This is a genomic window from Elioraea sp., from assembly GCF_022842375.1.
Classification (GTDB): Bacteria; Pseudomonadota; Alphaproteobacteria; order Acetobacterales; family Acetobacteraceae; genus Elioraea_A.
Genome location: NZ_JALHPR010000015.1, coordinates 55,671 through 112,128 on the forward strand (window position 1 = coordinate 55,671; position 56,458 = coordinate 112,128).

General features: G+C 68.2%; 51 protein-coding genes, 1 tRNA gene and 1 pseudogene (1 of these 53 running past the window's edge). 19 read left to right on the forward strand and 34 right to left on the reverse strand.

All coding sequences use genetic code 11. From position 1 onward, the window contains the following. The 8 genes from Q0C38_RS13765 to Q0C38_RS13800 form a co-directional block, all read right to left on the reverse strand. On the reverse strand, positions 1–157 hold the beginning of the coding sequence (locus Q0C38_RS13765; protein ID WP_291297678.1) for an NADP-dependent oxidoreductase. It extends 848 nt beyond the left edge of the window; the window shows 157 of its 1,005 coding nt (coding positions 1–157); it begins with the start codon at positions 155–157; its stop codon lies off the left edge, out of view. A gap of 15 nt (positions 158–172) precedes the next feature. Then, positions 173–1,183, reverse strand: a complete 1,011-nt coding sequence (locus tag Q0C38_RS13770) for a DUF2125 domain-containing protein (protein WP_291297679.1) — start codon at positions 1,181–1,183, stop codon at positions 173–175. A gap of 140 nt (positions 1,184–1,323) precedes the next feature. Beyond that, on the reverse strand, positions 1,324–2,079 hold the full coding sequence (locus Q0C38_RS13775) for a 1-acyl-sn-glycerol-3-phosphate acyltransferase (protein ID WP_291297680.1): 756 nt from the start codon (positions 2,077–2,079) through the stop codon (positions 1,324–1,326). A gap of 6 nt (positions 2,080–2,085) precedes the next feature. Then, complete coding sequence (locus Q0C38_RS13780) at positions 2,086–2,466, reverse strand: DUF971 domain-containing protein (RefSeq protein WP_291297681.1); 381 nt, start codon at positions 2,464–2,466, stop codon at positions 2,086–2,088. Next, the gene (locus Q0C38_RS13785; RefSeq protein WP_408870030.1) at positions 2,467–2,709 is read right to left on the reverse strand and encodes a Trm112 family protein; all 243 of its coding nucleotides are present in this window, start codon (positions 2,707–2,709) and stop codon (positions 2,467–2,469) included. Continuing rightward, entirely contained in the window at positions 2,706–3,374 is a 669-nt protein-coding gene (locus Q0C38_RS13790) for an LON peptidase substrate-binding domain-containing protein (protein ID WP_291297682.1), read from the reverse strand. The genes Q0C38_RS13785 and Q0C38_RS13790 overlap by 4 nt, the downstream gene beginning before the upstream one ends. Before the next feature lie 33 nt (positions 3,375–3,407). Further along, a complete protein-coding gene (locus tag Q0C38_RS13795) occupies positions 3,408–4,289 on the reverse strand; it encodes a co-chaperone YbbN (protein ID WP_291297683.1) in 882 nt (293 codons plus the stop codon). A 247-nt stretch (positions 4,290–4,536) separates the two neighbouring features. Continuing rightward, a complete protein-coding gene (locus tag Q0C38_RS13800; RefSeq protein WP_291297684.1) occupies positions 4,537–5,088 on the reverse strand; it encodes a prolyl-tRNA synthetase associated domain-containing protein in 552 nt (183 codons plus the stop codon). 86 nt (positions 5,089–5,174) lie between these two features. Between Q0C38_RS13800 and Q0C38_RS13805 the strand changes: the two genes are divergently transcribed. The 4 genes from Q0C38_RS13805 (at position 5,175) to Q0C38_RS13820 (ending at position 8,866) form a co-directional block, all read left to right on the forward strand. After that, positions 5,175–5,603, forward strand: a complete 429-nt coding sequence (locus Q0C38_RS13805; protein ID WP_291297685.1) for a response regulator — start codon at positions 5,175–5,177, stop codon at positions 5,601–5,603. A 68-nt stretch (positions 5,604–5,671) separates the two neighbouring features. Then, positions 5,672–6,748 (forward strand): chemotaxis response regulator protein-glutamate methylesterase, encoded by a 1,077-nt coding sequence (locus Q0C38_RS13810; RefSeq protein WP_291297729.1) that lies wholly within the window; start codon positions 5,672–5,674, stop codon positions 6,746–6,748. Further along, a complete protein-coding gene (locus tag Q0C38_RS13815; protein WP_291297686.1) occupies positions 6,745–7,590 on the forward strand; it encodes a protein-glutamate O-methyltransferase CheR in 846 nt (281 codons plus the stop codon). Before Q0C38_RS13810 ends, Q0C38_RS13815 begins: the two co-directional genes overlap by 4 nt. A 64-nt stretch (positions 7,591–7,654) precedes the next feature. After that, entirely contained in the window at positions 7,655–8,866 is a 1,212-nt protein-coding gene (locus Q0C38_RS13820; RefSeq protein WP_291297687.1) for a hydantoinase/carbamoylase family amidase, read from the forward strand. On the opposite strand, the gene Q0C38_RS13825 is transcribed toward Q0C38_RS13820, so the two are convergent. From Q0C38_RS13825 to Q0C38_RS13845, 5 genes are all read right to left on the reverse strand, one after another. After that, positions 8,857–9,870 (reverse strand): cytochrome d ubiquinol oxidase subunit II, encoded by a 1,014-nt coding sequence (locus Q0C38_RS13825; protein WP_291297688.1) that lies wholly within the window; start codon positions 9,868–9,870, stop codon positions 8,857–8,859. The genes Q0C38_RS13820 and Q0C38_RS13825 overlap by 10 nt on opposite strands. 4 nt (positions 9,871–9,874) lie before the next feature. Continuing rightward, entirely contained in the window at positions 9,875–11,236 is a 1,362-nt protein-coding gene (locus Q0C38_RS13830) for a cytochrome ubiquinol oxidase subunit I (protein WP_291297689.1), read from the reverse strand. Continuing rightward, positions 11,236–11,805 carry a GbsR/MarR family transcriptional regulator gene (locus Q0C38_RS13835; RefSeq protein WP_291297690.1) on the reverse strand — a complete coding sequence of 190 codons (570 nt, stop codon included), beginning with the start codon at positions 11,803–11,805 and terminating at the stop codon, positions 11,236–11,238. The genes Q0C38_RS13830 and Q0C38_RS13835 overlap by 1 nt, the downstream gene beginning before the upstream one ends. A 247-nt stretch (positions 11,806–12,052) precedes the next feature. Further along, entirely contained in the window at positions 12,053–13,480 is a 1,428-nt protein-coding gene (locus Q0C38_RS13840; protein WP_291297691.1) for an NAD-dependent succinate-semialdehyde dehydrogenase, read from the reverse strand. A 51-nt stretch (positions 13,481–13,531) separates the two neighbouring features. After that, a complete protein-coding gene (locus Q0C38_RS13845; RefSeq protein WP_291297692.1) occupies positions 13,532–14,509 on the reverse strand; it encodes a tripartite tricarboxylate transporter substrate binding protein in 978 nt (325 codons plus the stop codon). A 197-nt stretch (positions 14,510–14,706) separates the two neighbouring features. Here Q0C38_RS13845 and Q0C38_RS13850 point away from each other — a divergent pair. Further along, positions 14,707–14,781 (forward strand) — tRNA-Gly (locus Q0C38_RS13850). 250 nt (positions 14,782–15,031) lie between these two features. Here Q0C38_RS13850 and Q0C38_RS13855 read toward each other — a convergent pair. From Q0C38_RS13855 to Q0C38_RS13875, 5 genes are all read right to left on the reverse strand, one after another. After that, positions 15,032–15,514 (reverse strand): hypothetical protein, encoded by a 483-nt coding sequence (locus Q0C38_RS13855; protein ID WP_291297693.1) that lies wholly within the window; start codon positions 15,512–15,514, stop codon positions 15,032–15,034. An 87-nt stretch (positions 15,515–15,601) separates the two neighbouring features. Further along, a complete protein-coding gene (locus Q0C38_RS13860; protein WP_291297694.1) occupies positions 15,602–15,850 on the reverse strand; it encodes a hypothetical protein in 249 nt (82 codons plus the stop codon). A 132-nt stretch (positions 15,851–15,982) separates the two neighbouring features. After that, positions 15,983–17,323, reverse strand: a complete 1,341-nt coding sequence (locus Q0C38_RS13865) for a recombinase family protein (protein ID WP_291297695.1) — start codon at positions 17,321–17,323, stop codon at positions 15,983–15,985. After that, positions 17,320–17,820, reverse strand: coding sequence for a DUF2924 domain-containing protein (locus Q0C38_RS13870; RefSeq protein WP_291297696.1), 501 nt, complete (start codon positions 17,818–17,820; stop codon positions 17,320–17,322). The genes Q0C38_RS13865 and Q0C38_RS13870 overlap by 4 nt, the downstream gene beginning before the upstream one ends. Next, positions 17,817–18,071 carry a hypothetical protein gene (locus Q0C38_RS13875; RefSeq protein ID WP_291297697.1) on the reverse strand — a complete coding sequence of 85 codons (255 nt, stop codon included), beginning with the start codon at positions 18,069–18,071 and terminating at the stop codon, positions 17,817–17,819. Before Q0C38_RS13875 ends, Q0C38_RS13870 begins: the two co-directional genes overlap by 4 nt. Before the next feature lie 556 nt (positions 18,072–18,627). Between Q0C38_RS13875 and Q0C38_RS13880 the strand changes: the two genes are divergently transcribed. From Q0C38_RS13880 to Q0C38_RS13895, 4 genes are read left to right on the forward strand one after another with little or no spacing between them, the layout of a single operon-like run. Next, positions 18,628–19,851, forward strand: coding sequence for a toprim domain-containing protein (locus Q0C38_RS13880; RefSeq protein WP_291297698.1), 1,224 nt, complete (start codon positions 18,628–18,630; stop codon positions 19,849–19,851). After that, positions 19,842–22,115, forward strand: a complete 2,274-nt coding sequence (locus tag Q0C38_RS13885; protein ID WP_291297699.1) for a hypothetical protein — start codon at positions 19,842–19,844, stop codon at positions 22,113–22,115. Before Q0C38_RS13880 ends, Q0C38_RS13885 begins: the two co-directional genes overlap by 10 nt. A gap of 47 nt (positions 22,116–22,162) precedes the next feature. Next, the gene (locus Q0C38_RS13890) at positions 22,163–22,678 is read left to right on the forward strand and encodes a hypothetical protein (RefSeq protein ID WP_291297700.1); all 516 of its coding nucleotides are present in this window, start codon (positions 22,163–22,165) and stop codon (positions 22,676–22,678) included. Positions 22,679–22,690: 12 nt separating this feature from the next. After that, positions 22,691–23,302: a DUF6456 domain-containing protein gene (locus tag Q0C38_RS13895; protein ID WP_291297701.1), complete on the forward strand. Its 612-nt coding sequence runs from the start codon at positions 22,691–22,693 to the stop codon at positions 23,300–23,302. 306 nt (positions 23,303–23,608) lie between these two features. Here Q0C38_RS13895 and Q0C38_RS13900 read toward each other — a convergent pair whose 3' ends face one another. Further along, on the reverse strand, positions 23,609–24,148 hold the full coding sequence (locus tag Q0C38_RS13900; RefSeq protein ID WP_291297702.1) for a hypothetical protein: 540 nt from the start codon (positions 24,146–24,148) through the stop codon (positions 23,609–23,611). Positions 24,149–24,272: 124 nt separating this feature from the next. On the opposite strand from Q0C38_RS13900, the gene Q0C38_RS13905 reads away from it, so the two are divergent. From Q0C38_RS13905 to Q0C38_RS13915, 3 genes are all read left to right on the forward strand, one after another. Then, positions 24,273–24,509, forward strand: a complete 237-nt coding sequence (locus tag Q0C38_RS13905) for a hypothetical protein (RefSeq protein ID WP_291297703.1) — start codon at positions 24,273–24,275, stop codon at positions 24,507–24,509. A gap of 95 nt (positions 24,510–24,604) precedes the next feature. Further along, positions 24,605–25,468, forward strand: coding sequence for a DUF3489 domain-containing protein (locus Q0C38_RS13910; RefSeq protein WP_291297704.1), 864 nt, complete (start codon positions 24,605–24,607; stop codon positions 25,466–25,468). A gap of 151 nt (positions 25,469–25,619) precedes the next feature. Then, positions 25,620–26,309, forward strand: a complete 690-nt coding sequence (locus tag Q0C38_RS13915) for a phage portal protein (RefSeq protein ID WP_291297705.1) — start codon at positions 25,620–25,622, stop codon at positions 26,307–26,309. Here the strand turns inward: Q0C38_RS13915 and Q0C38_RS13920 are convergent. Both Q0C38_RS13920 and Q0C38_RS13925 read right to left on the reverse strand, forming a co-directional pair. Next, a pseudogene (locus Q0C38_RS13920) lies at positions 26,302–27,001 on the reverse strand (IS5 family transposase). The gene Q0C38_RS13915 and the pseudogene Q0C38_RS13920 sit on opposite strands and share 8 nt — an antisense overlap. 75 nt (positions 27,002–27,076) lie before the next feature. Further along, on the reverse strand, positions 27,077–28,072 hold the full coding sequence (locus Q0C38_RS13925; protein ID WP_408870032.1) for a substrate-binding domain-containing protein: 996 nt from the start codon (positions 28,070–28,072) through the stop codon (positions 27,077–27,079). A 545-nt stretch (positions 28,073–28,617) separates the two neighbouring features. On the opposite strand from Q0C38_RS13925, the gene arsB (Q0C38_RS13935) reads away from it, so the two are divergent. Continuing rightward, a complete protein-coding gene (gene arsB / locus Q0C38_RS13935) occupies positions 28,618–29,745 on the forward strand; it encodes an ACR3 family arsenite efflux transporter (RefSeq protein ID WP_291297706.1) in 1,128 nt (375 codons plus the stop codon). An 83-nt stretch (positions 29,746–29,828) separates the two neighbouring features. On the opposite strand, the gene phnE (Q0C38_RS13940) is transcribed toward arsB (Q0C38_RS13935), so the two are convergent. From phnE (Q0C38_RS13940) to phnC, 4 genes are read right to left on the reverse strand one after another with little or no spacing between them, the layout of a single operon-like run. After that, entirely contained in the window at positions 29,829–30,641 is an 813-nt protein-coding gene (gene phnE / locus Q0C38_RS13940; protein ID WP_291297707.1) for a phosphonate ABC transporter, permease protein PhnE, read from the reverse strand. Next, a complete protein-coding gene (phnE, locus tag Q0C38_RS13945; RefSeq protein ID WP_291297708.1) occupies positions 30,638–31,510 on the reverse strand; it encodes a phosphonate ABC transporter, permease protein PhnE in 873 nt (290 codons plus the stop codon). Before phnE (Q0C38_RS13945) ends, phnE (Q0C38_RS13940) begins: the two co-directional genes overlap by 4 nt. Then, on the reverse strand, positions 31,507–32,430 hold the full coding sequence (phnD, locus tag Q0C38_RS13950; RefSeq protein WP_291297709.1) for a phosphate/phosphite/phosphonate ABC transporter substrate-binding protein: 924 nt from the start codon (positions 32,428–32,430) through the stop codon (positions 31,507–31,509). Before phnD ends, phnE (Q0C38_RS13945) begins: the two co-directional genes overlap by 4 nt. Before the next feature lie 23 nt (positions 32,431–32,453). Next, entirely contained in the window at positions 32,454–33,251 is a 798-nt protein-coding gene (gene phnC, locus Q0C38_RS13955) for a phosphonate ABC transporter ATP-binding protein (protein ID WP_291297710.1), read from the reverse strand. Between the two features lie 201 nt (positions 33,252–33,452). Here phnC and Q0C38_RS13960 point away from each other — a divergent pair, with 201 nt between their 5' ends. The 3 genes from Q0C38_RS13960 (at position 33,453) to Q0C38_RS13970 (ending at position 39,277) form a co-directional block, all read left to right on the forward strand. After that, positions 33,453–34,640 (forward strand): acetyl-CoA C-acetyltransferase, encoded by a 1,188-nt coding sequence (locus Q0C38_RS13960; RefSeq protein ID WP_291297711.1) that lies wholly within the window; start codon positions 33,453–33,455, stop codon positions 34,638–34,640. Further along, the gene (gene arsA, locus Q0C38_RS13965) at positions 34,637–36,448 is read left to right on the forward strand and encodes an arsenical pump-driving ATPase (protein WP_291297712.1); all 1,812 of its coding nucleotides are present in this window, start codon (positions 34,637–34,639) and stop codon (positions 36,446–36,448) included. Before Q0C38_RS13960 ends, arsA begins: the two co-directional genes overlap by 4 nt. 369 nt (positions 36,449–36,817) lie before the next feature. Continuing rightward, positions 36,818–39,277, forward strand: coding sequence for a heavy metal translocating P-type ATPase (locus Q0C38_RS13970; RefSeq protein ID WP_291297713.1), 2,460 nt, complete (start codon positions 36,818–36,820; stop codon positions 39,275–39,277). 8 nt (positions 39,278–39,285) lie between these two features. On the opposite strand, the gene Q0C38_RS13975 is transcribed toward Q0C38_RS13970, so the two are convergent. The 7 genes from Q0C38_RS13975 to Q0C38_RS14005 form a co-directional block, all read right to left on the reverse strand. After that, entirely contained in the window at positions 39,286–40,497 is a 1,212-nt protein-coding gene (locus Q0C38_RS13975) for an MFS transporter (RefSeq protein ID WP_291297714.1), read from the reverse strand. A 5-nt stretch (positions 40,498–40,502) separates the two neighbouring features. Further along, a complete protein-coding gene (locus tag Q0C38_RS13980; protein ID WP_291297715.1) occupies positions 40,503–41,933 on the reverse strand; it encodes an NAD(P)-binding domain-containing protein in 1,431 nt (476 codons plus the stop codon). A gap of 61 nt (positions 41,934–41,994) precedes the next feature. Further along, positions 41,995–42,432 (reverse strand): PadR family transcriptional regulator, encoded by a 438-nt coding sequence (locus Q0C38_RS13985; RefSeq protein WP_291297716.1) that lies wholly within the window; start codon positions 42,430–42,432, stop codon positions 41,995–41,997. Between the two features lie 43 nt (positions 42,433–42,475). Beyond that, positions 42,476–43,516, reverse strand: coding sequence for an ABC transporter ATP-binding protein (locus Q0C38_RS13990; protein ID WP_291297717.1), 1,041 nt, complete (start codon positions 43,514–43,516; stop codon positions 42,476–42,478). A 17-nt stretch (positions 43,517–43,533) separates the two neighbouring features. After that, positions 43,534–45,666, reverse strand: a complete 2,133-nt coding sequence (locus tag Q0C38_RS13995; RefSeq protein WP_291297718.1) for an iron ABC transporter permease — start codon at positions 45,664–45,666, stop codon at positions 43,534–43,536. A gap of 36 nt (positions 45,667–45,702) precedes the next feature. After that, entirely contained in the window at positions 45,703–46,734 is a 1,032-nt protein-coding gene (locus tag Q0C38_RS14000) for an ABC transporter substrate-binding protein (protein WP_291297719.1), read from the reverse strand. A 389-nt stretch (positions 46,735–47,123) separates the two neighbouring features. Then, complete coding sequence (locus tag Q0C38_RS14005) at positions 47,124–47,366, reverse strand: hypothetical protein (protein ID WP_291297720.1); 243 nt, start codon at positions 47,364–47,366, stop codon at positions 47,124–47,126. A gap of 168 nt (positions 47,367–47,534) precedes the next feature. On the opposite strand from Q0C38_RS14005, the gene Q0C38_RS14010 reads away from it, so the two are divergent. After that, a complete protein-coding gene (locus Q0C38_RS14010) occupies positions 47,535–47,756 on the forward strand; it encodes a hypothetical protein (protein WP_291297721.1) in 222 nt (73 codons plus the stop codon). A gap of 70 nt (positions 47,757–47,826) precedes the next feature. After that, a complete protein-coding gene (locus tag Q0C38_RS14015; RefSeq protein WP_291297722.1) occupies positions 47,827–48,135 on the forward strand; it encodes a hypothetical protein in 309 nt (102 codons plus the stop codon). Positions 48,136–48,263: 128 nt separating this feature from the next. Here Q0C38_RS14015 and Q0C38_RS14020 read toward each other — a convergent pair whose 3' ends face one another. Next, a complete protein-coding gene (locus Q0C38_RS14020) occupies positions 48,264–53,696 on the reverse strand; it encodes an Ig-like domain-containing protein (RefSeq protein ID WP_291297723.1) in 5,433 nt (1,810 codons plus the stop codon). 240 nt (positions 53,697–53,936) lie between these two features. On the opposite strand from Q0C38_RS14020, the gene Q0C38_RS14025 reads away from it, so the two are divergent. Further along, positions 53,937–55,087 (forward strand): IS3 family transposase gene (locus tag Q0C38_RS14025; protein ID WP_291297724.1). Its coding sequence is split into 2 segments (ribosomal slippage): positions 53,937–54,195 and positions 54,195–55,087, totalling 1,152 coding nucleotides; the frame shifts between segments, so codons are not numbered across the junction. Between the two features lie 211 nt (positions 55,088–55,298). Here Q0C38_RS14025 and arsB (Q0C38_RS14030) read toward each other — a convergent pair. Beyond that, positions 55,299–56,375: an ACR3 family arsenite efflux transporter gene (gene arsB, locus Q0C38_RS14030; protein ID WP_291297725.1), complete on the reverse strand. Its 1,077-nt coding sequence runs from the start codon at positions 56,373–56,375 to the stop codon at positions 55,299–55,301. Between the last annotated feature and the right edge of the window lie 83 nt (positions 56,376–56,458).

The window sequence follows — 56,458 nt, forward strand, 5'->3', positions numbered from 1 at the left end:
GCTGGTAGGGGTCGAGCGAGAGGAACAGGTGTCGCAGCAGCACCTCGCCAGCACCCGGCGCGGGGATGGGCGTGCGCGCGATCGCGAAGTCGTCCTGCCGCACCACCCCCTCTGGCCGGCGGGCGAGCAGCACCTGCGTGTTCACGGCCTCGGGCATCGGGCTCTCTCCTCGTCAGGGTGACCAGGCGATTGGCGGCAGGCGCATCAGCGGGATGCGTGCTGCCGTCAGCGTCCTGTCCTCGATCGCGATCGGGATCTCGACGATGCGCTCGCCCCCACCCTCCGGCTGGCGCGAGGCGGCGTTGAGCGCAAGGCGGGTGAGAGAGGCCTGGCCGCGGCCGATGAGCCCTGCCGCGACGAACCGGTCGAGCGCGGGGCCATAGCCGGCAAGCCGAGCCGTCGCCGCGCCCACCGGCTGCAATGCGCGGTCGAGCGTCATGGTCGCTGCCGCCTGCACCGTGAGCGGCCCCCAGGCGAGGGAGAGGCGGTCGAGCGTCAGCCGCCCGTCGCCATCGCGCCAGGCCCTGAGCGCCCGCGCCGTGCCGCCCGCGGCAGGCAGGCGGCCGCGGAGCGTGAGCTCAGCCGAGAGCGACGCGATGCGCGACCCCAGCGGCCATTGCGATTCCGGCGGCGGCAGCACGATGCCGGCGAGGTCGAGCTGCGCGCGCGACGCGTCGGTCGGCAGGGTCGCGCGAAGCTCCGCGATCGCAAGCGGTCCTTGCGGCAGGGCGAGCACCACCTCACGGCCCGTGATCACGGGTGCGGCGGCGTTGCCGAGCGGCACGATGGCGCGGAGCGCAGCGGCCGTGATGGGAACCGGCGCCTCCTGCCCGACCGCGATGGAACAGGGGCAGCTGATCTCCCCCACCACCTCGCGGGGCTTGCGCGGCGACAGAACGAGGTCGATCGCGCGCGCCTCGGCCCGCATGGGCACGGCGCTTCCGCCGGGGGCGACCACGACGCCGGCATAGCGGAAGCCGGGAACGACGAGCCGCGCCTCGACCGGATAGCCGGCGCGGCGCGGTTCCCCGAACGCGACGGTGGCGCCTGCCTGCGCCTGGCCCGCCGCCCAGGCATCGACCTCGGTCGCGAGCCTGCCGGTTGCCGCCCACCAGAGGGCGCCGTGCGCTGCCACGAGGGTGGCAACGACGGCACCGCCGATGAGCCCCCAGCATCGCGTCACCGCGGGCTTATCCACACGCGCACGGCACCGTCCCGCGCGCTCGGCCGCGCATCGTGATCAACGCTGAAACCGGCCGAAATCCTGGCCTGATCCCTGCCTGATGAGGGGGTTGCGCCCTCGCCTTCATGTGACGGTCAAGCTCACCCGCCCCGTGGCCCCACAGAGTTGTCCACAAGCACAGGGAGAAGTGCATCGCTCGCCTCCTCGATCGTGGCCACAAGCCGTGCCTCGAATCCCGCCCGGTCGAGCCCGGGCGGGATCGGCGGCAGCACGGCGATCGTGATCGTTCCCGGCCGCTTGAGGAACGCACGTCTCGGCCAGCACACCCCGGAATCGGTCGCCACCGGCACGACCGGCATCCGGGACCGCGCGTAGAGGGCGCTGATCCCCGGCTGGTAAGGGTGCGCAGCGGTCGTGCCGGGCTCCGCAGGGACGCGGGTTCCCTGCGGGAAGATCACCACCTGCCGCCCCGCGGCGAGTGCTGCCGCCGCGCCACGCAGCAGGCCTCGCATGGCCGACGCGCCGGCGCCACGGTCGACGGCGATCATCCCCGCACGGCGGCTGAACCAGCCGTAGAAGGGAATGGCGAGAAGCTCCGCCTTCATCACGTAGGCGGTCGCCGGCAGCAGCGCGAACCAGATGAGGGTGTCGAAGGCCGACTGGTGCTTCGCCGCGACCAGCGCCGGGCCCGATGCCGGCAGGTGCTCCGCGCCCGTCACCTTCACGGTGACGCCCGCGAGCACCCTGAGCAGCACCACCACCCCGCGCGCCCAGAAGCGCTGGACGGCCATCACCCGTTCCGGCGGCAGCAGCAGCACGGGCGAGAGCAGCACGAGGCACCCGGCCGTCAACACGAAGAAAGCGAGGTTGAAGAGGACCGAGCGGACCAGGACCATGGCCCGTCAGCCGTTGCGGCCGGGCGGCGCCTTGCGCGGCTCGCGCGAGAGGTTGCGCGCGGCGAGGTCCTCGAGATAGCGGGCCCAGCGAGTCTCGTGTTCCGCGCCCAGGGTGCGGAGGTAGTCCCACGCATAGATTCCGGTGTCGTGCAGGTCGTCGAACACGATCCTGATCGCGTAGTTGCCCACCGGCTCGACGCTCATGATCCCGACATGCCGCCGCCCCCAGACCAGCACCTTCTGGTCGGGCGCGTGGCCCTGCACCTCGGCCGACGGGCTTTCGACGCGAAGATACTCGGCGGGCAGGGTGTAGCTCAGCCCATCGTCGAAGGTGACGACGAGCGCCTTCTCGGCGCGCTTGACCCTGATCTCGGTTGGCGTCGCCATTCAGCCAGCCTGCTGCCCGGCCTCGTCCAGCCGCCCAGCGTCGTCCAGCCGTCTTGCCTCGTCGGCGAGCATGATGGGGATGCCGTCGCGGATCGGGTAGGCAAGGCCCGCCTGGTCGCTGATGAGCTCCCCCCGGGCGCGGTCGTAGCGGAGCGGCCCCTTGGTGAGCGGGCAGACGAGGATTTCGAGCAGCCGCGGGTCCACCGGTGCGGCGGCCATCGCGTTCTCCGGTGTCGCTGTCATGACAGTCGCGCCCCTCCTTCATCAGGCCCACCATGCGCGCCGATCTCGACGAGGGCGAGCAGCATGTCGGCCCGGTCCTGGATCGACGGCGCCTCGAGCAGCGCCTGCTTCTCGCGCGGCTCGAACGGGCAGACCATCGCCAGCGTGGTGATCAGCATCGCATCCGGCGTCTCGCGCACGGCATCCCAGTTCGCATCGATGCGGTTGGCGCGGAAATACGCCTTCAGCGAGTCCTCCAGCCGCTCGCGGTCCAGAATGGGGCGGATCGTGGCGTCGAGATCGCCCAGGAATGCCGCATAATCCGCCCGCACGCGGCGATAGCCGTGGCGCATCGGCAGGTCCTGCGCGACCGTGAAGCGTATGACGCCGGTCAGCGTGACCAGCAGCCTGCCGTCATCGGTCTCGCTGAACGAGGAGACGCGCCCAAGGCAGCCGACGCGATAGAGAGCCGGGCCCGAGGCCCCGGCCTGGTCGGCGGCGTTTGGCTGGATCATGCCGAACATCCGCCCATGAGCCAGGCTGTCCTCGATCATCGCGAGATAGCGCGGCTCGAAGATGTTGAGCGGCAGCCGGCCGAAGGGCAGCAGCAGGGCGCCGGTCAGCGGAAAGACCGCGATCTCTGCCGGCAGCGTCGCCGCTTCCGGAAGCCAGGCATCAGCCGTCATCGCGTATCCTTCCTGCGCCGCCATCGCGGCCGTTCAGCTGAACAGCAGCGTCGAGAGGCGGCGGCGTGCAGCCACCGTCACCTCGTCCGTCAGGCCCCAGGCCTCGAAGAACTTGAGAAGCTGGAGGCGGGCGGCATCGTCGTTCCACCCCTTTTGGGCTTTCATGATCTGGAGCAGCTGATCAGCCGCATCCTCGCGCCGGCTGATGCCGTTCAGCGCCACGGCATAGTCGAACCGAGCGGCATGGTCGCCGGCATCGGCGGCAAGACGTGCCTGCAGCGCCGTGATCCGGCCCTGCGCCTCGCGCCCCTTCGCGGTGACCTCGAGGGCGGACTTCACACCCTGCACCTCGGCATGGCTCTCGACATTGGCGGGCAGCGAGGCGACGAGCGCGGCGGCCTCCTGCTCGCGGCCAAGCGCGATCAGGGCGCGGCCGAGCAGGCCGATGGCCTCGGCATTCTCCGGCGCCTCGGCGAGTACGGCCTGGAGGATCTCGGCTGCCTCATCATGGCGACCCTCGGCAGCTGCCTCCTTGGCGGCCGCCATCAGGTCCTCGGTCGGCATCGTGCCGCCGGCCATCTGCACCACCTGCTCGATGACCTGGCGCACCTGGCTCTCGGGCAGCGCGCCCTGGAACAGCGGCACGAGCTGCCCCTGCACGACGGCAACCACCGTCGGCACCGACTGAACCCGAAGCCCCTGCTGGGCCAGCATGGCGATCAGGCGGGGGTTCTTGTCGATGTCGATCTTGGCGAGCCTGACGCGGCCGCCCGCCCCGCGCACGACCTTCTCGAGCACGGGGGTGAGCTGCTTGCAGGGGCCGCACCACGTCGCCCAGAAATCGACGACGACGGGCACCTGCTGGCTCGCCTGGATCACGTCGGCCATGAAGCTGGCCTCGGTGACGTCGATCACTGGATCGGGGGCGTCGCTGGCGGCATGGCCCGCACCGATGAGACCGGATTCGGGTGTCGCGGCAGGCTTCCCGGACCCGACGCCTGCACCTTGAGGGGTAGCGCCTTGGGGTTTCGGCGGGTCGAAGATGATTTCCATCGGCCTTCTCTCGTCCTTCGTGCCCCCGCTCGGCCGGGGGTCGGGATTGCCCATAACATGCGTACGGATGGGACGCGAACAAGGGCAGCCCTGCCCGGGCGCCCGACCCTCAGCCGGCGGCCTCGGCCAGCCCGGCGAGATCGGCGAGATCGGCGATCAGTGGCACGTGGCCGGTGGCGGCAAGAAAGCGGGGAAATTCGGCAGCCGCGATGGCGGTGGTCGCGCGGTTGGTCAGCGGATGGGCGGTGATGCGCCCCTCCGCCGTGGCAAGGGCCCCATCGAGGATGAAGCCGACGCGCCCGCCCCTGCCTGCCCCGGCCCTGTCGTTGACCAGCGCAAAGGGCGTGACGGAGCCGGGCGTGACGCCCAGGCAGTGCATCAGCTCCTCGGCGGCGGCGAAGCTCATCCGCGGCAGGCCGAGGCTGCGCGCGAGCGCACCGATCGGCACGCGCCTGTGTTCGAGAAGGGTGGCAAGCCAGAACCGCCCGTCACGGTCCTTCAGGAACAGGTTCTTCACATGCGCGCCAGGCAGGCGCTCATGGATCGCGGCCGCCTTGCTCTCGGCGACCGTGAAGACCGGGTCGTGCCAGATCGTCTCATGCGCGATGCCGATGGCGCTGAGCCAGGCAAGGAAGGCGTCAGGGGTCATGAGGCCGGCCATGGGTGTGTTCTCCGGCCTTAACGAAGCATACGCAATCACCGGCGCACATTCCCGCCCACCGATTTTCCGCGCACGGAGTTCCCCCGATGTCCCAGCCAGCAGAGGCCCAAGTAGCGGTTGTGCCCACCGCCGAGGTATCGCCCGGGACGCAGCGCACCTGCCTCGTGGTCGATGACAGCCGCGTGGTCAGGCGCATCGCCCGCGGCATCCTCGAGGCGCAGGGCTTCGCGATCGTCGAGGCAGAGGACGGGCAGAAGGCGCTCGAGGCCGTCCGGGCCGAGATGCCGCATGCCATTTTGCTCGACTGGAACATGCCGGTGATGAACGGCATCGAATTCCTGCGCGCGCTGAAGAGCGAGTTCGGCGACACCGCTGCCCCGGTCGTGTTCTGCACCACCGAGAACGAGATGAGTTTCATCCTCGAAGCGATGGGCGCTGGTGCCACCGAATACATCATGAAGCCGTTCGACGCCGAAATCCTCGCCTCCAAGTTCGAGCAGGCCGGCCTTCTGTGAGACTCCCCCTCTCCCCCCCCGGCAGCGGCGCGTCGACGGCGTCTGCCGCACCGCGCGATGCCTCGGTCGTGCGGGTGCTGGTGTGCGACGACAGCGCCGTGATCCGGGGCCTTATCACCCGCATGCTGGAGACTGACCCCGACATCGCCGTGGTCGGGCGCGCGGGCAACGGGCGCGATGCGATCGAGGCGGTGCGGCGCAACAGGCCTGACGTGTGCGTGCTCGACATCGAGATGCCGGTGATGGACGGGCTCGCCGCCCTTCCCGAGCTCCTGAAGGTCGACCCCAGCCTGCGCGTGGTGATGGCGAGCACGCTGACGACGCGCGGCGCCGATGTGGCGATGCGCGCGCTGAAGCTTGGCGCGGCCGACTATGTGCCGAAGCCGACGACGACGGGTGAGATCGCGGGCGCGGCGTCGTTCCGCGAGGAGATCATCGCCAAGGTCAAGGGCCTCGGCCGGCAGCGCCGGCGCGCAACGCCCCACGGCATGGCGCCAACCGCTGCGCGGCCCGTCCTCATCCGGCCGGCGCCGAGCCTCGCGCGCGCCGGGTCCACGCTGCCGCCGGCCGTCCTCGCCATCGGGTCATCGACCGGCGGGCCGCAGGCCCTGTTCACGCTGTTCGCCGGCCTTGGCCGCAATTTCCCGCTGCCGATCCTGGTGACACAGCACATGCCGCCCGCGTTCACGCCGATCCTGGCCGAGCACCTGACCAAGGTCGGCGGCCCGCCCTGCGCCGAGGCGAAGGATGGCGAGGTACCGGTGGCAGGCCGCGCCTACCTCGCCCCTGGCGATACCCACCTGATCGTCAGCACCGAAGGTGGCTCTCCCCGGCTGCACCTGTCGAAATCGCCACCCGAGAATTTCTGCCGCCCCGCCGTCGACCCCATGCTGCGCAGCGCCTCGGCCGCCTATGGCGGGCGCGTGCTCGTCGTCATCCTCACCGGCATGGGCCATGACGGGCTGAAGGGCGCGCAGGCCGTCGTCTCTGCCGGCGGCCGGGTGATCGCCCAGGATGAGGCAACCTCCATCGTCTGGGGGATGCCCGGCGCGGTTGCCCAGGCCGGCGTTGCCTCGGCCATCCTTCCGATCGGCGACATCGCCGCATCCGTCACGTCAAGCATCGCCAAAGGGGCACGCGCATGAGCCAGGTTGCCTTCTCCGCTCTCGCGAGCCTGCTCCACACCCGCTCCGGCCTCGTGCTCGGGCCGGACAAGATGTACCTGGTCGAGACGCGGCTCGGGCCGCTGATGAAGCGCGAGAAGATCACCGATCTCGGCGGCCTCGTGTCGCGCATCTCGACGGCCGCCGGCGAGGTGCTGGCGCGCGAGGTGGTCGAGCTCATGACCACTAACGAAACGTTCTTCTTCCGTGACGGCAAGCCGTTCGAGCATTTCAAGACCGCGGCGATCAAGCGCATTCATGCCGCACGGCCGCCGGGACAGCCGATCCGCGTATGGTCGGCCGCCTGCTCGACCGGGCAGGAGGCCTACTCGCTCGCCATGATCGTGGCCGAGGCGAAGGCCGTGCTCGGCGACCGGAAGGTCGAGATCGTCGGCACCGATCTGTCGCGCGAGGTTCTCGCCAAGGCACGCGAGGGCGTCTACTCGCAATTCGAGGTGCAGCGCGGCCTGCCGATCCAGCTGCTCATGAAGTACTTCAAGCAGGAGGGGCAGAACTGGCGGCTCTCCGACACGATCCGCAACATGGCGAGCTTCCGCGAGGGCAACCTGCTCGGCGACCTGCGCGCGCTCGGCCGTTTCGACATCGTGTTCTGCCGCAACGTGCTGATCTACTTCGACCAGGCGACGAAGGGCCGCGTGCTGGCAACGATCGCCGGCCAGATGCCGGCTGACGGCGTGCTCTATCTCGGCGGCGCCGAGACGGTGCTCGGCATCACCGATCGCTTTGCCGCCATCAGCGGCGAGCGCGGCGTGTACGAGCCCGTCGGCGGCGCGGGATCGGGCGCGCGCACCGCCGCCGCATGACCAGGCTGGCCAGTCGCCACCGTTCGTAGCAGCATCACCCCGTCACTGACGGGGAGAGACGATCGTGGCTCTGATCGACGGCGCGCGGCTTCTGGCTGACCTGCACAGCTTGCGCGATTTCGGGCGGTTCAAGACGGGCGTTCACCGCCCGACCCTGTCTGACCAGGACATCGCGAGCCGCCGCTGGCTCGCTTCCCGGCTCGAGGCGGCAGGCCTCGAGGCGCGGATTGACGGCATCGCCTCTGTCTATGGCTTCACACGCAATGCCGGCAAGCGGCTGCTCATCGGCAGCCATCTCGAAAGTCAGAACGAGTCGGGCTGGCTCGATGGCGCGCTCGGCGTGATGTTCGGCCTCGAGGTCGCGCGCGCGCTGCCGCATCTGCCGATCGACGTTGCCGCATGGGTGGACGAGGAGGGGCATTACGGCAACTTCCTCGGCGCACGCTCCTTCCTCGGCGAGGTGACCGACAGCGAGATCGATGCGGCCGCGAACCGCACAACCCGCGAGAGCATGCGCGACGGGCTCGCCCGCGCGGGGCTTGCCGGGGTGCCCCGCGTGACGCTCGATGACGCTGACCGCTACGTCGGCTATCTCGAGGCGCATATCGAACAGGGCGATGAGCTCGAGGCGAAGGGGCTCGGCATCGGCGTCGTCACCTCGATCGTCGGCATCTGGAATTTCCGTATCCGTTTCGAGGGCGTGCAGAACCATGCCGGCACGACGCGCATGGCGATCAGGAAGGACGCGCGCGTGGCGATGACGCGGCTCGCCAACCGGATCGACGACACGTTCCCATCCGTGATCGCCGAACGCAGCGTCTGGACGATCGGGCGCATGTCGCTCGACCCCAACGCGCCGTCGATCGTGCCTGGCGGGGCGGAGATGAACGTCCAGTTCCGCGATGCCGACCCCGCCGTCCTCGACAGGCTCGAGGCGCATCTCCGTTCGCTGGTGGCCGAGGCCGACGCGGCGGGGCCGTGCCGGGTGAGCATCGCGGTCGCGGCGAAGACCATTCCCAAGGTGATGGATGGCGGGTTCCAGGACGCGCTGGCCGCTGCCGCTGGGCATCGCGCCCCGGGGTCGTGGCAGCGCATGCCCTCGGGCGCAGGCCACGACGCGCAGATGCTCGCGCTGCGCATGAAGGCGGGAATGCTGTTCGTCCCCTCGATCGGCGGTATCAGCCACCACTGGACCGAGGACACGAAGGAGGAGGACATCGTGCGTGGCTGCACCGTCCTCGCCGACGCGGCGGAGGCGATCCTTAGTCAATCATAACGCAGATCCATCGCCTTGCCGCCGAAGATGCGCCACGCAAGAACGGTGTAGGCCGCGATGATCGGCAGCACCACGAGCGCGCCGGCGAGGATGATCGAGAGGCTCTCAGGCGAGGCCGCGGCCTGCCACAGCGTCATCTTCTCCGGCACGATGTAGGGGAAGAAACTCCACGCAAGCCCGGCGAAGGAGAGGCAGAACAGGCCGACCGCGCCCCAGAACGGCAGGCGGCGCAGCGCATCCTCCGGCAGCGGCATGTGCCGCAGCAGCGCGGCAAGGCCCGCGATCAGCGCGAAGGTCGCCACCGGCATCGGCGCGAGCAGCAGGATATTGGGGAAGTCGAACCAGCGATGGAAGATCCGCTCCGACGCGATCGGGGTGGCAAGCGACACGCCGATGATGCCGAGTGCGACGCCCCACAGCGCGCGCCGCGCCCACAGCACGGCACGGCGCTGCAGCGCACCCTCGGTGCGCCAGATCAGCCAGGCAGCGCCGATGAAGGAGTACGCCACCGCAACGCCGATCGCTGAAAGGGCAGCGAAGCCGATCGCGATGATGCCTTCGTCGAAGCCGATCACGTAGCGGCCGAGCATCCAGCCCTGCGTCAGCGCCGTGAGGAGCGAGCCGCCGAAGAACGCATGGTCCCAGCGCCGCTTGTCGGCGAGTGTCGAGGCCTTTGCGCGGAACTCGAACGCCACGCCGCGCAGCGTGAGGCCGAGCAGCATGAGCGCCACGGGGAGGTAGAGTGCGGTGAGGATCGCGCCATGCGCGGTGGGGAAGGCCACGAGCAGCAGGCCGACGCCGAGCACGAGCCACGTCTCGTTCGCATCCCAGAACGGCCCGATCGAGGCGATCATCCTGTCGCGCTCCGGCTCGTCTGCCGCCTGCGGCAGGAGAAGACCGACGCCGAGGTCGAACCCGTCGAGCACGACGTAGGCGAGCACCGAGATTGCCATCAGCGCGGCGAAGACGACGGGCAGAAGCTCCGGCGGCAGGAAGGGTGTCACCGGCTCAGGCCTTGGCCGCGGGAACCGGGCGGGCGAGCGAGATCGGGTTGCCGCCGCCCTCGCCTTCCGGCAGCGCCTTGGCCTTCTTCGCGAGGCGGAACAGCGTCGCGACATAGGCCGAGAGGAGCAGCGCATAGAGCACGAGATACATCACGAGGGTGGAGAACACCGTGCCGGCAGCGATCGGGCCGACAGCCTCCGATGTCGTCAGCACGCCGGTGACGAGCCAGGGCTGGCGGCCGATCTCGGTCACGTACCAGCCGGCGAGCGTGGCCACCCAGCCGGCGAAGGTGGTGCCGACGAAGCCCCACAGCATCGGCCGCGGCAGCTCGCCGCGGCGCCAGAGGAAGTAGGCGCCGCCAAGCCCCATCGCGATCATGAGCATGCCGATGCCGACCATGATGCGGAACGCGAAGAACACCGGTGCCACGGGCGGGTGCTTGCCGACGAAATCGTTCAGGCCGGGCACCACGCCGGCCGGGTCGTGCTTGAGGATGAGCGAGGCGCCCGACGGGATCGAGATCTCGAAATGGTTGGTCCGCGCTGCCTCGTCCGGGATCGCGAACAGGATCAGCGGCACGTGCCCGCGTGTCTCCCAGTTGCCCTCCATCGCCGCGACCTTCGCCGGCTGGTACTCCAGCGTGTTGAGGCCGTGCAGGTCACCCACGAAGGCCTGCACCGGGGCGAGAACGGCGGCCATCACCACGCCGGTGCGGAGTGCGGCGGCCACATCGGGCCCGCGGTCGCCCTTCAGCCAGCGAAAGGCGGAGAGGCCGGCGATCAGGAATGCGACCGTGAGCGCCGAGGCGATCAGCATGTGTGCGAGGCGATACGGCAGGGACGGAGTGAAGACGATCGCCCACCAGTCCGTTGCGTGCGCGACACCGTCGCGCAGTTCGAAGCCCTGCGGCGTGTGCATCCAGGAGTTCAGCACGAGGATCCAGAACGCACTCATCGTCGTGCCGAAGGCGACGAGGACTGTCGCGCCCGTGTGAACCCACCCAGGCACGCGGCGGAAGCCGAACAGCATGATGCCGAGGAAGGTGGCCTCGAGGAAGAACGCCGTCAGAACCTCGTAGGCAAGCAGGGGGCCTGCGATGTTGCCGACCTTCTCCATGAAGCCCGGCCAGTTGGTGCCGAACTGGAAGCTCATGGTGATGCCGGAGACGACACCGAGCGCGAAGGAAAGCGCGAACACCTTCACCCAGAAGCGGTAGGCATCCATCCACTTCCCATCACCGGTGGCGTTGAAGCGCAGCTTGAAGAACAGCAGCACCCAGCCGAGCGCGATGGTGATGGCGGGGAACAGGATGTGGAACGAGATGTTCGCCGCGAACTGGATGCGCGCGAGAATCGTTGCGTCCATCACACGTTCTCCTTCCGCCGGGGCCGCGCGAGGGCGATGACCCTGTCCTTCACCTCCATCAGCTTCGTCACCTTCGCGCCAAGGGCGAGCAGTGCTGCGAGACGCTCGGTCTCGAGCCGCTTCACGTCGTCGTACCAGGTGGTGAGCTGTTCGATCAGGCCGTGCATCTCGGCCATCCGCGCCTGGGCGTGCCGCTCCTCGGCCGTCGCGGGCTTCTGCATCAGGAGTTCGCGGAGCACCGACAGGGTGGGGTCGACCTCGCGCTTCTTCCGCTCCTCGGCCAGCACGCGGAGGATCTGCCACACGTCGTCGGGCGTGGTGAAATGGTCGCGCCGGTCATCGGGGATGTGGCGCAGCAGCACGAGGTTCCAGGTCTGGAGCTCGCGCAGGCCCATCGAGACGTTCGACCGCGAGACGCCGAGCGCGTCGACGATCTGGTCGGCGTTCAGCGGCTCCGGCGAGACGTAGAGCAGCGCGTAGATCTGCCCGACGGTGCGATTGATGCCCCAGCTTCGGCCCATCTCGCCGAAATGCAGCACGAAGGACTGGACCAGAGGGGGGAGGTTCACCGGGGATCGCCCTTCCTGTGATTTCAGTAATTCCTGAAATCTTGATATAGGATAGGGGAAATAGGTTCAAGCCACGTAAACGAGAGGGGCGACGGGTGTCCCCGCCGCCCCTTCCGGTCATGCCCTCCGTCGCCGGGTGCGAACCTCCGGTTCGCCTGGCTCCGCGGCATAAGCCGCGGCGCCCATTCGGGCGCTCGGCACGGGCCACCGGCCCGTGCCGTTGTCTCGCCCCGGACGCTGCGCGGCCTCAGGCCTGGCTGACGAACTTCACGTTCAGATAGGCGTCCAGCCCCTCGATGCCGCCCTCGCTGCCATGGCCGCTGTCCTTGATGCCGCCGAACGGCGTCTCGGGCGTCGACACGGCGAGGCTGTTCACGCCCACCATGCCCCAGTGCAGCGCATCGGCGATCGCGGTCGCGCGCTTCTCGTCATTCGTGAAGGCGTAGGCCGCGAGCCCGTAGGCGACGCCGTTCGCACGCTCGACAACCTCGTCGAAGCTCTTGAACGGCACGATCGGCGCGATCGGGCCGAACGGCTCGTCGTTCATCACCTTCGCATCGGGCGGCACATCGGCCAGCACGGTGGGCTTGTAGAAGAAGCCCTGGTTGGCCGGGCGTTCGCCGCCGGTGGCCACCTTCGCCCCCTTCGCCTTCGCGTCCGCCACCATCGCGTCCATCGTCTCGAGGCGCCGTGCGTTGGCCATCGGGCCCATCTGCGAGGAGGGGTCGAGCCCGTCGCCGAGCTTCAGGCCGGCGGCGATCTCGGTGAAGGCCGTGAGGAACTTCGCGTACTTGCTCTCATGCACGAAGAAGCGCGTCGGGCTGATGCAGACCTGGCCCGCGTTGCGGTACTTGCCGCCCGCCGCGATCTTGGCCACCGCCTCGACGTCGACGTCATCGAACACGATCACGGGCGCGTGGCCGCCGAGTTCCATCGTGGTGCGCTTCATCGTGTCGGCCGCCATCTTCATCAGCATCTTGCCGACAGCGGTGGAGCCGGTGAACGAGATCTTCCGCACCTTCGGGTGGTTGATGAGGTAGCTCGACACCTCGGACGGCACGCCGAACACGAGGTTCAGCACGCCAGGCGGCAGCCCCGCCTCCTGCAGGCAACGGGCCATCTCGACGGCCGTGCCCGGCGTCTCCTCCGACGGCTTGAGGATGATCGAGCAGCCGGCACCCAGCGCGCCCGCGATCTTCCGCATCGGCGACACGGCGGGGAAGTTCCATGGCGCGAAGGCGGCGACGATGCCCACAGGCTCCTTCAGCACCATCTGCCGCACGCCCGCGACCCGGCCGGGGACGATGCGGCCATAGCCGCGGCGACCCTCCTCGGCATACCAGTCGAGGATGTCGATCGCGGTTGCGACCTCGGCCTTGGCCTCGGCGAGGACCTTGCCCTGCTCCAGCGTCAGCACGGTGGCGATCGCATCGAGCCGCGCGCGCATCAGGTCAGCGCCCTTGCGCATGATGCGGCAGCGCTCGTAGGCGCTCATTGCCCGCCACGTCGCGAAGCCCTTCTCGGCGGAAGCGACCGCGGCCTCGAGGTCATGCCCCGAGGCGTGCGGCAGGTCGGCGAGCGACTGCTCGGTCGCTGGGTTCACCACGGGCTCGGCCGCGGTGCCGCTGCCGCGGCTGAACTGGCCATCGATCAGCATCTCGAGGGTTGCGTACATATCGTCTCTCTCTTCGGTGTGGGTCTCGTGTCAGATGGGGATGCGGCCGCGTCAGTCGAGGACGATGCGCTCGGCGCGCACCACGTCACCCCAGCTCTTGATCGCGTCCGTCATCCACGCGGCGAAGGCGGCAGGCCCCTCGGCGCGGGCCACGCCGCCGAGTTCGACGATCCGCGGCGCGATGTCAGGCAGGGCGAGGACGCGGCGGAATGCCTCCGACAGCGCGGCGACCGTGGCCGGGGGCGTGCCGCCCGTCGTCACGATGCCCTGCCAGGTGCCGCTGTCGACCAGCGTGGGCGGCAGGCGCATCTCGCCGAAGCTCGGCGTGTCCGGCAGCGCGGCGAGCCGCGGCGTGCCGGAGACCGCGATGCCCTTCATCTGCCCCTGCACCACGAAGGGCTGCGTGGCCGTGGCACCGTTCAGCAGCACCTGGCACTCGTTCTGGACAACTGCGCGGATCGCCGCCGCCCCGCCGCGGTAGGGAACGTAGGACCAGGTGATGCCGAAATGCCTGGCGAACACGATCGCGGTCAGGTGGTTCGCCGCACCGACGCCGCTGTGGGCGACGTTGAGCTTGTCCGGGTTCGCCTTCGCATAGGCGACGAGTTCCGCCACGGTCGTTGCCGGGACGGAGGGGTGCAGCGCCATGATGTAGGGCGCGAACAGCACCATCGTGACGGGGGCCAGGTCCTTCGTGACGTCGAAGGAGAGCTTGCTGAACAGCGCCGGCGCGGTGGCGAGGCTGCCGACATCGGTGAGCAGCAGGGTGTGGCCGTCGGGCTGCGCCTTGGCGACGAAATCGGCGCCGATGTTGCCGTTCGCCCCCGGCTTGTTCTCGACGACCACGTTCTGGCCCAGTGCCTCTGTCAGCTTCGGCGCCATGAGCCGTGCGAGAATGTCGCTGGTGCCGCCCGGGGCGAAGGGCACGACGAGGCGGAGCGGGCGGTTGAACTGGGCGCGCGCCGGAGCGCCGAGGGAGAGGGCGGGCGCGGCTGCGAGGGCGCCGAGCAGGGTGCGACGGGTTGTCATGGACGCGGTCCTTCCAGAGCCTTGCCGTTTCTTGCGACAGATGTTTATGGGCGGCACGCTAGGGGTGTCGTGTGGGTGCAGCAAGGGGTGGGGGCCTCGGTGGGCCATCCTGCTGGGCTGCTTGAAGGTCTCTTGCAATGCGGATCGGTCTGCGTATAGTCCGCGGCCTTCGGTTGGCCCAGCCAGCCGGATGGAGCGCGGGCGTAGCTCAGGGGTAGAGCACAACCTTGCCAAGGTTGGGGTCGAGGGTTCGAATCCCTTCGCCCGCTCCAGTCACCTCACACAACTCAGTCTCTCCGACGCTGCCGAGCGTGAGGGACCGCAGGGTCTTTGGGCCTTTCGCGGGCGACCTTGATGGTGCGCTCGCGCAACGGCTTCCCGTTTCTCTCCGCAGAGGCGGAAAACTCTCCGAACCTTGAGGGTGTGGCGATTTGGCCAACAAGGTTTAGTGCATTGATCGGGAACGATTTTTCGCACGGCAAACTCGTTGGGAGTTGAAGAACCGACTGCTCCGGCAATCAGTCAACATTGATCAATTCGTCGGCCATCACGTTGGGCCGAGCAACGCTTGTTTCCGATCGCTGCCGTAGACCGCTCAAGAACCTCGCGACTGGGGGATGCGGGCTCCAGCACGTGGCGCTGATCAGTCCAGGATAGGGGAACCGCAGCAGGTTGCCGCTGGAGATCAAGGTGATAGCCGCCGGCTCCGTCCAGAAGGCCTTCGACGATGTCCGGGGCCAAAAGCGTCAGCCTAAGCAGCGATCCGAGATAACCCCGCTCGATCTTCTCGGCCGCTGCCATTTCGCTGATGGACGCGTAGCGACCCTCGTCGAGCATCCGTTGGTAACGGAAGGCGCGTGCGAGCGCCTTCAGCAGTGTCGGATCCGCGCGCGCGGAGGTGAGTGTTGGCAGCCCATTGATGACCGGCATCACGACGGTCTTGCGCCCCGCGCGCCGCTTGATGCTCAGCGGTACGCGGACGGTGACGTGGCTGGGACCGCTCACGCTATGCGCTCCTGCTTGACCACGGATGACGCCCCCGATGTGACGGGCTCGACGTAATTGCGGGGGCCACGTCAGGCCCCAGCCACCTCACGAATGTGCCCGTCTGAGGGCGTCCATCTCGTCGAGATAATCGAGGTGACTTAGGTCATCCTTGTGCTTCTCGATCCAGGCTTCCGGACGCTGCAGAATGTTCGCGACCTCATCATCCTTTGCGCAGCGGTGCCATTCTTCAAAGGCCACGCGCTCTCCGAGGCTATCCCAGGCACAGATCATCGTGCGATCCGTGCCACGCGCGACGGTGACGTCAATTCGGCCAACTGTGCGACGGTACATCATTGGTCGGTTTCCTTTTGCGAGAACGATGGAGGGACACAAGCGAGATTGAGCGGACGCTGGCTGCGACCGCGCGACGCGCCGTGGCGCAGCCGACGAGTGGCGAACGCTCACGGCCGTAATGTCGGGCAATGATCATGCGGCCGCCCTCGCCGCTGCAGACGTTTCGACAGCGAGGTCGCGGACGAGTCCGTCCAGGCCCTCGACACGGAGCGTGATGTCTGCACCGTCGTGGCCGACCGTGACGCGTTCTACTAGGAGGCGAACGATCCGCTGCTGTTCGGACGGGCACAACTCGTCCCAGAGCGGCGTGAGATGGCTCAGCGCCTCGCGAACCTCGCGCTCGGTGAGGTCAGGGATATCCCTTCGACCCGCCTGCCACGTGCCTACCACGATCTCAGGCTGCAGCAGCATCGCGCGAAGCTGTGTCATCACCGCCCCCTCGATCTCCGCCGCCGAGATACGCCGAACGATGCTGTCGTCGGGGTCGCCCTTCAGCGCGCGCTGCGCCACGTAGTAGCGATAGAGTCGTCCTCGCTTGCGTGCGTGGGTTGGCGAGAGTGCCCGGCCGTCCGTGCCGAAGATCAGCCCCTTCAGCAGCGCCGGCTCCTGCTGGCGGTTGGCGGCGGCGCGCTTGCGCGGGCTCACTTGCAGGATGGCGTGCACCCGGTCCCACAGTTCCCGCGGCACGATTGCTTCGTGCTCGCCGGGATAGATGCTCCCCTTGTGCACGACCTCGCCGAGATAGGTGCGGAGGTTCAGGATCTTGTAGACATCGCCCTTGTCCAGCGCCCGCCCAGACTTCGCCGTGATGCCCTCCGCCCGCAGCTGCCGGACCGTCTCGACGCCAGAGCCCGTCTCCACGAAAAGGGTGAACACCCGGAGCACGCGCGCCGCTTCGTCCTCGTCAGGGATCAGCTTGCGGTTCTCGACGCGGTATCCGAGCGGCACCTTGCCGCCCATCCACATCCCCCGCGCCTTCGACGCAGCGACCTTGTCGCGGATGCGTTCGCCGATCACCTCGCGCTCGAACTGGGCGAAGCTCAGCAGGATGTTCAGCGTCAGCCGCCCCATGCTCGTGGTGGTGTTGAAGCTCTGCGTCACGGACACGAACGTCACGCCGTGCGCGTCGAACACTTCCACCAGCTTGGCGAAGTCCATGAGGGAGCGGCTGAGACGGTCGATCTTGTACACGACGATGACGTCGACCAATCCGGCACGGATGTCGTCGAGGAGCCGCTTTAGCGCTGGCCGTTCCAGCGTGCCCCCCGAGAAGCCACCGTCGTCGTAGCGATCGCGGACGAGCGTCCATCCCTCTGCGCGCTGGCTGGCGATATAGGCCTCGCAGGCCTCACGCTGCGCGTCGAGGGTGTTGAACTCCTTCTCCAGCCCCTCGTCGGTGCTCTTCCGCGTGTAGACCGCGCAGCGCTTCCGCGTGACCGAGGCCGGCAGGTCGGCAAGCGTGCGCCGGCTCATGCGCGCCCGCCCGGCTGCCGCAGCCCGAAGAACACCCACCCGTTCCAGCGCGTGCCGGTGATATGCCGAGCGATCGCCGACAGGCTCTGGTAGGGCCGCCCCTGGTACTCGAAGTCATCGGGGCGGACGGTGACGACATGCTCGACGCCGTCGTACTCGCGCACCAGCCGCGTGCCTGGCAGCGGCCGGCTGTCGGCGCGGATCCGGCGCAGCACCACGTTGCCGCCGTCGAGCTGCTCGCCGAGCGCCTCGAGCCTCGCCCGCGTCTCCGGCTTCAGCCCGCCATAGGCCAGCTCCTGGATCCGATACGCCAGCCGGCTCTCGATGTAGCTGCGGCTGAAGGGCGGTGGCTCCTTGCCGAACAGCTCCCGCCACTGCTGCTTCAGGTCACCAATCGGCGCGGTCTTCAGCGCCGCCAGTCGCGGCAGCACCTGCGTCTTCGGGATCGCCGGGATCACCAGTGCCTCCGGCACTTGCTTCGTCGATCGCTTCGTCATGCGTCCTCCGTCTCTTGAGGGTTCGCATGACGGCGCTGCCGGGCGGTGGAGTGGAGAGAACTCTCTCCCGTCCACCAAGGCTCTGCGTCGATCTCGGCGATGCTGCGGCTCCGCAGCCGCACCATCCCGCGCGCCAGTGTGTCCCGGCGGTGGAGAGCCAACGGATCATGATCAGCACCGATCGGCGCGGCGGCGCAGATGCTTATCGCCGCGCGCGGGGTTCGTTCTGCGATGTGCGTCATCGTGATCATGGGAGAGACGATGACGAGACGCAGCGCGCTTGGGGAGCGCGATCTTGTAGCGCGCGAAGGGATGCGAAAACAAAGGTAGCCGTGCGTAGTGGAGCGGAAACGACGCAGAGGGGCGTTCCGATCCGACTCGGCGCTGCGCGACGGCACAATGTGCGGCTGCGGTGCCAGCAAGGCTTTGGGCATGTGACCTCCGGCGCGTGATCTCCTGACTCCTATTTACGGATTGGCGGCGCAACCTTCTCACGCACCTGGCGTCGTCGCTGCGCGGCCGTGCGCTGCATACCGCAGACCTTGTGACCAGAGAGAGGCGGTTCGTGTGTTCGATTGCTCCCCCAATTCAATTCACGAATATTCTCCAACAACAGCAAATTCGTTTTCGCACCCAGTCGCTTTTGCTAAGCAATACAAGTCACGAACCCACGCACTCCACTACACAAGCACAATGATACTTGCCTTAAACCCATAAGCGGCCTACTTTTGGGAACCTCGCATCGCTGGGTGATGAACACAGCCCACCTGATCGAGGCCTCCAGACAATCCCATCGGACGACCCTGCATGCGCGCATCGCCGCACGCCGCAATCGTCGGTCCTCAGAACGATCTGCGTGAGCTCCGGCTTGCGTTGATCAGCAACTGGCCTGCGCTGCTGCGCGATCTGCTCGGCGAGCCGACGCGACGCACAGCGCGGCAGTGGCGGTGGAACCGACGAGGCAGCTTCTCGGCCGTCGTCGGTGGCCCGAAGGTCGGCACGTGGTTCGACCACGAGTCGGCCTGCGGCGGGGGGCCACTCGAGCTGATCTCGCGCCTGCGCGGTGGTGACTGGCGTGAAGCGGCAGATTGGGCGCGTCGCTGGCTTGGCATGCCGGCGTGGGAGCGGGCGAACCCGCGTGCCGGACGCGGTGACGCCACGACCGAGCTCACGATCGCTGCTGACACCGAGATCAGCGCCGCCGAGTCATTGGAAGAACGGCGCCGGTACAGCGCCCGGCGTCTTGCCTCCGCAGCCTGGGAACGCGCGACACCAGCGGATGCCTCGCATGGCTATCTGCAGCGCAAGGGCATCGGCCCACACGGGGCGCGCATCGAGACCATGGATGTGCTGATCGTGCCGCTGGTGGATCTCGATGGCACCATCCACACGCTGCAGCGCATCTACGAGGACGGCACCAAGCGCTTCCTCCCTGGTGGCGCCAAGGCCGGGCACTTCACGCCGATCGGCGGCCCGCTCGCCGATGCAGAGACGATCCTCATCTGCGAGGGATGGGCAACGGGCGCGACGGCGCATGAGGCAACTGGCCTGCCGGTCGTCGCCGCGATGGATGCCGGCAATCTCAAACGCGTCGCCGCAAGCCTGCGCGAGCGCTTCCCAGCGACGCGTTTGATCATCCTGGCAGACAACGACGTAAAGCCTGGTCGCGTGGCGAACCCGGGCGTGCAGGCTGCGATGGCGGCTGCGCGCGCCAGCAAGGCGCTCGTCGCTGTTCCCCCTGAGCCCGGCGACTTCAACGACTTCGCCGCCGTGCACGGCCTGGAGGCGGTGCGCACTGTGATCGCGGCCGCAGAGCCGCCTCCTGAGCCTATGCCGAGCTATCCGCGCGCGACGCTGGACGTGGCGATGGCGCGAGCACGCCTCGAGGACCAGATCACCGCGTTCATGGCCGAGGTCGCGGCGTACTGGAGCATCGATCCACTGGACGCTGAGCTTGCGCCGGATCCTGGACCTCCCGCCTGGGCGGCGCTGATCGGCGCGGAGGCCGTGCCAGAGGCGGCATGCTGCTAGACTTCAACGCCGCTCCGCTCCCGCCACGCCTGGCCCTGCCGATTGGCGTCGGCCTCGGGAAGACCACCGCCATGCAGCGTGGCCTCGTGGCGCTGCTGCAGAGTGGGGCTCTGCGCGGCAGGACGGTGGTGATCGGCGTGCCGCGGCATGATCTCGCGGAGGAGCTGCGCAAGGCCTTCGAGAAGCTCGGCGTCGAAGCTTGTGTCTGGAAGGGACGTAACGCGCCAGACCCGCGGCCAGGCGAGCCGGATCGGCTGATGTGTCTTGATCCGTCGGCACCGTTTGACGCGATGGAGGTGGAACGCGTCGTCGAGACCACGAGCTGCAAGGTCACGCGCAACGGCGAAACCAAGAAGTGTGCGTTCTTCGACCAGTGCGGATACCAGGCCCAGAAGGGGCCGCTGCGTCGCGCTGACGTGGTGATCACCGCCCACGACACGCTGTTCCACCAGGCGCCGCGCGAACTCGGCGGCGTGGGCCTGCTGGTGCTCGATGAGAGTTTCTGGTCAGCCGGCCTGCGCGGCATGGACGGCAAGGCCCTGCTGACCCTGGACGGGCTTCGCCCGCATCTCGGCACGGTGCTCTGCTGGACGCCGCGCAACACGGAGAACTGGGATGCCACCTCAGACCTCTATGCGGCGCGCGAGAAGCTCACGGGCGTGCTCGTCGCCGCCCCCAACGGCCCGCTGTCAGTCGCGGCCCTGCGGGCAGCCGGGCTGACACCAGAAATCTGCCGTGAAGCCGCGGCGAACGAGCATCGTCGCCTGAGGAACCCCGGCCTGCTGCCGGGGATGGATCCGGCTGAGCGCCGTCGGCGGATCGCCAGCGTCCTTCCGAAAGAGAACGAGCCCTGGGCGCCGCCGAACCGTGCGGCCGCAATCTGGATGCTCATCGCCGAAGCGCTGGAGAATGATCACGACGTTGCCGGTGCCGTTGTCTGCGACGTCCCGACCGAGAATGGGACGGTTCGGTCGCTGCGACTAAAATGGCGGGCAGGCTTGCTCAAGTCCTGGGGCGGAGAAGGCCCGGTGCTGCATCTGGATGCGACGCTGCGCCCGGAACTCGTCACACCCTTCCTGCCGGACATCACCATCGCTGACCCTGTGCACGCGCGAGAGCCGCATGTGCGGGTGCGCCAGGTGCTTGGCGCCCCCACCAGTGCCAAGGCGCTGACACCCGACGACAACGCGCCGGAGCGTGACAAGAGAAGCGCTGTTCTGCGCCTGCGAGAAATCGGCGCCCTGATCGCGCTCCGTGCACGCGCGCTGCGCGGCCAGGGGCGATCCGGCACGGACCTGCTGGTGATCGGGCAGAAGGCTGCGATGGATGCGCTGCGGACCCGTAGGCTGCCAACCAATGCCGAGGCCGTGCACTTCAACGCACTCAGCGGCCTCGATCGTTGGCGTGATGTTGCGGGCATGATGGTGTTCGGCCGCACACTGCCCGCACCAGTGACGGTCGAGGCGCTGGCGGCGGCGTTGACTAACCGCCCGCCAGTGACCTGCGACGGCGATGGCGCGTGGTGGTACGCCCGGGTGGAACGGCGCATCGCGCTCGCGGCAGGTGGTGTTCACAGCATCGCGGGCGAGGAGCATCAGGACCCCACTGCCGAGGCCGCACGCTGGGCCATCTGCGAGGGCGAGCTTGTGCAGGCCATCGGGCGCGGCCGCGGCGTCAATCGCTCGGCCGAGACGCCGCTTGAGATCGATCTGCTGACCGACGTCGTGCTGCCGATCGAGGTCCATGAGGTGCTGACGTGGGACGAGGTTCGGCCAACCGACCACGACATCATGGCGTCCACCGGGGTGGCCCTCGAGAACGCAGCCGATATGGCCAAAGCGTTCCCTGAGCTGTGGCCGACCAGGGAGGCGGCCAAGAGGCAGAACCAGAGGAGGGGGACACATTGCTATTATAGAGATCTCTCTAATAGCAGATTGTCCCCCTCCTCCTCGGTTGTGACCTACCGGCCGGCCGGGGCCGGCCAGAAGGACCGGCAGGCGCGGTTCGATCTCTCGCTCATCCCCGATCCGCATGCCTGGCTCGAAGCGCGCCTTGGGCCGCTCGCCCACGTCGAGATGCTCGGTGCCGAGGCGGTAGGCGAAGCGACGGATGCGGCCAGCGCCAGTGACCTCGGTGTCCGGCTCATCGCACTCGGCGAGCGCCTCGATGCGGCCCTGAAGCAGCGCCTCGACCGAGATCGCGCCCGCCTCGCGCTGCTCGCCTTCAGACATGAAGCCGCGGGTCCACACCCGGCCGCGGCCTGACCAGCGTCGCCTCGCGCGGCGCATCCATCACCAGCAAGGAGAAGATGATGATCGACGATCGCATCGTCGTGTACCGAGCCGGCGCCTTCACAACCGAGCCCCATCCGCCCTGGCTGATCGAGATCCATCGAATTGCCAACGAGCGACGGGATTGGAAAGCCGCAGTGCGCGCGGTCCTGCCGCGTGTCACTGCGCATCTGGTTATCGGCTATGACTTTTTCCCTCTCGGCGAGCTGCACGCGGATTACACGCCTTGCGGCGGGCAGTACGTGCAACTCAGCGACGGTGAAGCCATGTTCGCGGAGGTCTGGGTGCCAGACCCAGCAGACTGGCTGCCTTTCAGCACAACCTACATCGAGCCCTTCATGCTGACGCGCGCAACGCTGCATCAGGCGGACAAGATCGATCGTCTTGGCAACGCGCTGATCGCATTCGCGCGGCATGGCGAGGGCAAGCACATCGATCGCGACACGGGCGAGTCACGCATCGACCATCGCGAGGACTGGGAACGCCGCAAGCGTGAGCAGGCAGCCGAGCGTGCATCCGTCGCCTCGAACACCTGAAGGGAACTGATCATGACCAACAAGCGCAAGCGCGGGACCACGCCGCGCGAGGATCTCTCCAAGCCATCACGGTGGCGGCTCCAGCATGGGGCCGTCACCCCGCCAGAGCGTGGCGCCGACCCGGACACGGGGATGCCCGTCTTGCGGCGACGTGCAGTCGATACGCTCGGCATGCTCCTCGAGAACGGTTCCATCACGCCTGAGATGCACGACGCTGCCGCGATCTTCCGCGCCCACTTTCGCGCGGCCGCGCTCGACGGCATGCGGACGATGCCGCTCATCCGGATCCCTCGCAGCACCAGCGACACGCTGACCGAGCGTCGCGTGAGCGCGCGGGAGAAGGTCTCGGCAGCCATCGCACAGGTCGGTGGCATGATGAGCCCCGGTGGCATGTGCCTGTGGCACGTCGTCGGGCTCGAGTGCTCCATCCGTGAGTGGGCGATGCAGGAGGGATGGAATGGCAGGGCGCTCGTGCCAGCGCACGGCCAGGGCATCCTCGTCTGCGCACTCGGTGCTCTCGCTGAGCACTACGGCCTTACCCCGCGCACCAAGCGTGGATTCAGCCCACCCGCCCCCTCGGCGCCCGCACCATCGCCTGAACCTGCTAGCGCTTCGCTGAGCTAACCACAGCGGTTCGCCAGACGAGGAGGAGGGGGACAAACTGCTATTGTAGGCATCCCTATAATAGCAGTTTGTCCCCCTCCTCCCGTTCTGGCCCGGCCTGGCGGGCTTGATGGCCGCGAGGCCATGGTTCCTTCCTGGGCCTGTCGTATGCGGGGGGCAGGAGCGCGGGACTTCGCTAGCGTCAGGCGCAAAACGAGGTTGCCAGGTTGCCAGGTTGCCAGGTTTCCAAAGGCAGCGCTGACCCAGGATTGCGCAGAGAGCGCATGATCGTCTCGGAGGCGGCCCGCGATGCCTGAGCGCATTGCTTCAGCGCGGGAGGTTGCCCGTAGGCTTGGGCTCTCGCACACCGCGATCCAGAAGGCTGAGCAGGTCGGACGAATCACTCGCGAGCACGATGGTGCGTGGGATCTCGAGCGGGTGCGGCGTGATCTCGCGGCGACGGCAGACCCCAGTCGCTCGCGCCTTGCGCAACAGAGCGAGACCTCGCCGCTCGCTCGCCTGACGATCGCGAGGCTTGCGCTCGGCGTCGAGGCTCAGCGTCTCGCGCTCGATCAGGCCAAGGGAAAGCTGATCGACATGCCTTCCGCCAACGCGCGCATCGACGAGGTCGCCGGGGCCATGCGCGATGCGCTGCTGAACTGGCCGGCCCGCGTTTCTGGTCAGATCGCCGCGGAGATTGGACGCGACCCACATCTCGTGCAGACGCTGCTCCATGAGCAGATCACCGCGCTGCTCGCGGAGATTGCGGATCGGTTCGATCCACCGCAGGGAGAGGGTGAGGTAGCAATGCGGCCGCCAGCTGGTGCGTAGCAAACGCCAAGTGATGACGCCCCATCCAGTGATCATGGAATGATCGACGCGGCCTTAAGAACGCAATCTTCTGATCGTCTGATCCGCTTGGCTCGTCTGCGCCGCAGCGCGAATGGTGCGTCACGCGCAGAGCATCGCGCAGCACCAGACGGAGACGACGATGACCGACCGCGAAGCCCGCGCTGCCCTGAACCAGCAGAAGAGCCTCAAGGCCTTCCTCGCGAAGAAGGCGGAGTTCGACGCCCTGCTCGCCGACCTGCAGCAGATGAGCGCAGATCATTTCGGCGCGGACCCGGGGGCGGTGCTCTGGGGCGAGGCAGCGAACCTCGATCACTGGAACAGCCGGCTGCGCCAGGTCACCGACGCCTACTTCAAGCGAGGCGAATTCGCCCCCTGACGCGGGCCCTTCCCGCACTGCCCCGACCGGTGGCCCCGGCGGGGCTCGGGCTCGTAGAAGCCCGGTGGTCGGGCTTCGATGAAGGAGCCACGACGATGAAGCTTTCCGACACCCAGCTTGTGATCCTCTCTGCCGCCGCGAAGCACGAGGCAGGGCTGGCACGTGCGCCCAAGCGCCTCCCGGCGGCAGCCCGCAACGCGGTGTTCCGCAGCCTGATCAAGAACAACCTGCTGACCGAGATCAACGCGCAGCCCGAGCACGTGGGGCTCGGCTGGCGCCAGGACGAGGACGGCACCTGGATCGTGGCGCGCATCACCGACGAGGGGCTGCGCGCCATCGGCATCGACCCGAATGAGGGCGACGTCGCAGCCGACACGGCGCGCACGGACGCGGAGGAGCAGCCCCTGCAGCAGGAGGACGCCCGGGCGTCCGAGGCCAACCAGGACGCGCCCCAGGGCGACGACGCCGCCGAGCCCGAGGACGACCGCCTGCGGCACGAACGGCTTGGGGTGGACCCGGCGCTGATCGACGGGCCAGACGACCAGAGCTACCAGCCGATCGAGCAGGCGCTGATCTGTGCCATCGGCACGATCACAGCGCACGCCGCTGACCAGCCCGCCTGGTCACGCTTCTGCGCGGATCACGCGGACCTGGTCGCCCAGCTGCGCACTGCCGCCGCACGCAAGCCTCCCCGCTCCCCGCGCGAGCCGAGCGCGCCGCGCAAGCCGCGCGAGGGGACGAAGCAGGAGACGGTGCTCGCCCTCCTGCGCCGCGACGAGGGCGCGACCATCGCGCAGATCATTGAGACCACCGGCTGGCAGAGCCACACCGTCCGCGGCTTCCTCGCCGGGCTGAAGCGCAAGGGCATCACCGTCGAGGTGCTGGAGCGTATCCGCCAGGTCGGGCCGAACAAGGACGGCGCCAAGGGCTCCCACAGCATCTACCGCATCGCCGGCTGACGCAGCCGAGCCACAGCGCGGAAGAACATCGCGCGCGCCGGGGATCATCGCGATCCCCGGCGCACTCTCGAGTTGGCTGTGCCGAAGCACAGCGCGAAGCGTTCGTCACGCACAGGGGACTGGCCCCGCGCCTCGCACGGAGACGCCTCGCATGCCCTACGACCTCGCCAAGCACGCCGATCTGGTTGGCCTCGCCGCACACCCGCGGCTTTCCTGGCAGCACTGGTTCGCCCGCGCCCGCGCGACGCGGCTCGAGCTCAGCGACGACCGCGCGGCGCCTACGCGCTCGATGGCGCGGCTACCTGGCGCGCCGCGCCTCGCCGAGCTACAGGCGCAGAATTCTTCGGGCGGGGGCAGTCACGCAGCCTTCGCGCGGCGCGTGCTCGAGGCGGCCGCAGTCGGGGCTGGGCTCACCTACGACCAGGTCTCAGGCGACCTCACCCAGGCGAACTATTCCTCATTGCAAGCCGGCACGACCGAGTTCAGGCGGCTCTGCGAGCAGGTGGGGTACGGCACGCTGATCCCCATGCTGGTGCGCCCAATCGCCGAGCGCTTCCACGCCCAGGGCGCGCTGCTTGGCCTGTGGCTTGCCGAGATGCCGGATGGCGGCAGCCACGCGCCGCCCGCGCATGAGACGATCGACCTTCTGAAGGACACCACCGCATTGATCGCCCAGGTGCGCGCGGGGTTCGTTCCGCGGCCGGAAGCGGCCGGCTCCCTCGGCTACGACTTCCGCCAGGTGGTCGAGCTGATCCGCGAGGCCAACGCGCTGCTCGACGAAGCAGGCCTCTCCCTCGACACCGATCCCAGCCTCGCCGCCACCATCCTGTGGCTCAGATAAATGTCCACACGACGACGGCGAGGGAGTTGTGGGCGGTCTTCTCGAAGCGTGTTGTGACGCGGCGGAACTGCTTGAGCTTGGAAAAGCAGCACTCGATCAGGTGGCGCTGTGCTTAGAGGTGCTTGTCGAGCGGGTACTTGCGTGCACGGGACGAGTTGTTGGGGATGACCGCGACGGCGCCCTTAGCTGCGATGGCCCCGCGCAGCGGGTCGGCATCGTAGGCGGCATCGGCCATGACGACCTCGGCGGGCAGGCCCTCGATTAGGCCGTAGGCCGGCGGGCAGTCGCCGCGCTGTCCGCCGGTCAGGGCAAAGCGCACTGGCGCGCCCAGGCCCCGGACGGCCAGGTGGATCTTGGTGCTCAGGTCACCGCGAGAGCGGCCAAGGGCCTGATCTTCAGGCCCCCCTTTTTGGCGCCCGCCGCGTGCTGGTGGGCGCGCACGATGGTGCGGTCGACGACCAGGGATTCGAGGTCGGGATCATCCGACATCGCCTGGAAGATACACCGCCACACACCCTTGTCGTTCCAACGACTGAAGCGCAAACCTACGCTGTTGCACTTGCCGAAGACTCCCGGCAAGTCGCGCCAGGGCGAACCCGTCCTCACCTCTACAGCAAGCCCTCGAGAAACATCCGGTTGTCGCGTCCGGTCGAGCCCTTCTGGTCAGGCCAGCCGATGATCAGCGGTGCCATCCGCTCCAACGCCGTGTCGCTCAGCACCAAACGATCCAACACACCCGAGGCCACCTCCCCCAAGGCAGCCTTGAATCACGTCTCCCCGCCTTCGGGTGTCCCAAGAGTCCACGCGACTAGCCTTCTGGCGAGCGCAGCAAGATTGCCTGGTCCTTGACTGCTTCCTGAACGCGCCGCAGCCGAACGAGGTCGAGGGGCACGAGGCCAAGCCGCAGCATCTAGCCGCCAGGCCCCATCGCCGCATCGCAAACGTACTCGGCAAGGAATTCTGCCAACCCGGGCACAGTGCGCAGGTTCGGCTTCTTCGCGTAGATAAAGAGCGGACGCGCGACCGGGTAGCTGCGGTGAGGCGATTGCCTCGGTTGTCGGCGCCACGCCTTCGATCCGTGCTGCAGCAATGGCGTCGCCGTGGCCGGAAAGGAAGCTGTAGCCGAAGACCCCGATCGTCCCAGTTTCCTCAGTGACGATCCGGCGGACGATGACCTCGTCATCCTCTCCACCGTCGATCCAGGAGCCATCCTCGCGCACGGTGGCGCAGACGCGCCGACGCTGCGCGGTGTCGGTGATGGCCCGCACCTCCGGCACGCGCTGGCAGCCGGCCAGCAGCACGAGGTCGGTGAAGCTGTCTCGTGTGCCCGAGGTCGGCGGCGGACCGATCACACGGATCGGCCAGTCGGGCTGGTCCGCGGCAATCTCGCGCCAACGGCGATACGGATGTGCAACAAGCCGTCCGTCGCGCGGCACTTCCCTTGCGACAGCATGCCAGAACTGCGCGAGCGTGATCATCGGCTGCGGCAGGTCACGGCGGTAGGCGGCGACAATGCCGTCATAGCCGATCGTGGTCTCGGCAAAGCTGCCGCGTTTGGACGCCTTCTCCTCGTTGGCGGGTAGCCGGGAGATGCCATGACGTTGGAGGCAGCGATGCAGGGCGCTGCGGGAAAGCTTCGGGATGGCGTCACGAAGGCAACCCATAACGTCATCGAGCGGCAGGAGGGTGCGGCGCCGGAACTCGACGATGATCGCCTCGTCAGCCGCTGACAGCACCGTGCTGCGGGGCTCGGTCGGCCCCATCGCGGCGTCGGCGGTGGTTTGCCGGGTGCGCCACCTGGCGACGCTCTTCGGGTTCAGGCCGTATTGGGCGGCAAGGGCGCGGGTGCTCGCTTGCGACGCTTGGAGCTCGGCTCGAACACGCGGCGTTGTTCGGGCGCTGCCGTGAAGAAATGCTGCCACAGTGCATCCTCCCCTTCGCGGGTCAGCGTTGCACCATCACACTCCGGGACCAAACACCTAAATCCCCGAAGCTGCAGTGCCACGGGCTCTGGCATGCTCAGCGAAAGCTGCGCAACGGCAGCACAGGCGGCCCCGCTGGGGATGGAGGCGCCGCAGAGCGATTCATCCCGGCCCTGTCATTTGAGTTAAGCGCGGCGGAACCGTGCGGTCGTCGATACGTTGAACACAGTCGATCGGAGCCGTCGTTCCTTCGACACGATGGTGAGTGCGCGCGCGCGGTAGCGCCTCGACCGGTCGTTGCACGGCGCAGAGACGTCGACCAAGCTCGGCAATCCAAACCCGCGGTTCGTGTCGCCGCGTTTCACCCCCACCGGATCACGAGACGCATGACATCGTTCGAACGCTACCTCTCTCTGTGGGTCACCCTCTGCATCGTCGCGGGAATCGCGCTCGGCAATGCCTTGCCCGGTGTCTTTGCGCGTCTCGCTGCGCTCGAATACGGCTCAGTGAACTTTGTCGTCGCGAGCCTCATCTGGTTGATGGTCTACCCGATGATGGTCGCGGTGGATTTCTCAAGCCTGCGCCGCATCCATGAACGGCCAAAGGGGCTTGTGATCACCCTGGTGATCAATTGGCTGGTCAAGCCCTTCACCATGGCTGCACTCGGCGTGCTTTTCTTCCAACACGTGTTCGCTGCATGGATCGATCCGGCGGATGCCGAGCAGTACATCGCGGGGGTGATCCTGCTCGGCGCGGCTCCATGCACCGCGATGGTCTTCGTCTGGTCACAGATGACGCGCGGCGACGCGACATACACGCTTGTTCAGGTGTCGTTGAACGACGTGATCATGATCTTCGCGTTCGCGCCGCTCGTCGCACTCCTACTCGGCGTGACCGACATTGCCGTCCCATGGGAAACGCTGCTGCTCTCCGTCGTGCTCTACGTGGTGATCCCGCTCGCTGCGGGTGTTGCCACACGCATGCTCCTGACGCGGCGCGGGGAAGCAGGAGCGGTCGCTGAGGCAGAGGTCGGCCGCTTCACCAGTCGCATCAAGCCCCTCGCGGTGACGGGGCTGCTCGCGACCGTCGTTCTGCTGTTCGGCTTCCAGGGCCAGGTGATCCTCGACCAGCCACTTCTGATCGCACTGATCGCCGTGCCGTTGCTCATCCAGTCATACGGCATCTTCGTGCTCGCCTACGGTGCGGCCTATCTGTGGCGGGTGCCGTTCAACGTCGCAGCACCCTGCGCCCTGATCGGGACGTCGAACTTCTTCGAACTCGCGGTCGCGGTCGCGATCGGGCTGTTCGGGCTCAACTCCGGCGCGGCGCTCGTCACGGTGGTCGGCGTTCTCGTCGAGGTGCCGGTGATGCTGTCGCTCGTTGCGTTCGCCAATCGCACATGCGGGTGTTTTCTGGGGCCGCGGCTGATCATCCTCCGATTGACGGTTCTGTCATCGCGACGGCCGACGAGCGCCACGAACACCTGCGGTGACGCGCCCCGCAGCTCGCGATGAACCTGGGCATCGGTGCCCGGTGCGGGCCGCGAGGCTGAGCCGGCGCACACACCCCATGTGAGGGCGGCGCGATGACCTCCGCGCTATCGTCCCTCGATCAGCATCCGGCGCAGCCGGCCCGAGATCAGGTCGATCGCATAGACCGCAACGAGGATGAGCAGGATGATCAGGCTGGCCTGCCCCCATTCGTACACGCGCAGCCGGTCCGACAGCTGATACCCGATGCCGCCGGCGCCGACGATGCCGAGGATCGTCGCCGAGCGCGTGTTGCTCTCCCACATGTAGAGCGTGGTCGAGGCGATGTTCGGCAGCACCTGCGGCAGGATGCCCCAGCGGAAGGTCTCCGCCCCCTGCCCGCCGGCCGCACGCACGCCCTCAGGCGGCCCCTTCGCCGCGTTGTCGATCGCCTCGCTGTAGAGCTTGGACAGGTTGCCGACGTCGACGATGGCGATCGCAAGAACCCCAGCAAGCGGGCCAAGGCCAACGGCACGGACGAAGACGATCGCCCAGATCAGGTGGTCAAGGCTGCGCAGGCTGTCGGCGAAACGGCGGAAACCGAACTGCAGACCGCGGATCGGCAACGTCGTGCTGGCGCAGAGCAGCGAGAGGGGAAACGCGACGACGGCACCGAGGACAGTGCCCAGCAGTCCCATCGCAATCGTCTCGGCCAACGCCCAGAGGAACTCGGGCATGTGCTCGATGCCGCGCGGCGGGAACATCATCCCGATCGCGCCGGCGAGCTTCGGCAGGCCGTTGACGAATTGCGGCCCAAGCAGCCCTAACGCCACCGCTGCATAGGCCAGGACACCGGCGAGCGCGAGCCAGACGATGCGCATCGGCCAGGGGTTGCCGGTGCCGTCGGCCAGCAGCCGTTCGAGCTCCGCCCGCGACGTCATTGGCGTGCCCCACCCGCGATGCGCAGCCGCAACCGCTCGCTCGCATCGTCGATCACGAAGACGCAGAGCGCGACGAGCAGCAGGATCGCGCCCGTGTCGTCATAGTAGTTGAGCCTGAGCGCATCATAGAGCTCGACGCCGATGCCGCCGGCGCCGACGAAGCCGATGATCGTCGCCGAGCGGAGATTGATCTCGAACCGCCAGAAGGTGAACGAGACCCAGTTCGGCAGCACCTGCGGAACGACCGCCCAGAGGATCTCCTCGCGCCGGTCACCGCCGCAGGCGCGAACGCCGAACAGCGGGCCCATGTCGACATTCTCATTCGCCTCGGCGAACAGCTTGCCCTGCGCGCCGAGCGTATGGACCGCGATGGCAAGAACGCCAGCCAGCGGCCCGAGGCCGAAGGAAAACACGAAGATGATCGCGAACACGAGGTCAGGCACCGCGCGGGCGAACTCGAGCACCCGGCGCACGATCCAGTAGACGACCGGCCCACGCGTGAGGTTGCGCGAGGCCGAAAACGAGAGGAGCGCCCCACCGATCGTGCCAAGCGCCGTGGCAAGGCCGGCCATAAGCACCGTGTCGAGCAACAGCATGAGCCAGTGCCCGATGTTCCAGTACCAGTGGCCGACGTCCTCCACGATGGACCGGAGGGCGAGCTCAGGCACCATCAGAACGAGGAACTCACCGAGGCGCGGCAGCCCTGCGACCAGCCTGCCAGGCTCGAAGCCGGCCACGTCAGCGGTGAGCAGCACCGCCCCGGCGAGGCCCGCGATCGCGGTTGCCGCACGCACCGCGTCGCGCCGGGCCCGCTCACGCAGGAGCGGAGCGAACCCGGCGTCGGCGAGTGCTGGCGTCGCCGTGTTCACCCGCGACGGCGGCGGCTGTCGCGCAGCTCGCGGCGCGCCTCGATCGTGCTCTCGTACTCCTTCACGGAGACGCGCACGAAGCCCTTGGTCTCGCCATGTGCCACGGCGCGGGCGAGGTCGGGTCGGTCACTGTTGATCTGGAGGAAGAAGTCGATCAGGTCGGCCTTCATGTCGGCCGGCATGTCGCGGTGTACGATCACCGGCGGGGCAGGCACGATGTCGCTTTCCCAGATCACGCGGATCTGGTCGCGGCGCAGCATGCCGCGATCGATCATCGTGCGGATCTGGCCATAGCCATCGCCGCGCGTCGTCCAGGTGAAGGCTGCATCGTAGGTGCCGTTCAGCACGCCGAGAACCGACTGCGTGTGGCCACCTGAAACGGGGCTGTTGAAGAAGGTCGTGACCGGCTTGCCCATCTTCGCGAACTCGACCATCGGCACCAGGTAGCCGGAGTTCGAGTTCGGCTCGGTGCGCGCGACGATCTTGCCCCGGAGGTCATCGACCGTCTGCACGGGGCTCTCGGATTTCACGATCAGCACGGCGTTGTAGCCGAGGTTGCCGTCCTTATCGAGCGCGGCGACGATCGGCTCGACGCAGCCGCATTCGAGGTAGGAGCCCGAGAACGCCGAGGGGCTCGTCCACGCGAAATGGATCTGCCTCGCAACGATCGCGTTGTTCACGCCGATGAAGTCGGACGCGGTGAAGAGCTTCACCGGCACGCCGAGCTTCTCGCTCGCATACGGGATGAAGGCGTTGAAGCTGTCCGTTGTCTGCGTCTGGGTCTCGACCGGGATGACGCCGAAGCCGAGCTCGCGGATCTGCGTCCGCCAGCCAGCCCCTTGCGCGCGCGCCGGGACGGAGAAGCCCGCAGCGCCAACGGCGCCGAGGCCAAAGCCACCGAGGACATTGCGTCGATGCATGATCGTTCTCCCTTGCTGTCGTGTCAGGCTGTCTGGAGCTCGGGCGTGGCCTGGGTGATGTCGGCCTCGTCCTGCTCGGCGCCGTAGAGGTCGCGTGCCGCCGCGTCGGTCAGCGCCGCTGGCGGGCCGTCGAACACGATCGCACCCTGGCGCAGCCCGATGATCCGGTCGCAGTACTCCCGGGCATGGCCGACATTGTGCAGGTTGCAGATCACCGTCAGGCCACGGTCGCGGTTGATGGTTCTGAGTGCCGCCATCACCTGCGCGGCGTTGCGTGGATCAAGCGACGCGGTGGGCTCGTCGGCGAGCATGATGGACGGGCGCTGCATCAACGCGCGGGCGAGCGCCACGCGTTGCTGCTGCCCGCCCGACAGGCGCTCAGCGCGGACGAAGGCCTTGTGGGCAAGGCCGAACTCGTCAAGCAGCGTCATCGCGCGCAGCCGCTCTTCATGCGGGAACAGCCCCGTCAAGGTCCGCCACGAGCGGTGGCGCTGCAGGCTGCCCATCAGCACGTTGGTGAGCGCGTTGAGCCGCGGCGAGAGGTTGAACTGCTGGAACACCATCGCGCATTCGGCGCGCCAGGCGCACAGCGTACGCCCGGTCAGTGCCGTGACGTCGCGGTCGCCGGCGAGGATACGGCCCTCTGTCGGCTCGACCAGGCGGTTGATGAGGCGCATCAGCGTCGACTTGCCCGCGCCAGATGGGCCGATGATGGCGATCATCTCGCCATGCGCGGCACGGAACGACACGCGCCGCACGGCCTCGACCTCACCGAAGCGACGACCAAGCTCCATCAGCGCCAGGGACACGCTCGCTTTCATGCACCATGCCTACGCACGCTCGGTTACCAAGCAATGTCGGGACGGCGTCCGTTTCGTGACACCAGCGCAACGCAGCGACGAGCGACCTGCTTGATCCCGATCAATGTGTCGGGTGGTCGGGGGGGCTAGCGTCCTTCCCAACACGGCATGCGCGTCTGATGCCGATGCTCCGCAACGCTGCGCGAACAAGGGGGGCCTTCGATGACGATGCGAGAGGTTGTGCTGTGCGCGCCGGTGCGCACCGCCATCGGCACCTTCAATGGCGCCCTGAAGGACATCCCGGCCACCGGGCTCGGCGCAGTCGCGATCCGCGAAACCATCGCCCGCGCGGGCCTTGATCCGGCGAGCGTCGACGGCGTGGTGATGGGCAACGTGATCCAGGCGGGCAACAGGATGAACCCCGCCCGACAGGCAGCGATCGGGGCCGGCCTCCCTGTTGCCGCGCCGGCGATGACGGTCAACCGCGTCTGCGGATCCGGCGCTCAGGCCATCGCCTCGGCGGCGCAGGAGATCCGCCTCGGCGAGGCCGATGTGATGGTCGCCGGCGGCATGGAGAACATGGATCGCGCGCCCTACCTGCTGCCGAACGGCCGCTGGGGCATGCGGATGGGCGATGGCCAGGTCGTCGACAGCATGCTGCTCGACGGCCTGAACGATGCCTTCTCGGGCGAGCATTCCGGCTGGCACACAGAGGACCTCGTGGCGAAGCTGCAGATCAGCCGTGCCGATCAGGATGCCTGGGCACTGCGCTCGCAAACGTGCTTTTCCAAGGCCCAGGCGGACGGAACGTTCGATGACGAGATCGTGGCCGTGGAGGTTCCTGGCCGGAAGGGACCGACCAGCTTTGTGCGCGACGAGCACAACCGCCCCGAGACGACGGTCGAGACCCTGGCCAAGCTGCGCCCCGCCTTCCGCAAGGACGGCACGATCACCGCAGGCAACGCACCAGGCCTGAACTCAGGCGCGGCAGCGGTGATCGTCGCCGAGCGCGGCGCTGCGGAACGGCTTGGCCTGCGACCGGTCGCCCGGCTCGTCTCGGCTGCCGTGGCGGCTGTCGAGCCGGGCCTGTTCGGGCTCGGCCCCGTGCCGGCCGTCGCGAAGGCACTCGCGCGGGCCGGTTGGCGCGCGGCTGACGTGGAGCGCGCGGAAGTGAATGAGGCCTTCGCCGCGATCGCATTGGCGGTGACGCGCGAGACCGGGCTGCGCGAGGAGGCGGTGAACCCGGAAGGCGGTGCCATCGCGCATGGCCATCCGATCGGCGCAAGCGGTGCGGTGCTGACGGTCCGCCTGCTGCATGGCATGGAGCGCGCAGGCCAAAGGCGCGGGCTCGTCACGCTCTGCATCGGCGGCGGCCAGGGCATCGCCCTCTGCCTCGAGCGCATCGCGTGAGCAGCGCATCGCCAGCGATCGACGGCCACGACCGCACGAGCGCATCCCTTCCTCGCTTCCTGCGGCGTCCGCCAAGGCACCTGTTCTTCACGGGCAAGGGTGGAGTCGGCAAGACGTCCATCGCCTGTGCCACCGCCCTCGCTCTTGCCGATGCCGGCAAGCGCGTGTTGCTCGTCAGCACCGACCCCGCCTCCAATCTCGACGAGATGCTCGGCACGGCCTTGTCGCGAACGCCGCGCGCGGTGGCGGGAGCAGCTGGGCTTTCCGCGCTCAACATCGACCCCGACGCCGCGGCGGAGGCCTATCGGGCACGCGTGCTCGCGCAGATGGCGGGGGCCAGCGACACCGAGCGGGCAACGGTGATCGAACAGCTCTCCGGTGCCTGCACCACCGAGGTCGCTGCCTTCGACGAGTTCGCAGCCCTGCTGGCTGGCCAGGACGGTGCGTATGACCACATCGTGTTCGACACCGCGCCGACCGGCCACACGCTGCGCCTGCTGAGCCTGCCTGCCGCGTGGACCGGGTTTCTCGAAGCAAACGAGGCGGGCGCCTCGTGTCTCGGGCCCCATTCAGGCCTCAAGACGCAGGAGCAGCGATTCCGCGATGCGATGCGTGCGCTGGGCGATGCTGGCATGACGGCCATCATCCTCGTCACGCGTCCCGAAGCGGGTGCGCTTGCCGAAGCCGCGCGCAGCGCGGATGAGCTGAATGCCCTCGGCCTCGCCAATCAGAGCCTCATGGTCAACGGCGTGTTCCATGCGCAGCGAGCTGACGATGCCGTCGCAGCCGCGCTCGAGGCCCGCGCGCATAATGCGCTGGCGACGATGCCCGAACCGCTGCGCGCCCTCCCGCGTGACGAACTGCCCCTGCGTGGCTTCGACATGGTCGGACTTGCCCCTCTGCGCGCGCTGTTCTCGGGGCGAGAGCCCGAGCCTGCACCTGAGCCAGCGCCTTCATCTTCTGCCATACGGCGCGTCAGCCCGCCCCCCCTCCCCGCGCTCGTCCACGACCTCGCCGCGCAAGGCCGCGGCCTCGTCATGGTCATGGGCAAGGGCGGTGTCGGCAAGACGACGCTTGCGGCGGCGATCGCCGTCGGCCTCGTCGCGCGCGGCCACGGCGTGCACCTGAGCACGACCGATCCGGCCGCGCATCTCGCGATGGCGCTCGACGGAGAAATGCCTGGGCTGCGCGTCGACCGGATCGACCCGAAGGCGGAGACCGACCGATACGTCGCGCGGATCATGGACACGCGCGGTCGTGGCCTGGACGAGGCCGGCCGTGCACTGCTGCGCGAGGACCTGCGCTCTCCCTGCACCGAGGAGGTGGCCGTGTTCCACGCCTTCTCGCGCATCGTGGCCGAGGCGCGCAGCGGCTTCGTCGTGCTCGATACCGCACCGACGGGCCATACCCTGCTGCTGATGGACGCGGCCGGCGCCTATCACCGCCAGATGCTGCACGACCTCGAGGATGCGCACGCAGCCGGGCGCATCGTGACGCCACTGATGCGCCTGCGCGATCCGGAACACACCCGGATCCTTCTCGTGACGCTCGCCGAGACCACGCCCGTCTCGGAAGCGTCGTCACTGCAGGACGACCTTCGCCGCGCCGGGATCGAACCCTATGCGTGGATCGTCAACCGCACGCTGATCGGCAGCGGCACGGCAGACCCGCTCCTGCTGCGCAGGATGGAGGCAGAGGCAGCTCAGATCGAGCGGGTGCAGTCTGGCCTCGCGACACGAAGCTTCGTGCTGCCGATGCAGATCGACGCACCATCCGGGATCCACAGGCTGAGCCGCCTGACGGCGTGACGAGCATCGGGCCGCCGCTGTTCTGGCATGGTCGGAACCGGACCCCTCGCGGTTGAGTTCCTATGCAGAATGGCGCTCGGCTGAGGAGGATCGAATGAACGACGTGCAGGTCGTCGGCTCGGCCTGCAATTGCTGCGATGCCGCGGTGGCTGTGGCGAGGAACTGCCGCCGCGACGGTTGGCGTGGAGGTCCCTGTCGAGAACGTGACCGACGTCGCAGTGATCGCCGGCTCTGGCTTCGCCTGGACGCCGTGCATGGCGGTCGATTGCACGGTCATGCACGCGAGCGGCCCGCGGACGCCGGAGGATCTGGTACTCTGGATCACAGCAGGACGGTAGCGGCGGTGCGGCGCGCAACGGCCGCACTGCGATGAGCGACACGCAGGCGCCGCACCTCAGGCTTGATCTCGCCATCGTGCTGCCTGACGCTCCCGGCGAAGCCGATGCCTGTGTCGGGCGGCTGATCAACGACATCTCCGCCCGGGAGGGGATCGGGCAGGTGCATGTCCTGCCCGCAGCCGGTGAACAACCCGCGCAGCTTTGCATCCATTACGATCCTGCCGTTGCAAGCCTCGCCCGCGTGCGCGAGATCACCGAGGCGGCAGGCGCGGCGCTGACCGAACGTTTCGGCCACGTGCTGTGGGACGTGGAGGGGCTTGCGAACGAGCGTCGTGCACGCACGGTCACTGACCTGCTGTCGCGGCTGCCTGGGGTCATGGAGGCGGATGCTTCGGCGGCCGGGCCTGTGCGGATCGAGTTCGACCGCACGGCCACGTCTGAGGGCGCCCTGCGCAGCGCACTGGGCAGCATGGGCGTGTCGGTGCACGGCGGTGGTGCGCCACACGTGGAACCCGGACCTGAGCATGATCACGAGCACGAACATGGCGGGCCGTTCGGCGCGAACTCGGAACTGATCTTCGCGCTGCTGAGCGGGGCGTTCCTGATTTCGGGCTATCTGGCCTCGTGGCTGTCTGGCGCTCCAGCATGGCTTCCCATGGCGCTCTACATTGGCGCCTATGTTTTCGGCGGCTACTACACCCTGCGCGAGGCCATCGACACGCTCCGACTTGGCCGGTTCGAGATCGACACGCTCATGCTCGTCGCTGCGGCGGGCGCTGCGGCGCTCGACAAATGGGCAGAGGGCGCGCTGCTGCTGTTCCTGTTCAGCATCGGCCATGCGCTGGAACACTATGCCATGGGCCGCGCGCGGCGGGCCATTGAAGCCCTGGCAGACCTCGCCCCACCCACCGCCGAGCTGCGCCGTGACGGCGCGGTGCGCGAGATGCCGGTGGCCGAACTGGTGATCGGCGACACCATCATCGTGCGGCCCAACACCCGCATCCCCGCCGATGGGTTCGTGTCCCTTGGCGAAAGCAGCGTCGACCAGGCGCCGATCACCGGCGAGAGCGTGTCGGTCGACAAGCGTGCGGTGGAGAATGCCGCACGCGCGGCGTTGCGCCCTGACGGGCTGCCGGCGGAGAACCGTGTCTATGCTGGCACCATCAATGGCGCCGGCGTGCTGGAGGTGCAGGTCATTCGCCTGGCCGCCGACACCTCGCTCGCGCGTTTGGTACGTATGGTGAACGAGGCCGAGGCGCAGAAATCGCCGACGCAGCGCTTCACCGATCGGTTCGAGCGCATCTTCGTGCCGGTGGTGCTGGCTTCGGTCATCGTGCTCCTGTTCGCCTGGGTCGTCATCGACGAGGGCTTCGGCGAAAGCTTCTATCGCGCCATGGCGGTGCTCGTTGCGGCCAGCCCTTGCGCGCTCGCCATCTCGACGCCGAGCGCCGTGCTCTCGGGCATCGCACGCGCCGCGCGCGGTGGTGTGCTGGTGAAAGGCGGCGGGCCGCTGGAAAACCTCGGCAAGCTCCAAGCGATCGCCTTCGACAAGACTGGCACACTGACCGAGGGCAAGCCACGGGTGACCGACGTGCTGGCGGCATCCGGCGTTGATGAGTGGGATCTGCTGAGGGTTGCGATGGCCGTCGAGGCGCTGAGCGACCACCCGCTCGCCGCCGCTGTGGTTCGCGATGGGCAGGCCAGACTTGGCGCTGGCGTCACAGTGGCTGACGCCACGGAGTTGCGCAGCATCACCGGACGCGGCCTGGCGGCGCGGATCGGCGCCGATGCGGTCTTCGTCGGCAAGATCGCACTGTTCGCGGACATCGAGGGGCCGCCCGTCACGCCCGAGGTCCGGGCCATGAGCGCTGACCTGGAGGAGCGCGGCCGCACCACCATGGTCGTGCGGCGGGGCGACCAGTACCTCGGTGCCATCGGCCTGATGGACACGCCGCGCGAGGCCGCAGCCGGGGTGATCCAGCGCCTTCGCACGCTCGGGATCTCCCGAATGGTGATGATGTCGGGCGACAACCGCCGAGTCGCCGAGGCGGTGTCGCAGCAGGTCGGGTTGGACGAGGCCTGGGGTGACCTGATGCCAGAGGACAAGGTCGCTGCCATCCAGCGCTTCCGGGCTGTACAGGAGGTGGCGATGGTCGGCGACGGCGTGAACGATGCACCGGCCATGGCGCATGCGACGGTGGGCATTGCCATGGGTGCTGCCGGGTCGGATGTGGCGCTGGAGACGGCCGACGTGGCGCTGATGGGCGATGACCTGACACGCCTGCCCTTCGTGATCGGGCTGAGCCGGAGCACCAACCGCATCGTCCGGCAGAATCTCTGGATCAGCCTGGGCATGGTGGCAGTGCTGGTACCGGCGACGCTGCTCGGCCTGCAACTCGGCGCCGCGGTGGTGTTCCATGAAGGCTCGACGCTGCTGGTCGTGGCGAACGCACTGCGGCTCCTGGCGTACCGCGATCCGACCGCGACGTAAGCTTGGCGCTACTCTCCCCGCGCCTGCGCGAGCGCGGCCGCGTCACCTGGCTGAGCCGGCCTGAGTGCCAGAAGCGCCAAGGCGGCAAGCAGCGACAGCCCCGTTGTAAGGCCCAGGGCAGGTGCGACGCCGGAACGCTCCAGCAGCACGCCGAACAGGAACGGCGCGGCGGCCTGGAGGATGCGCGCAGGGGCCGCGAGAACACCCTGCCGCGCGCCATATCCGCTCGGCCCGAATACCGCGAGCGGCAGCGTTCCCTTGGCGATCGTCAGCACGCCATTGCCCATGCCGTGCAACACCGCGAAGGCACTTGCAGCACCACCACCGAAAAGCAGCAGAACAAGGGCGCCAAGCGGATGGCCGAGTGTCGCCAACCGCGCCGAGACGAGCGGATGGAAGCGCCTGAGCAGGCCGAACTCCGCGAGACGCGCGGCCACCTGAGCCGGGCCGATCAGCGCTGCTGCGGCAACGGCACCGGCCGGGCTCGCGCCGGCCTCGCGCAGCAGCACAGGAAGATGTGCCGCCATGGCGCCGGTGACGAACCAGGTTGCCGCGAACACGAAGGCCAGCAGCGGCATCGCAAACCGTGACGGCGGAGCCGCATCGCCGCCCGCTGCCGCCTGCCGTTCCGGGGGCGGAGCATTCGGCACCAGCAGTGCATTCAGCGGCAAGCCGAGGCAGAGATGCAGCGCGGCCCAGCCCATGCAGGCACCGCGCCAGCCGAACGCCTCCTCCATCACCGCCGACAGGGGCCAGCCGACCGTGCTCGCGAAGCCCGCGATCAGGGTGATGCCGGTGATCGGCCCGCGCGCATTGCGGCCATAGAGACCAGCGAGCGTGGCAAAGCCCGCATCGTAGAGCCCCATTGCCATGCCGACGCCAAGCAGAAGCCATGCAGCAAGCATCGTAAAGCCACCCTGCGCGCTGCCGAGTGCGACGAGCCCTGCCGCAAAGACGAAATTGGACAGCGCCAGGATTGGGCGGCCGCCGCGTCGATCGATGGCACGCCCCACCAACGGCCCGAGCAGGGCAGACAGCACGAGTGCCGCGGAGAAGGCACCGAACACGGCAGACGGCGTGATGCCGAGGTCGCGCGCCATCGGCCCAGCGAGGATGGCGGGCAGGTAGTAGGTCGAGGCCCAGGCGAGCGTCTGCGCTGTGCCGAGCGAGATGACGACGCGGCGCACCGCCGCCGGAGCGCCGCGTTCAACGTGAGGCACGCGCGTCAGCCGCAGCGACCGCTGCGCGGCTGCGCCGACAGGGGTGCGAGCACGGGACGTGGCGCAGCAGAAGCAGGGGCTGCGCAGCACGGCGCATCCGCGGGCAGATCCGGCTTCGCATCGCAGCAGACGCCTTGCGGCGTCGCAGGCGTGCAGCAGGGAGCCGTCGCCGCCTGGCGCGAGCGATCGGTCGAGCACACGCCCGTCTCGGGCAGGACGAGCTCGACGCGCCGTGCCGCCTCGATGTCTCCGGCAAGATAGGCCGCGATCGAGCGCACCTGCTCATGCCCCGTCGCAAGCAGGAAGGTCGGCGCGCGCCCGTAGCTCTTCATCCCGGCGATGTAGAAGCCGCTGTCGGGCTGGCGGAGTTCCGCCTCGCCATGCGGGCGTACCGTGCCGCAGGAGTGCGCGTTCGGGTCGATCAGCGGTGCGAGCGCAGGCGTCGCCTCCACCGCAGGGTCGAGCGAGAGGCGCACCTCGCGCAGGAAGGAGAGATCGGGCCGGAAGCCCGTGGCCACGATCATCTCATCCGCCATGACGGTGGTGCTGCGCCCGTCTTGTCGGCCGGTGATGGCGAGCGCGCCGCCCTCACCTCCGATACGGTCGATCAGGAACGGCGCAAGCGCGGTGACGGCACCCTCCTCGATCAGGGCCATGGCGCGGGCACCCAGCGCGCCGCGCTCGGCAAGCCCGTCATTCGCGCCGCCGCCGAAATTGACCGCGGCCAGCGGCCGGCGGAAGGCCCAGAGGATACGCGTGCCGGGAACATCCTTGGCCAGTTCCACGAGATCGAGCACGGCGTTCATCGCCGAGTGCCCAGCGCCGACAACGAGCGTCGTCCTGCCGGCTTGGCGTGGGCGCGCGGCGCCAAGCACGTTGGGGATGCCGTAGGCGATGCGGTGTGCGTGCGCCGCCTCGCCCGGCGCAGGCAGCCCATGGCTGCCGGCCGGGTTCGGTGCCGACCAGGTGCCGGAACAGTCAATCACCGCGCTGGCTTCGATCTCCTCGATCCCGCTCGCGGTCTCGACCTGCAGCACGAATGGCGATGCCTCGCGGTCATGGCCGTTGCGCAGCCGGCCAAGGTCGCGCCGCGCGACGCCGATAACGCGCGCACCGGTGCGGATCCGGCTCTGCAAGGCCGCTGACGCGGCAAGCGGCGCGAGATACTGCGCGATGAGCTCCGCCCCGGTCGGGTAGACCGCTGCCGGCGGCAGGCGCCAGCCTTCCGCGATCAGCAGCGCGCGCGCGGCGCTGTCGACGTTGAACTCCCACGGCGAGAACATGCGCACATGGGCCCAGGCGCGCACGGCGACGGCGATCGTGTCGCCGGCCTCGAGCACGAGCGGCGTGAGCCCGCGCGACACGAGCTGCGCTGCCGCCGCAAGGCCGATGGGGCCGGCGCCGATCACCACGACAGGGAGAGGGGGTGCGCTCATTGCCACGCTCCTTGATGCATCAACGATTGAGGTATTTAGCCACGATCATGGGCGTCGGCGGTCATGGGCAGCACGCCTTTCCGGACCGGGGGCGGCGCGGCTTCCGCGCGGCATCGGCGGCGGCAAACGCGCGCTGCGTGTCCTGCAGCGCCGCGGTCGCCTCCATCCAGGCATCCAGCGCGACGCGGAACGCCGCGCGGCCGGCATCGGTCAGCGCATAGACGCGGCGCTGGCGGCCCTGCACGACCTCCTCCTCGACGGTGACGAAGCCGCCCGTCTCGAACTCGCGGAGAACGGGATAGATCGTTCCCTCGGTCGGCGAACAGCACCCACCCGTGGCGCGCTCGACCGTGCGGGCGATGTCATAGCCGTGCATCGGCCCTTCGTGCAGCACACGGAGGATGAAGAACTTGGAGAGGCCCATCTTGATCGTGCCCGCCCAGTAGGCGCGGGACGCATAGTCGACGCGAGGGGCAGGAGCGGCACGGACGGCTTTCATGCCATGACCTTACCCATCGACCCTCTATGCATCAAGCATTAAATCAGGGTGGCTGGCGAGCAGCGGAGCCGGCCGGAAGCGGGATCACCCTGGTCAAGGTGACAGAGACCGCATCGCCCGCGCGGAACTGTGCCGAAGCACCAGGAGCGACGACGAACAGCGCCCCTGCCGTCGTCGACACCTCATACTCCATATGGCTTCCGACGAAGACGGCCCGCACGATCCGGCCCGGAAAGCCTTCCGCCCGGTGCGGGCTGAGCAGGATCGCCTCGGGCCGCACCGCGATCGCCAGGGCTCCGGGCGGATGGCGCGAGAGGGGAAGGTCGATCGTTACGTACCCGACCCGAAATGCGATGCCCGCCGCGCCGCGATCCACGCATTCGCCCTCGATCACGTTCGCCTCCCCCATGAAATCGGCGACGAAAGCATCTGCAGGGGTATCGTAGAGCGCCTCCGGCGGCCCAATCTGGGCGATGCGCCCATCGCGCATCACCACCACCGTGTCGCTCACGGCAAGGGCTTCCTGCTGGTCATGCGTCACGTACACAACGGTGAGGTTCAGCCGCCGCTGCAGGTCGCGGATGTCCTCGCGCACGCGCCGGCGGAGCCGCGCATCGAGGTTCGACAGCGGCTCGTCGAACAGCAGCACGCGTGGGCGGAGCACCAGCGCACGCGCAACGGCCACGCGCTGCTGCTGCCCGCCCGACAACTCGCCGGGCTGCCGCGATCCGAGGCCGCCAAGCCCGAGCGTCTCGAGCATCTCGCCCACGCGCGTCGCCACCTCCTTGCCGCGCATGCCGTTGATCACCAGGCCATAGCCGACATTCTCGGCAACGCTCATGTGCGGGAACAGCGCGTAGGACTGGAACACCATCGCGACGCGCCGTTCCGCTGCCGGCACGCCGGAGACGTCGCGGCCATCGATCACGATCCCGCCCTCGTCGGGCAGCTCGAGCCCCGCGATGAGCCTGAGCGTCGTCGTCTTGCCGCAGCCGGAGGGGCCGAGCAGCGTCGTCAGGCTGCCCTCCTCCAGCGCGAATGACACCGCATCGACGGCACGAACGCTGCCGAAGCGTTTCGTCACAGACTCGAACCGGATCATCATCCCCCCACGCGGACCAGGGGCGCCGCCGCGCGCCGCCCGAGCCTCGCCTTGCCGACGAGACGGTCGATCACCACGATCACCGCCAGCATGATCAGGATCAGCACCGAGGAATAGGCGATCGCGAGGCTCATCTCTCCCGCCTCGACGCGGCCGACGATATAGGCCGTGGCGAGGTTGTGCCGCGCGGACACGAGGAAGATCACCGCTGAGACCGCCGTCATCGCCTGCACGAAGGCGTACGCAAGTGCCGCGACCAGGGCAGGCCGCAGCAGCGGCAGCACGACCCGGCGCAGCGTCGTCGCCGCGTCGCCGCCCATCGTGGCGGAGGCTTCCTCGAGCGAGCGGTCGATCTGCGCCAGCGCGGCGAGCCCGCCGCGCACCCCGACCGGCATGTTCCGGAACACGAAGCAGATCACGAGGATCATTCCGGTGCCGGTGATCTCGATGGGCGGAACGTTGAACGCGGTGATGTAGGCGACGCCGAGAACGGTTCCAGGAATAGCGAAGGTCAGCAGCGTGACGAAGGAGAGCGCCGACTTGCCGCGGAACTCGGCGCGCGCGAACAGCCAGGCGAGCAGGATGCCGACGAAGGCGGTGATCGGGGCGGAGATCGCGGCCACGCGCAGCGTGGTGAACAGGCTGTCCCACGCGGCACCCCGGAAGAACAGACCGAACGCCGTCCGCTCGACCGCGAAGCCCTCGATGAAGTGCCGCCAGGTTGGCGTCAGGTCGAAGCGGCCGATGTCATGGACGAAGGCGCCGAACAGGATGATCGCGTAGACCAGGAAGGTGAAGGCGACCCAGGGGTAGGCCAACGCGGCAGCGGCGCGACGCGGCGAGGGTGGCAGCAGCGCCGGCAGCCCCTGGTCGCCCTTGCCGGCGACCGTCACGTACTGGCGGCGCCCGACCCAACGCTCCTGCAGCCAGAACACCGCCAGCGTCAGGCCGAGCAGGAGAATGGCGAGAGCGGCGGCGCGGCCCGGCTCGTGGCGCGCGCCGGCGATGGCGAAGAAGATGCGGGTCGCAAGCACGTCGAACTCGCCGCCGAGCACGAGCGGGTTGCCGAAATCGCCGAGGGATTCGACGAAGCCGAGCAGCACCGCGTTGGCGATCGCCGGGCGGAGCAGCGGCAGCGTGACAGTCGCGAAGACGCGGGCAGGCTGCGCGCCCATCGTGCCGGCTGCCTCCTCGAGGCTCGGCGCGATGGCCCGCAGCGCGGCAGACAGCAGCAGGAAGGCGATCGGCGCCTGCGACAGGCATTGCGCGATCAGCACGCCAGGGAGCCCGTAGATCCAGCGGGAGCGCGGGATGTCGAACAGCTCCCACAGCGCCGTCGAGACGAGGCCTGTCCTGCCGAAGAGCACGATCAGCGCGAGCGAGACGACGAAGGGCGGCGTGATCAGCGGCAGCACGGCCATCGCGCGGAACAGCCCCGTCTGGCGGAGCCCGCCGCGGCTCTCAAGCAGCGCGAGCGCCAGGCCGATCGCCGTCGAGAGAAGGCCTGTCAGCGTCGCCAGAAGAAGCGTGTTCCAGACGACGCCGCAGCGCGGCGCCCCGGCGAGGCAGCCGAGCGTCCACGCCTCCGCCGCGCCGATCCGTGACAGAGCGGCCGCGGGCGAGAACCCGCCGTCCGCGACGAAGACATCGGCAAGGACGCGGATCAGCGGGAGGATTACGAACGCAGCGATGGCCACGGCACCACCGACGGCGATGATGGCGACCGATGCGTCGCCCTTCATCGCGCCGCCCATCGCAAGGCCGGTCGCGAGCATGATCACGGCGGCAGCGAGCACCACGACGGCGCCGGGCCCGAACGCCGCCTGGCGGACGCCGTCACCGAAGATGTCCTGCGCGACGCCCCAGCTCGTCGCCGGCAGGCCGATCGCCAAGCCCTGCAGCGCGAAGAGCAGGATCGCCACGCACACTGCCGCAACGAGCAGCCGGCCATGACCAGGGCGCAGCGTCGTGGCAACACCGATGGCGAGCGCGAGTGTGCCCGGCCAAAGCCAGGGCTGCGACGGGAGCAGAGCAGCAAGCGGCGATGCCTGCGCGCCAGCGTGCCACGGCAGCAGCACAGCGGCGAGCAGGGCAACGCCAGCAGCGGCGCGCGCAATCCCTCGCGCGGTCAACCGATCAGGGCCGTTGCGACAGCAGCGCCAGGGCGATCAGCGCTGGGCGGCGCGCACCTCGCGGTCCCAGCGCTGGAGGATGCGGTTGCGCTCCGCCGCGCTGCCGTACTTCACGAAGTCATACGCGATCAGCTTCACGTCCTCGAAGCGCGGCGCCTCGGCCGGAATCTTTGCCTCGCGGTTGGACGGGAGCTGGTAGGACCGGGCCTGCGCGCCGATCTCCTGCGCCTCAGCCGTGAGCGCCCAATCGAAGAAGCGGCGCGCGTTCTCGAGGTTGCGCGCCCCCTTGATGATGCTCATCGAGCCGATCTCGTAGCCGGTGCCCTCGCAGGGTGCCACGATCGTGACCGGCGCGCCGCCGACCTTCTGCGTCACGGCATCGTGGAGGAAGGTGATGCCGACGAGACTTTCGCCGGTCGCCGCCGCGCGCGCCGGCGCGGCACCCGAGCGGGTGTACTGGTTGATGTTGGCGTGCAGGCCCTTGAGGAAGGTGAAGGCAGGCTCCTCGCCCATCAGCTGAACCAGCGTCGCCAGCATGGTGTAGGAGGTGCCGGAGGTGTTCGGGTCTGCCACCTGCACCTCGCCGCGGAAGGCAGGCTTCAGCAGGTCGGCCCAGCAGCGCGGCGCCTCGATACGTCGGCGCTCCAGTTCCCGCGTGTTGTAGCTGTAGCCGAGAGCGCCGGCATAGATCCCGACGGTGCGGAAGCCTGACTGCTCGGCCTGCTGGACCGCCCAAGGGTGCAGCAGGGCGAGATTGGGCGAGCGATACTCCTCGGTCAGTCCCTCCTCGCCGGCCTGCAGGTGCGGGTCGCCGGTGCCGCCCCACCAGACATCGCCGCGCGGGTTCTGCCGTTCCGCCCTGATCTGCGTCAGCGTCTCGCCGGAGCTCCGCCGCGTCATCGCGACATTGATGCCTGTCGCACGCTCGAAGGCCGCCATCATCGGCCTGCACCATTCCTCCTGGACGGTGCAGTATACGGTGAGTTCGCCTTGCGCCCGGGCAGGTGACACGGTGGACGCCACAACGCTGGCGACGAAGGCAGCGGACAACACCATGCGACGAGACATGCCCATCCCCCTGTTCACGCGGCATGCGCCGCAACCACAGTGGAGATAGCAAAGGGTCAGGCGATTGGCAGGTGACGGAATGATGACAGAAGCGATGCCTGCCTGAGCCGCTCATCGCCCGATGTCGTTCGCAGCGTGGCCCGGAGGGGATTGCGCTACGTCAATTCCCGGTCGGGCGACTGCTGCCTGGATGGTAGCCAGCAATCCCCGACAAAGCAGGTAAGGACTGGGCCATGCGGTGGGAGGGAAGGAGCAGGCGTGACATCGACGCTGCTATCCGTGAAGGATCATCATCGTCGGGTCTCCTCGTCACGAAGCCCGACCAACGGGCTCCTACGAGCCCAAGCCCCGATCCCGGGGCGGCACGTGAGCGCGGCGGAGCCCCTGGCTCAGCCGGGCGCCAACTCACCACGCCGGTGGCAGGCATCCGTCACCTCGCGCAGCCGTCGGGTCCAGTCGACGAGGCTCGCCGCGTGGCCCCACATCACCGCCTCCGGGCCAGCGCCGAAATGGTCCGCGGTCATCGCCTGAAGCTCCGCCACCTGCGCCTCGAACGCCGCCTTCGCCGCCAGGAACGCCTCCAGGCTCCGCTGCTGGTTCGCCGCTGCTCTCTTCACCCGATCAGCCCGCATCGCTCTCTCCATCCTCTGCGCCCCAAACACGTCGCTCCGTGCGCAGCAGAAGTGAAGCGAAACCAAGAGCAAACTAGTTGCGATGTTCGCCGCCGGACGAGCATCGCATGATCAATGCCACCGCCATGCGCGACCGAGGCCGACGCACCGCGCGCGCAGGATGCGGGGATGCCAAGATCGCTCCTGCTCCTGGCCTTCGCCGCGCTTCTCGCCGCCTGCGCGGGGGCGCCTGACGCGCAATGGGTCATGCGCCCCGAGGGTGGTGGGCCAACACTCGTCGAACAGATCAGCCACGAATACGAGAGAGACCCCATCGGCACCGCCCACGCCATCGGCCAGCTCATCGGCCAGATCGCGCTGATCGTTCTCCTGCTCGCACGAGGGCCATGAACGGCACGACGACTGGCCGGCTCTACGGAGGGGCGGCGCGCACCACGCTCGTGCTGACGGAGCTTCGCCCATGAGCATCGTCGCACGCTGGGGCGATCTGGAGCGGCGCTCTGTGCTCGTGCTCAGCGGCATGGACGGTGCGCCGCTGGCAGCGGAGGCGGTGCATGGGGATGCCGTCTGGGATGCGCTGGTCGCCGCGGGCGTCGCGCCCGAGCCCTATGCCGAACCTGCGCCGCCGCCGGATGCGCTCGTGCCGCTCTCGGCGGTCGCGGAACGGCTGAAGGCCGCAGGCGTCTGGGAGGCGATCGTCGCGCTCGTGTTCGATCCTCCCAACCGCTCCGCGCTCGCCGACTTCATGGTGCTGTCGCACGCGCGCTGATCAGCGCCGCGGGGGCGGATCCGGAGGTGGTGCTGCGGCCGCGGTAAACGCACCACCCTCATCACGCTGCATCGGCCCGCCCAGGAGAACCCTGGGCGGGCCTTTCTGCGTTTCGACTGTCTCGCGTCTCAGACGAACAGGAAGTCAGCCGCCGTCCAGACATGGCCGTTGTCGGCCGTCACGGTCGTCGTGCCGTAGGCGAAGCTCGTGCCAGCAAGCGTGTAACTGCCGCCGGACGAGAGCTGCACCTTGTCGCCTTCGGCTGCGAAGAAGTCGATGATCGTGTCCGAACCGTCGGCGTTGTCGAAGCGGAACCGGTCGGCACCGCCACCCCCGGCCAGGATGTCGTTGCCGTCACCGCCGACGATCAGGTCGTTGCCGAGTGCGCCGGTGATCACATCATCGCCCGCCCCGCCGAACGCCTCGAGCCGCGAGCGACCGGCAGCCGTGATCGTGTCATTGCCTTCGCCCGCATCAACGCGCGCGACGGAGAAGCGACCGTCATAGCCGGCGTTCCAAAAGCTGCCGTTACCAGGCACGGGGTTGTCGGCGAGCAAGTCGTTGTCGAGCGTCGTGAGGTTGATGCTGCTGATGAAGATCGTGTCGTCGCCAAGGCCCGTGTCGATCGTCGCCAAGTTCGACCAGGTGCCCTCGTTCGAGTGGAAGTACCAAGTGACGGTGTCATCGCCATCGGCGGTCTTCAGCAGGCCGCGCTTGCCGCCGACGATCATGACGTCGAGGTCGACGCCCGCCGCATCGGAAAGGTCGATCCGGTTGTCGACGAAGTTGGTGAAGAGAATGTTCTCGCCGAACACCGGCGTGTACTCGCCAGGCCCGAACGCGACATTCTTGAAGCCGTTCCAGGTGTCCTCGTTCTCCAGCCGCGTGAACACCACCGCCCCCACCACTGCTGGCGTCGTGTCGATCAGCGCGAGCTGCGCCGGCGTCAGCGGCGGGCCGGTCGGGATGCTCCCCGGCGGGTTGCCGCCACCACCCTGACTGATGGTGAATGACGACGTCGGCACCGGCGCGGCGTTATTGGGATTGCCCACGGTGATCGTCACCGTCGCCTCGTCGAAGCCGCCGAAACCATCCGTCACGCGATAGATGAACCGGTCGACGCCAACAAAGTTGGGGAACGGCAAGTAGCTGAAGGTGCCGTCGGGGAGCACCATGAGCGTCCCGCTGTCCGCATCGTCGACGACCACGTCGATCGACAGGCTGTCGCCATCAGGGTCGCTGTCGTTCACCAGCAGGCCGGGCGCATCCGCCCCGATCAACTGGTTCGGAAGCGCCGTGAACACGTCATCCCCCGCCACCGGCGCGGCGTTGTTGGGATTGGTCGCACCCAGCACGAATGTGACGGGGGCAACGGCCAAGTTCCCGGCCGTGTCGGTGATTTGGTAGATTGCGGTATCGGTACCCGTGGCGCCTGCGTTCGGCGTGTAGCGCCAGGTGCCCGTGGCGGCATCGATCTCCTCCAGCGTGCCCTGCAGTGGGTTGAAGAACTGAACGAAGGCCGGCGTGGTGCCATCCGGATCGACATCGTTGGCGAGAATTTCAGCCACCGTGAACGTGCGCGAGCCGTTCACCTGAAACTCGTCCGGGTTGGCAACGGGCGGCTGCCCGTTGCCGGCGATCCCGCTGATGTCCAGTGTGCCGTCGCTGAAAACGACCTCCTCGATGTTCCACAGCGTATCCAGGCCAGACCAGTCGGGCTCCAGGCTGAACAGGTCGAGCACGGTGACCGATCCGTCCGGCTGCGCGGAAACGACGTAGCGGGTCGAGGGACCGGCATAGACCGCGCGGTCAATCACAGGCGACGCAGCGCGCGCAAATGCAGTATCCGGCCCGCCATCCAGCACGTCGTTGCCGCCGCCGCCGGTCAGCACGTTCGGGCCGGCATCCCCCTTCAGAAAGTCGTCGAACGCGCTGCCGACAAGGTTCTCAACCTCGCTCAGCCGGTCGTTCTTGGCGTCGCCCTCGCTGAACTGCGGGGCCGTGCTGGAGAGGTCCACCGTAACGCCGCGGCGCGAGGCGGCGTAGCTGGCCGTATCGATCCCGTCACCGCCGATCAGATCGTCTGCCCCTGGCCCGCCGATCAGCGTGTCGTCGCCCTCGCCTCCCGCGAGCTGGTCGTTGCCCCAGCTGCCGTCCAGGATGTTGTCGGCAGCGTCGCCATAGATCAGGTCGTTGTACGCACTGCCACGCACGTTCTCGACGGCAACCAGCACGTCGCCGACCGAGTGCGCGGCGTTGCCGGTATCGGGCTGCACGGCGGCATTCAGGTCGACGACCACACCGAACAGCGACATGCCGTAGTCGGCGGTGTCGACCCCCTCGCCGCCATCCAGGAAATCGGCCCCGGCGCGCCCGATGAGGACGTCGTTGCCATCGCCGCCGGCAATCCGGTCATCCCAGCCGCTCCCGAGAAGGCGGTCGTCGTCATCAGTGCCGCCCAGGATAACGCCCTTCAGGTCCTGTCGCAGGATGATGGCCCGCCCAGCCGTGAAACCGGTGTCGCCGGGCGCCGCGCCCGCCCAGGTCACCACCACGTTGCCGTTCGACAGCCCAGCCGAATCCTGCGCCTCCGTAAAAGCATTGGGCTGCGTCGCGGGCCGGTCGGACCAGCCGGTGAGCTCGCGCGACAGGTCGGCAAAGCCGTTGCTGGCGACCCGTACCGCCCGCATCTCGGCCGCGCCGTCCGCGCCGCGGTCGTTCCAGCTCACCAGCGCGGTGCCATCCGCCAGGCGCGTGGCAGTATGCTCGACCAGCTGGTAGGTGATGTACTCGCCCGCCGCTGCCAGGGGCGCCGAGGCGACCACGATGGGCTCGCTGATTCCGGCGCCGACGATTACCGTCTCGATCGCCCACCCCTGCCTGCCCTGGTCTTGTGCTGGTGCAAGGAAGGTGCCTGCGGTGGTGACCAGGGCCGTGGCCAGGTGGGCACCGTCGCCGAACGGCGTCAGGTCGCCTTCCGACACCGTGCGAATGTACTGGTTGGGCACTGCGTTGCTGGTGCCCGCGATCAGCTCCGTCACCGGCGAGGGCGGCGCGCCGGACGGGAATTGCTTGGCCACGAGCGACTGGCTGCCCGCGCTCGTCGGGAAATTCAGCGATCCGAATGTCACCAGCGCGCTGCCGCCCGCATCAATGCCGAGGTGGGGATCGAAATAGGCGCTGCCCTGGTACAACGTGCCGGTGTAGCCCAGCGGCCTTGGTGCCGCGGCAATCCCCTCGCCGGCGAAGGCCGTGCCGTTTCCAGAAACCGTCACCGAGCGGACGACCTGCTGCTCGATGATCGATTGCGAGTTGGCGCCGGGGAACTGCGCGATTGCCGCCCAGACCGCGCCGAAACCATCCGCGCCCGAGGGTGCAATCCCCGTGATGCGGGGAGAATCCAGCGCGGGCACATCGTTCAGGCGGAAATCATCGCCCAGCGGCGTGCCATCGGGCGCGAACAGGCGCGCGCGCAGCCACGTAGCAGCGCCATCGGCGTTCTCGTCGGACGAGAAGGCCACGACGAAATTGCCGTTCGCCTGGGTGGTCGCGATCGGGCTGCGCTGGTCGCCCGCGGCGGTGGTATTGACCTGGAACGCCTCGCCGGCCGTCCCGTCCGCCTCGTAGATACGGGCCATGATGCGGAAGCCGCTGCCGTCGCCGAGGCCGGTCCAGGCAAGCGCGAACCTGCCATCGGGCAGCGCGGTCGCCGCCTGCTGCACGGGGAAGTCGTTCTGGAAGAAGGTGAAGTCCCCCCCTTCCAGCGGTGCCTCGCCGAAGCGGAACAGCACAGGCGACAGATCCTCGACCGTCATGCCCTGCAACGTGATGCTGTCGCCGTCGCGCAGGTCGATCAACACGCCGCCCGGCACGGCGGTCGCCTGCGCCAGCAGCTCGTCGAAACTGTGGATGCCCGCATCGCCCAAATCCACGACATCCAGCAGGCCGTGCGCAGTGGAGGGATCCCAGTCGAGATCGATGATGATGTCGGCGCCGTCACCGGTCGCGAAAAAGAAGACATCCGCGCCCAGCGCGAAGGGGCCGTCCCCGGTCAGCATGTCATTGCCCCTGCCGCCGATGATGATGTCGTCACCGCCGCCGCCGACAATGACGTCGTTGCCGTCATCGCCGTGGAGCGTATCCTTACCCACGTCACCGGCGAGCGTGTCGTTGCCTTCGTCGCCGCGCAGCAAATCGTCGCCATCACCGCCATCAAGCGTGTCGTTGTTCTGCCCGCCGCGCAGGATGTCGTTCTGGCTGCCGCCCAGCAGCGTATCGTCGCCCGCGCCGCCCTCGAGCGTGTCGTCACCGTCGCCGCCTTCCAGCGTGTCGGCGCCGAACAATCCCTGCAGCACGTCGTTGCCGGCGTTGCCCTCCAGCCGGTTGGAGGCATCGTTGCCGATCAGCCTGTCGTTGCCGCCAGCGCCTTTTGCGTTCTCAATCGTGGTATTGAACGCGATCGCAATGTTCTCGATCAGGCCGAAGACGCTGGAATAGGCGCCGGGCGTGAGGTCGATCACCTGGTTGATCGAGGCGGCAGTACCAGAGCCATCCAGCGTATCGATGCCGCCGGCATCGTAGATGGCGAAGATCGGCACCTGGAAGAGCGCGTTGTTCCGCGCGAAATCCATCACGGCGGGCGCATCGGCGGTGGCGTTGAAGCCGTAGGTGCTGTCGCCGGTGCGTGTGTTGGGGTTGGCACCGTACTTCGCCTGGATGGCGGCGATGTCATACACCATCGGCGTCGCTGGACGGTGGGTGTAGGTGTTGTCGGTCACCCACGCGCCGGTGTTGTTGTCCCAACCGCCGAAATACGACATCAGCGTGAACTTGCGCTGGTCTTGCGCGAACGCCGCATCGGCCTGATAGGTCGAATCGCCCTCCGAAGCGTCATAGTTGCCGGGGTGCGACAGCCCCAGAGCGTGGCCGACTTCGTGCACCAGTGTGCTGAACCCCCCCGGCGCCTGGTATGGGATCGGCGCGCCGAGCGCCGGCGGCTGCAGGGCCGTCCAGTTGCCCGTGGTGCTGAGCCAGATATGGGCCGCATCGAGGTACCAGCCGTCGTCGTACGGCTTATCGATCCCGCCCGCGAGCTTCAGAGCCTGATACGTCAGGAACGCCACGGGGTTCAGCGCCAGCAGCACCAGGTCGAAGTCGGCGCCGTCAGCGGTGAGTGCGAGGTGCTTGAGGAAATCATCCTCTGGCAGCAGTGCCCGCGTGAAGGTGCTTCCTTCCGTGAAGTCGCTGTAGGCGAGGACGATATCGGCTCGGTTGTCGGCGACCTCGTGGATTGGCACGGCGATCAGGTCGGCCCACAGTTGCACGGCCTCACGCGCGGCGACGACCGCGGCTGGTGCCGGAACTACGAAGCCGCGGGCCTCGTCGAGGAAGAGGCTGGCAGCGAAGTCGTACGGTAGCTCGGGCGCCTCGGCTGGCATCGACCAAGTGATCGGCCCCGATTCCCACTTGCGGTACGGGCCGAACCCCTCGACGCCGCCGCCCCAGCTAGTCTGCAGAGCCGTGACGATCTCGAATAGTTCGTAGGTTGGCTTGTCCGCCATTTACACCCCCGCGAGCCCCGCCTTCACACTTATAAGTAGAAAAAGCAGATTGGCGGACACGGATGGTCACGCGCCCCCACCTCCCAAATATGTACCGACCGCATTGTTAGCGCATAGCGAAAACGTTTCTTTCAACTATCAAATGCTTTGGAACCCGAACAAGCTGGAAAATGCTGGCGGTGACCTGAGCCCCATTTGGTCCCGCATTTGAATGGAGAGTCTGTCACAAGGAGACAGACGATGCGGAAGAGCAGGTTCACCGAGGAGCAGATCATCGCGATCCTGGCCGAGCAGGAGAGCGGCATGGCGACGGCGGAGGTCTGCCGCCGCCACGGGGTCAGCACGGCGACGTTCTACAAGTGGAAGGCGAAGTTCGGCGGGCTGGGCGTGTCGGAGGCGCGGCGGCTGAAGACGCTGGAGGCCGAGAACGCGCGGCTCAAGAAGCTGCTGGCCGACAGCATGCTGGACGTGTCGATCCTGAAAGACCTGCTGGGAAAGAGCTGACGACGCCCCAGACCAGGCGGGCTGCGGCGCGCCGGGTGATCGAGACCTACGCGATCTCCCAGCGCCGGGCCTGCCGGCTGGTCAGCGTCGATCCGAAGACCGTCAGGCGGGACCCGCCCCCGGATCATCCCGCGGTCCGCGCCCGCATGCGCGAGATCGCGGCGGTACGCCGCCGGTTCGGTTATCGGCGCGTGGGGCTGTTGCTCGAGCGCGAGGGGATCGTGATGAACCACAAGAAGCTCAGACGGCTGTACAGGGACGAAGGTCTGTCGGTGAAGCGCCGCCGGGGCAGCAAGCGCGCCACGGGAACCCGCGAGCCCCTGCCTGCGCCGGACGCGCCGTCCAGGCGGTGGAGCCTGGACTTCGTGTCGGACGTGTTCGGGGTCGGCCGCCGGTTCCGCATGCTGTGCGTGATCGACGACTACACCCGCGAGTGCCTCGCTCTGGTGGCGGACACGTCGCTGTCCGGCGCGCGTGTCGTGCGCGAGCTGGAGTGCTGCATCCGGCTTTACGGAAGGCCTGAGACCATCGTGTCGGACAACGGGACCGAGCTGACCAGCCGGGCGATCCTGGAATGGCAGAACCAGACCGGCATCGGCTGGCACTACATCGCGCCGGCCAAGCCCCAGCAGAACGGCTTCGTGGAGAGCTTCAACGGCAAGCTGCGGGACGAATGCCTCAACGAGGAAGTCCTCGACAGCCTGGCCCACGCCCGGCGCGTGCTCGCCCGCTGGCGGCACGACTACAACCACCACCGGCCTCACTCGTCACTGGGCGGGCTGACGCCCGCAGCGCGCCGGTCGCTCGAGCTCGCGAGGGGCATCGCTCCCGGCGCGCTCGCCACTCCAACCACCATGCAGTATGAAAGGGCCGGACTCTCGATATGAATGAGGGACCCGAGGGGCGCAGGTCACCCGGCCTTCAAGCCAGGCCCGGTACTCCGCCTCGTGTCCATAGCCCGCGCCCTGCGCTTAGCCCAGGACGATCACGTGGGTGAGGATGACCCGATCCACCCCATGTCGCGCAGGTTCGCCAGGCACTCGAGCATCGGAGCCTCGGCGCTCGGCTGGTCGAGAGCGATGAGCGTGGTGCGGTGCGTCAAGCCTGCTCCCCTGTCCTGGCGATGCCGGTGGCTGGTTCCTCCGCCGGAAACCAATGGGTGGTACGATTGGCGACCCAGACGAGCGACAGCATCACCGGGACTTCCACCAGCACGCCCACGACCGTGACGAGGGCAGCGATTGAGTTCAGGCCGAAGAGCCCGATGGCCACCGCGACGGCCAGTTCGAAGAAGTTCGAGGTGCCGATCATGGCGCAGGGCGCGGCCACGTTGTGCGGCACCCGCCACGCCTTGGCGGCCCAGTAGGCCACCGCGAACATCCCGTAGGACTGGATCAGCAGCGGCACGGCGATCATCGCGATCACCAGCGGTTGGCTCAGGATCACCTCGCCCTGGAAACCGAACAGCAGAACCACCGTCGCAAGCAGGCCAACCACCGAGAATGGCTTGATCCTGGCCGTGAAGGCGCCGACTGCTGCTTCAGCCTGGCCGGGACTTGCGGCACCGCGCGTCATCTGCACCCTCGTGATCACGCCCGCCGCAAGCGGAATCACCACGTAGAGCACGATCGAAAGAACAAGCGTTTCCCATGGCACGATGATGTCGGTCACGCCCAGCAGCAGCGCCACGATGGGCGCGTAGGCAAAGACCATCACTGCGTCGTTCAGTGACACCTGCGCCAACGTGTAGTTCGGGTCGCCCTTTGTCATCTGTGACCAGACGAACACCATCGCCGTGCAGGGCGCCGTGCCGAGCAGGATCATCCCCGCGATGTATTGCCCGGCGGCGCCAGGTTCGATGAACGGCGCGAAGACCCACTCGAAAAACAGCACGCCGAGAGCCGCCATGGTGAAGGGCTTGATCAGCCAGTTCACGGCGAGCGTGATGATCATTCCCTTGGGGCGTTCGTGCACGCGGGCCAGCGCGCGGAAATCCACCGCCACCATCATCGGATAGACCATGAACCAGATCAGAACGGCGACGACGAGGTTGATCGAGCCGTATTGCAGGCTGGCAAGAACCCCGATGAAGCCCGGAGCGACTTGGCCGACCGCCACGCCGGCGAGGATGGCGAGCGCGACCCAGACCGAGAGATAGCGTTCGAATGCGGACATTTGTTCTCTTCACTGATTCTCGCCGGGCATCGTCCGGCGGTGTTGCCATGACGGGTCGTCATGCCGCGCCGACCGGATCCTAG

Excerpts from the sequence above, each read along its gene's own strand:
- Q0C38_RS13840 (WP_291297691.1), bottom strand. The coding sequence starts at position 13,480 with ATGTACGCAACCCTCGAGATGCTGATCGATGGCCAGTTCAGCCGCGGC.
- Q0C38_RS13970 (WP_291297713.1), top strand. The coding sequence starts at position 36,818 with ATGAGCGACACGCAGGCGCCGCACCTCAGGCTTGATCTCGCCATCGTG.
- Q0C38_RS13775 (WP_291297680.1), bottom strand. The coding sequence starts at position 2,079 with ATGGTCCTGGTCCGCTCGGTCCTCTTCAACCTCGCTTTCTTCGTGTTG.
- arsB (WP_291297725.1), bottom strand. The coding sequence starts at position 56,375 with ATGTCCGCATTCGAACGCTATCTCTCGGTCTGGGTCGCGCTCGCCATC.
- Q0C38_RS13980 (WP_291297715.1), bottom strand. The coding sequence starts at position 41,933 with ATGAGCGCACCCCCTCTCCCTGTCGTGGTGATCGGCGCCGGCCCCATC.
- Q0C38_RS13845 (WP_291297692.1), bottom strand. The coding sequence starts at position 14,509 with ATGACAACCCGTCGCACCCTGCTCGGCGCCCTCGCAGCCGCGCCCGCC.
- Q0C38_RS13875 (WP_291297697.1), bottom strand. The coding sequence starts at position 18,071 with ATGATCACGATGACGCACATCGCAGAACGAACCCCGCGCGCGGCGATA.
- Q0C38_RS14005 (WP_291297720.1), bottom strand. The coding sequence starts at position 47,366 with ATGCGGGCTGATCGGGTGAAGAGAGCAGCGGCGAACCAGCAGCGGAGC.
- Q0C38_RS13870 (WP_291297696.1), bottom strand. The coding sequence starts at position 17,820 with ATGACGAAGCGATCGACGAAGCAAGTGCCGGAGGCACTGGTGATCCCG.
- Q0C38_RS14010 (WP_291297721.1), top strand. The coding sequence starts at position 47,535 with ATGCCAAGATCGCTCCTGCTCCTGGCCTTCGCCGCGCTTCTCGCCGCC.
- Q0C38_RS13805 (WP_291297685.1), top strand. The coding sequence starts at position 5,175 with ATGTCCCAGCCAGCAGAGGCCCAAGTAGCGGTTGTGCCCACCGCCGAG.
- Q0C38_RS13925 (WP_408870032.1), bottom strand. The coding sequence starts at position 28,072 with ATGGGGCCGACCGAGCCCCGCAGCACGGTGCTGTCAGCGGCTGACGAG.
- Q0C38_RS13905 (WP_291297703.1), top strand. The coding sequence starts at position 24,273 with ATGACCGACCGCGAAGCCCGCGCTGCCCTGAACCAGCAGAAGAGCCTC.
- Q0C38_RS13985 (WP_291297716.1), bottom strand. The coding sequence starts at position 42,432 with ATGAAAGCCGTCCGTGCCGCTCCTGCCCCTCGCGTCGACTATGCGTCC.
- Q0C38_RS13830 (WP_291297689.1), bottom strand. The coding sequence starts at position 11,236 with ATGGACGCAACGATTCTCGCGCGCATCCAGTTCGCGGCGAACATCTCG.
- Q0C38_RS13895 (WP_291297701.1), top strand. The coding sequence starts at position 22,691 with ATGACCAACAAGCGCAAGCGCGGGACCACGCCGCGCGAGGATCTCTCC.
- Q0C38_RS13780 (WP_291297681.1), bottom strand. The coding sequence starts at position 2,466 with ATGGCGACGCCAACCGAGATCAGGGTCAAGCGCGCCGAGAAGGCGCTC.
- Q0C38_RS13815 (WP_291297686.1), top strand. The coding sequence starts at position 6,745 with ATGAGCCAGGTTGCCTTCTCCGCTCTCGCGAGCCTGCTCCACACCCGC.
- Q0C38_RS13910 (WP_291297704.1), top strand. The coding sequence starts at position 24,605 with ATGAAGCTTTCCGACACCCAGCTTGTGATCCTCTCTGCCGCCGCGAAG.
- Q0C38_RS13915 (WP_291297705.1), top strand. The coding sequence starts at position 25,620 with ATGCCCTACGACCTCGCCAAGCACGCCGATCTGGTTGGCCTCGCCGCA.
- Q0C38_RS13800 (WP_291297684.1), bottom strand. The coding sequence starts at position 5,088 with ATGGCCGGCCTCATGACCCCTGACGCCTTCCTTGCCTGGCTCAGCGCC.
- Q0C38_RS13785 (WP_408870030.1), bottom strand. The coding sequence starts at position 2,709 with ATGACAGCGACACCGGAGAACGCGATGGCCGCCGCACCGGTGGACCCG.
- Q0C38_RS13865 (WP_291297695.1), bottom strand. The coding sequence starts at position 17,323 with ATGAGCCGGCGCACGCTTGCCGACCTGCCGGCCTCGGTCACGCGGAAG.
- phnD (WP_291297709.1), bottom strand. The coding sequence starts at position 32,430 with ATGCATCGACGCAATGTCCTCGGTGGCTTTGGCCTCGGCGCCGTTGGC.
- Q0C38_RS13860 (WP_291297694.1), bottom strand. The coding sequence starts at position 15,850 with ATGATGTACCGTCGCACAGTTGGCCGAATTGACGTCACCGTCGCGCGT.
- Q0C38_RS14020 (WP_291297723.1), bottom strand. The coding sequence starts at position 53,696 with ATGGCGGACAAGCCAACCTACGAACTATTCGAGATCGTCACGGCTCTG.
- phnC (WP_291297710.1), bottom strand. The coding sequence starts at position 33,251 with ATGAAAGCGAGCGTGTCCCTGGCGCTGATGGAGCTTGGTCGTCGCTTC.
- phnE (WP_291297707.1), bottom strand. The coding sequence starts at position 30,641 with ATGACGTCGCGGGCGGAGCTCGAACGGCTGCTGGCCGACGGCACCGGC.
- Q0C38_RS14015 (WP_291297722.1), top strand. The coding sequence starts at position 47,827 with ATGAGCATCGTCGCACGCTGGGGCGATCTGGAGCGGCGCTCTGTGCTC.
- arsB (WP_291297706.1), top strand. The coding sequence starts at position 28,618 with ATGACATCGTTCGAACGCTACCTCTCTCTGTGGGTCACCCTCTGCATC.
- Q0C38_RS14000 (WP_291297719.1), bottom strand. The coding sequence starts at position 46,734 with ATGTCTCGTCGCATGGTGTTGTCCGCTGCCTTCGTCGCCAGCGTTGTG.
- Q0C38_RS13880 (WP_291297698.1), top strand. The coding sequence starts at position 18,628 with ATGCGCGCATCGCCGCACGCCGCAATCGTCGGTCCTCAGAACGATCTG.
- Q0C38_RS13790 (WP_291297682.1), bottom strand. The coding sequence starts at position 3,374 with ATGACGGCTGATGCCTGGCTTCCGGAAGCGGCGACGCTGCCGGCAGAG.
- Q0C38_RS13900 (WP_291297702.1), bottom strand. The coding sequence starts at position 24,148 with ATGATCACTGGATGGGGCGTCATCACTTGGCGTTTGCTACGCACCAGC.
- Q0C38_RS13960 (WP_291297711.1), top strand. The coding sequence starts at position 33,453 with ATGACGATGCGAGAGGTTGTGCTGTGCGCGCCGGTGCGCACCGCCATC.
- Q0C38_RS13890 (WP_291297700.1), top strand. The coding sequence starts at position 22,163 with ATGATCGACGATCGCATCGTCGTGTACCGAGCCGGCGCCTTCACAACC.
- Q0C38_RS13885 (WP_291297699.1), top strand. The coding sequence starts at position 19,842 with ATGCTGCTAGACTTCAACGCCGCTCCGCTCCCGCCACGCCTGGCCCTG.